This is a genomic window from Streptomyces sp. 2A115 (assembly GCF_052245575.1).
Lineage (GTDB): Bacteria > Actinomycetota > Actinomycetes > Streptomycetales > Streptomycetaceae > Streptomyces.
In genome coordinates this window covers 1-57,671 of the sequence record NZ_JBQQCG010000063.1, presented here as the reverse complement: position 1 = coordinate 57,671, position 57,671 = coordinate 1, and the positions used below count along the sequence as shown (strand labels likewise).

Genomic DNA, 57,671 nt, shown 5'->3' with positions numbered 1-57,671 from the left:
GACTTGAGAGGCGTGTTTGTCGCCGTTCCTTGAACCGTGACCCCGTTTCCCAGCTCAGACCTGGTTGAGGCCGCCGTCGATGGCGAGCTCGGCGCCGGTGACGAAGCTGCTCTGCGCTGAGGCGAGGAAGAGCACCGCGTCGGCGACCTCCTCCGGGCGGCCCAACCGGCCCAGCGGGACCGCGCCGGCGAGGTGAGCCGTGAAGTCGGCGGCTCCGATCTCCTCGGGGGCGAGGCCGGCGAGCCCGGGGGTGTCGATGGGGCTCGGGGTGACGGTGTTGACCCGGATGCCCCGGCCCTTGAGCTCGTTGGCCCAGGTCCGGGCGAAGGAGCGGATGGCCGCCTTGGACGCCGCGTAGACGCCGAACGCCTCCCCGCCACGGACGCCGTTGCTCGAGCCGGTCAGGACCACCGCGGCGCCGTCGTTGAGCAACGGCAGCGCCTTCTGGACTGTGAAGACCGTTCCCCGGACGTTGACGCCGAAGGTCTGGTCGAAGTGCTCCTCGGTGATCTGCTCCAGCGTCGCGAACGAGGCGATCGCGGCGTTCGCGAACAGCACGTCGAGCCCCTGCCCGCGGTCGCGGACCGCGGCGAACAGCCGGTCCAGGTCGGCGGGGTCGGAGATGTCGCCCGGAACGCCGGTTGCCGCCGAGCCGATGGTCTCGACGGCCGCGTCCAGCTCGGCCTTGCGCCGGCCGGTCACGAACACGTGCGCACCCTCACCCGCCAGCCGTATGGCCGTCGCCAGACCGATGCCGGTGCTTCCGCCGGTGACAACGGCGGTCTTTCCTTCGAGCTGTCCCATGACAACACCTCTCTGCTCATCCTCATCCATGCTGACTCCGCTTTCCGACCGTCGATGAAGAGACGGGTAGCGTCGGATGCGGCTCCGTCTGCCCATCGGGCGGCCTCAATCCGTCACGGTGTGTGGGACGGTCCTGCCCGAGTCGCCTTGTGACCTTCCTGCCGAGCAACGACGGTCCTACGGAACCAACGGTTCAATCGAAGGCCCGGTTCTTGCGGTCGGCCGCGGCATGCGCCGGGGACCGGACTTCGCCCCGACCGGCCTCATGGATGGCCCGGCATTCGAAATTGTTGGCACCCACACCACCCAAACCTGCCGACCGGTAACTGCCTCCCACCCTGAAGGACCTGCTGCCCACCGATTCCGCCGCCTGGGCCCAAACGTTCCGCCCCCTTTCAAGTCAGGCCTCGCCGCAGCACCCTCAGGCGTGGATCGACCGGAACATCGCCGCCGCACTCCGCGCCAACTCCCGTGGCCCACAACGCCCACTCGCCCTGCTCGGCCTCACACTCTCGCCGGACCAGTACACGCGCGGCGCGGACGCCGTGGCTGCCGACTTCGCTGGACTCAAGCGGTTGCTCGAGTGGCGTGAGGATTGCGCGAAGCCATCCCGGGCGGGCGCGGTCGAGGCCATGATGGGCGGCGGCATGTACCGCGAGCTGCTCGTCGACGGCTCATGCAGCCTGGAGGAAGTCGTCGCGAAGGTGGAGTACTCCTTCGCCGACATGCTTGCAGACGGCCCTTTGGCGACGACCCCGCGGGAACGCCGCCGACTGCTCCGTCACGCCAACCGCGCCCTGGTCGACCAGTACCGGACCTTCTTCCCCCGACCGTGGGCGCGGGCCCTCGGCGACATCGCGGACGTCGTACTGCCCTTCTCCTGTGAATGCGCTGAAGCCGCCTGCGAAGCGCAGGTCCCCCTCGCCGTGTCCGCCTTCCCTGCACCGCCCGACGACACGTCCCCTCCGGTCTTGACCCCGGGTCACCAGGGGCTCGGCCCTGGGGGCCACGCGCGCGACAGTTTGCGGAGCAGGGGCGCGTCCCGCGGCGTGGCACCCAAGGTGTCGAGGGGTGATAACGGCTGGTAGGTAGTGCCATACGACTTGGGCCTGTCGCTCGGTGGGCCCGTTTGGCGGGTGTTCAGCCCCGCAGCGTGACCCCGTACCGGGTCCGCAGTCGGTGGATCTCCCAGCACGCGATGGCTGTCACCGTGGCCGGGCCGCCGATGCGTATCGCGTACGCGATCGCCGGCGGTCCGGTGGGCAGTCCGCCGAGGGCCGCGGACTCCCAGACCAGGACGCTGGTCAGCAGGGCCGGGAGCTCGGGGTGCACGTCGGCCGCACCGTCATGGCGTTGGGGTCGCGTCCGTTGGCTTCCGCGCTCTGCCGGATTTGGGAGACGACGTAGGCCAGTTGCGGTACCGGCAGCCCGACTCCCGCCCGGCCGTCCGCGCGACGCCCAATGCGCGCCAGAGTGGCAGGTGTGAAACCGCCCAGAAGCACAGGCGGACGGGGACGCTGCACGGGGAGTGTGCCGATGTGCGCACTGCCGATCGTCCACAAGGCCCCCTGTACTCGGCCGACGAACCGGACCATACGTGCTCAAGAACGTCCAGGATCTCTTCCAGCCGTCCTCCGCGGTCCGGCCGGCACACCGATGGCTTCGTATTCGTCGGACGACCACCCGAGTCCGAATCCGACATCGAGTCGGCCCCCACTGAGGATGTCGATGGAGGTCAGAGCACGGGCCAGGAGGATCGGAGAGTAAAAGGCGCGTTCAGTGTGCTTTTTCCGAGGCGCACGCGTTGGGTGGCGTGAGCGAGAAAGGACAGGGTGGCGATGGGGTTCCTCCGGTACGGGACCACCGCCGGGACAGGGGTCACGGGGCTGCATGGGCACCAGAGCCCGGTCGCCCACCCACAGGATGTCGAATCCCATCGCCTCTATGTCAACGGCCAGTCCGGAGATCGTAGAAGGGGCGGTGAACAACCCATACTGGGGAGCGGCCAGGCCAATCTTGAGCATGTTCTGTCACCCGTTCTAGGAGAGTCGGCGCTTCGCTGCGGTGCCATCGATGTCCCCGTGGAAGGCAGTACGTCGACCAATTTCGTCTGTACGGCAGTCCTTTCCCAGCGAAATGCAGTGGACGCCACCACGGCTTCGACGACGGCGCACCCATTGATGAACCTGTAGTAGCCCATGGTGCTTCGAGCCACAGGGACTGCGCTGTCCGTGAACTGCTTTGTGAGCAACCGGCAGCAGGGATCTCCGGGCCCGACATGCGCCAGGGAATGCGGGTCGAGCCCGGAGCGGTCGGCAACGGGGGGTGTGTTCCCGACTATGCCGCTCTACGTGGGTGAGGGCTCAGCGGCTCACTGCCCATCGCCGTATCGATGAGGGGGAGTTGAAGCCGAAAGTGAACCACCCCAAGCCGCGACACGTAGCACGGGATGTCGATGAAGTGCAATCGCCGTGGCCGGTGCGGGGGTCGGTGACGATCCTGAGTGGCCTGACGAATGGACATGAGTGAACAAGAAGATCAAGCTTCCTTCCGGGAAGCACAGTGTGTTGCAGGGCGCCGTCGTGGCCTGTCCGCGCTGGCCCTTGCTGCGGTTGGTGCCGTGGGACCGGCGAACGCCGCGTCTTCAGCCAACCGAGTCGTGGACTACGTTGCGCTGGGCGACTCGTACGCGCCAGGCCCCGGCATTCCCACCAGGTCGACAGCTCCTGTGCCCGGTCGGATCAGAACTATCCTTCCGTTCTCGCCGCTTCCAAGAAGTGGCGGCTGACCGACGTGAGCTGTTCTCGTGCTAGGACAGCTGCGTTGACGGGATCACAGGGCTCGCTTACACCTCAGGTCGAAGCACTCACCCGTCGGACCGACGTGGTCACGGTGACTGTTGGCGGGAAGGACCTGGGCTTTTCCAACAATCTCGCCACCTGTGGCAAGCCGGCGGCCACGGACCCCACGGGCAACCCGTGTCAGGCCTTCTTCACCGGTGTTGGCACCGACCAGCCGGCCGAGCAGATCAACAACATCACTTCCAACATCTCCAGCTCCTTGCAGGAGATCCGTCGGCGGGCTCCCCGGGCCAAGGTTGTCGTGGTCGGCCATCCCGATCTGTTCCCGGACAACGGCGTCGGCTGTACGTCTGCCACGGTGCCGCTCGCCGCCGGCGACTTCGCTTACCTGCGGGACACCGAGAAGAAGCTGAACGCCATGCCGGCCAGTCAGGCGCACGCGGGCGGCGCTCGCTACATCGACACGTACACCCCGACGATCGGCCATGACATGTGCCAACCCGCCGGGTAGCGCTGGATCGGACCACTTGTTTCTGCGCAGTCGTTCGCGCGTGCCCACCCCAACACCCAGGGGCAGCAGGCCATGGCCGCCGCAGTCGAGCGTGCAGTCAGCTGTGGCGTGCACGGCGGCTGACGGATTCGGCCTCACCCGGCCATGACGGCCGGCGCATGTCCCTCCCCACTGGAAACCCTCCACAGCAAGGAAGCACCATGGCAACGGAGCAACTCATAACGACGCCGGTCGCAAGACCAAGCGACGGTGTCACTCCGCTGCGCCGGTTCGTGCCGGCGGTCATGCTGTCTCAGTTCGGCTTCCACGTCGCGCTCAGCACTCCGCTCCAACTGCTGCTCGCGTTGCACCTCAAGGGCATCGCGGGTGGCGAGGCGACCACCGCGTTCGGGATCGTCACGGGCTTTGGCGCGTTTGTCTCGCTCGTGTTCACCCCCATCGCCGGTCGGGTTTCGGACCGTACCCGTGTCCGGTTCGGCCGGCGCCGTCCCTGGATCGTCACCGGCTCCCTGCTGGCCGCGCTCGCTTTGATCGGCGTGACTCTCACGACTCAGGTTTGGCAGGTCGTGCTGCTGTGGTGCGGAGTGCAGGCGGTCGCGAGCTTCCAGGACGCCGCGAACAGTGCCCTCGTCGCGGACCAGGTCGCCGAGCGCCGCCGAGGAGGTGTATCCGGGTTGGTCGGCATGGCCGCGGCCACGGGGCCGCTTGTCGGCCTGTCACTTGCCAACGCGTTCCCGGGGGGAAGCGCCGCTCAGTGGTGGGCCATCGCGCTTTTCGCCATCGGGGCGAGCACCGTTGCCGCCCTCCTGCTGCGTGATCCGCGAAGCAGCATGCCGAAGCCGCCGCTGAATCTGCGGACCGTTGCTTCGACGTTCTGGTTCAGCCCTCGGACCCACCCGGCGTTCGGATGGGCATGGCTCGTCCGCTTCCTGATCATGTGCGCTTTTGCATCCAGCACTTACAGCACCTTCTTCCTCATGGATCGCTTCGACGTAAGCGAGCAGGAGATCGGAGGCACCGTGCTGAAGCTCGCCGTGCTCACCATCGGATGTGTTGCCGCCGCCAGTGTGGTCGCCGGCTATCTCTCCGACAGGCTTCGGCGGCAGAAGCCGTTCGTGGTCTTCGCCGGGGTGATGGCGGCCGCAGCGCTCGTCCTGTTTGCGGGGGCCCAGGACATGGCGCTCATCTACGTGGCGTCGGCTGCCATCGGAGTCGCCCTGGGAACCTTTGTCGCCGTCGATCTGGCGTTGTGCGTACGGCTGCTGCCCAGCAAGGACGACGCGGGCAAGGACCTTGCGATCATCAACATCGCCAGCACGCTGCCGGGGTCGTTCGTGCCGTTCGCCGCGCCCGCACTCCTGATGCTGGGTGGCTATGAGGTGCTTTTCGTCACCCTGGCCGCCCTGGGCGTGCTCGGCGTTGTGGCCACCTCCAAGCTTCCCGAGATCGGACGCGAGCACGAGCCGAGCCGCTGGATCGCGCCGATCACCCGCGGGTGATCGGCTCCCGGTGCGGAAATGCCACACACCCACCTGCGTCTTTTTCCCAACTCACCTGAAAAATAGTTAGGTTGCGCGCGTGATACCTCTCGAACCGGCGGTGGGCGAGACCGTCGACGCCTACCGGACCTGTGAGTTCGCCACTCTTGCCCGGGACGGCACACCGATCGTCTGGCCGACGGCGACCCTTCGCCGCGACGACGGCACGTTTCTCGTCACCACGTCGCTCGGCTTGGCCCAGAAGGCACTGAACGTTCGTCGTGACGGTCGGGTGGCCCTGCTCTTCTCCGATCCCACCGGCAGCGGGCTGGACGCCCCTCAAGAGGTGTTCGTGCCGGGTACGGCGGTGTGTCCGGAGCAGATCGTGACCTCACCCTCGGGCGACGAGGCGTACTGGTCGATGCTCTTCGATCGTCAGCCCGACAGCCGACGCTATGTGGACCGGCCCGCTCGCTGGCTCATGGACTGGTACTACCTGCGGCTGAAGATCACCATCAGCCCGACCGAGGTGCGCACCCGCGCTCCTCTGACCGCGCCGCCCGGTGACCGGGGCGACGTGGCAGGCCGGATGAGCTCCCTGCCCGGCGCCGGAATTCTCGCCGACTTCCCCACTGCCGTGCTCGGCGCCCGGGACGCCTACGGTGCCCCACTGCTCATGCGGACCCGGACGGTGGCGAGGCCCGACGGGTTCCTGGTCGAACCGGCCGCCGACTGCGACGTCGTACCCGGTCCGGCCACTCTCCTCGTGCACCGCCACGATGACCGCCTCGCCGACGTCTACAACGCACTGGTGCGGGGTGAGCTGCGGCAGACCGACGACGGCGACTGGCTGCTGGTGCCACACCGGGTGATCGAGCCGACGGGCGACGGCAGCCCACGCGGCCAGGTCCGCGCGCTGCGTACCGTTCGCCGGACGACGAAGGCCTATCTGCGCGGGCGTGGTCTGCCGCGGCCGCGTGTGGACTGGCAGGCCCTGAAGACTCTCGCCGCAGCGTCCGCGTCCCGGGCCGCCGCCGAAACCTGATCACCCGGGTCCTGGCCGCAACGAGGACACGTCAGAGGCCGGGCAGCGAGAACAGCGCGTCACCGAGGAGTCCGTGGAGGCGCCCCAGTGTCGGTTGCGGTGTCCACGAACCGCTGCATCCAGAGCACACCCTCGCGCTGTGCTCTCGGCGTCGCGAGTGGGGCAGAGCAGCGCGGCCCTTCCGCTGTGCGGTGGTCCGAGGAGGCCACCAGGCTGTGAACCGGCTTGGGATACGCCCCATAGCAGCATCCGACGGCACTTGGTCCTCGAAGCAGGAGTCGTTTCGGAGGCATACCTCCCCGCCGCGCAGCGGCGCCGTCTCCTCAGGAGAATCATGCATACCCGAGCCGTTCTGCTCGCTTCCCTCACCTCTCTCGGCCCTTTCACCCTCATCGCCTGTGCCGGCGGGGACGACGGTGAGAGGTCACCGGCCGACGCCCAGCGGGTGATGGTGCAGGTGGCCGATACCGAGCTCGGCGAGACCGACGCCTCCCTGATCAGCCAGGTCAAGCGCGCGGAAGGCGCCACGCAGGTGTCCTACAAGGACTGACTCTTGTACTACTACGCCGGCGACGAGGTCCCCGGCGGCATCAACGGCCAGGGCTGGACGAAGAGTGGTTTGCGGCCGTCCCCGACGGCTCCCTGGTCAAGTGACCGGCCATCGCCGCCACGAAGAACGGCTTCGGCAGCTTCCCGTTACGTCTGAACCCGCCCACGAGTATCCGGCACCCATGACCCAGGTGGCACAGATCCGCTGCCACCGGACCACATGCACAACGAAAGGAACTGCAAGATGACCGAGAACCAGGGGCGGACCGTCCCCGCAGAGGCTGATGTCACCGAGCTGGATCATCGGATCACCGGATCGGTGGTCACCCCGGATGACGCGGGCTACTCGGCAGCGGTGGCGGGGTTCAACCTGCTTTCGCAGCATCGACCGGGTCTGGTTGTCGCCGCTTCTACGACTGCCGATGTGCGGGCTGCGGTCGCTTTCGCCGCCGCGCATGATCTGCCCGTCGGGGTCATGGCCACCGGGCATCAGCCATTCCCGCTGGTGGACGGCTTCCTGCTCATCACCACCGGCGAAATGAACGCGGTCGAGATCGACGCCGACCGTTCCGTGGCCCGCGTGGGAGCCGGTGCGCGCGTATCGGACGTCGTGGAGCTCGCCCAGACGGCCGGACTGGCGCCCCTGCACGGGTCGTCCCCGACTGTGGGAGCTGTGGGCTTCACCCTCGGCGGCGGTCTGAGTCCGTTCCTGGGCCGGACCCACGGCTGGGCCGCCGATCACATCCTGTCCATTGAAGTGGTCACCCCGGACGGCGTGCTGCGTCGCGTCTCAGCGGAAACGGAACCGGAACTGTTCTGGGGCCTGCGCGGCGGACGCAGCAACTTCGGTGTCGTGACCGAGCTGGAGATCGAGCTCTTCCCGGTCACCTCCTTCTACGGCGGTGGAATGTATTACTCCGCCGAGAACGTAGAGGCCGTACTGCGGGCTTTCCCCGAAGTCGTCCGCAACGCACCCGACGGGTTCACCTGCTCGGTGGCGCTGCTGAACCTCCCGCCCACCCCGGAGGTCCCCGAGTTGCTGCGCGGTAGGCTGGTCGCGCACGTTCGGGTGGTCCACCTCGGCTCCGACGAGGAGGCCGAGAAGCTCATCGCGCCTTTCCGGGCCATAGGCCCCGCGGTTTCCGACACGGTGGGCCGCCACCCCTACAGCGAGTTCGACGCCGTGCATGCCGACCCGGCCGATCCGGTTCCGTACGACGAGCAGAGCACCGTCCTGACCGATCTGCCGGCCGAGGCCGTCGACCGGCTTGTGGAGAACGCCCGGCTGATCGTGGGCAGCCCGGTCACGGCCCTGGAGATCCGCCACCTGGGCGGCGCGCTGGCGAAGCGGCCGTCTGCGGCGAGCCCCATCGCCGCTCGGGACGCCGTGTTCAACGTGTGGGGATGCACCTTCGGACCGCCGGAGGTGGTCGACGCCGGGATCACCGTACTGCGCGAGATGGTCGAGCGCCTGGAGCCCTGGGCCACGGGACACATCTACACCAACTTCGCCGGCCGTGATGACAGGGCCGAGCAGGTGTTTACCGCCGCGGACCTCGACCGGCTGCGACGGCTGAAGCGGCAGTACGACCCTCGCAATCTTTTCCGGGTGAACAACCACAACATCACTCCGGAATAGGAACGCCACGAGCGGCGAGCTTGCCCGGCGAAGTGCCGCGGTACGAAGGGGTGGTACGCCAGTTGACTCCTCTACGCAGTGACCGTGACCAAAAGGAGGTCCGATGCCGGCGGAAGCCGGGGACGGTCCCGGACAGCCCTTTGTGGTCGAACAGATCGTCGACGCGCTGTGGGGCGACGCCCCGCCGGGCAGCGCGCTCACCTGGATCGTCACATCGGGCTGCTGCGCAGGCAGTTGCAGCCGGATCTCCCGCTGCAGGCGTCCGGGCAGTGGTTGCTGCGCGGCGCCGGTGGCTACCGCATGGAAGCCGATCCGGACTCCCTCCTGTGCTTCCGGCAGCTGGCGCAGATACCCGCCTGGCCACAGAAAGCGGCATGCCGGAGCTGGGCGTTCCGCTCTATATCGAGGCTCTGGCGCTGTGGCAGGGACACACCGCGGAGGGCATCCCACCCACGGTGCGAGCGCATCCGGCGTTCACAGAGCTGGATCGGGAACGGCACGCCGTAGTCAGGGGAATCCGGGTGATGTTGAACTGTTCGCCCGGTGACCCGTTGTGTCTGTAGGGCTCGAGCAGTATCGCTGCGGCGAGCGCGACCATGTGGGGTGACCGCGGTCATCGCCCAGCACACGTATGAGCTCCTGCCCGACTTCGACCGCGACTGGCACGCATTGCAGCTCAAGAAGTGTCGTCCCCGTACCCGCGGGGGTAGCTCCCTCACCGCCGACGTCGTCGTCTCCGCCACCGGGTCGTCCCCGCACTGCGGGGCAGCCTCGGAGCACCCCTTCCATGAGGCGGTAGTGGTCGCTGGGGCGTGGAGCCTTCTCCATGGCATGGGTATCTGTGCGGGAAGCGGACTGTCGTGTACGCCGTAGCAGACGCTCGGGTGGTACGCGGCGTTGGCGAAGAAGAAATCCCCGACGACCGGGCCGAAATTCTGTATCAGCTGCAAGAGGCGCGACGGTGGGGACGCGCAGATCGCGGAGTTGACGGCGCGGCTGGAGGTCGAGTGGGAGACGTGGTCGATCAACTCACCGCCTGACTCACGGGCTTCCCAGAGTCGGAGCTACACCTTTGAACCGTTCGCGGCGCGGGTCCGTTGCTGCCCGTGGGGGATCCGCACCATGCCTCCATCTGCCGGGATTGGTCGAAGTGGTAGTTGGATCGGGGTCTGGATACGGCACCCGCCGTATCGACGCCAACATGACAAGGAGTACAGCTTATGAAAATTGGTATCGGCATTCCCAATCAGATACGCAATGTGGGAGCGGAAGTCATCCCGGAGTGGGCGCGGCGTGCCGAAGACGCGGGGTTTGCCTCCCTGGGCAGTGTGGGCCGTGTCGCCTATCCGGGGGTGATGGACACGGTCGCGCTGGCAGCCGCGGCAGGTGCCACGAGCAGGATCGGGCTCATCAGCAACGTCCTGCTCGGCCCGGTCTGGCCTGCTCTACTGCTGGCCAAGGAGGCTCAGAGCATCGACGGTGTTTCGGGCGGCCGTCTCACCCTCGGTATCGGCCTCGGAGGGCGTCCCGACGACTTCGTGGTGGAGGGCCTGGGCCCGCGCGGCACCGGTAGGCGGCTCGATCGCGACATCGAGACGTACAAGAGCGTGTGGCGCGGCGAGACCCCCGCTGGCTGCGACAACCCGCTGGTCCCCGAGGGCAGCCGTGAGGTGCCTCTGCTCTTCGGCGGCATGGTCCAGGCGTCATACAACCGCGTGGCGCGCTCCGGCCGTGGCTATATCGGCGCGTCACTACCGGCACACATGGTCGCCGGCGCCTTCGACGGCGTACGCACGGCCTGGAAGGAAACCGGACGCGACGGCTCACCGTACCTGGTCGCCATCGCCTACTTCGCCGTCGCGGACATCGAGGGTGGCCGAGCGAACGTCTACGACTACTACTCCACCGCGGGAGCAGACACCGCTGGCTTCATTACATCTGGGGTGAGCGGAGGAGCGGATGTGATCAAGAAAACCGTCAGGGAATTCGAGGCGATCGGAGCACACGAGCTGATCCTCAACCCGACCAGCGACGACATCGACGAGATCCAGCGCGTCGCCGAGGTCGTCCTCTGACACGGTAGCTGTAGTTTCTGATCACGGCTGGTCGTGGAGCTGGTGTCGTTGCTGGTGACAGGCTCGGGCGATGGCTTGGTGACGGCGGCGCCATGCGATCCAGTGCAGGATGTGGTCGCGGTCGCGGTCGCGGTCTCGGGCAGGACGAGGGCGCGTAGCAGACGTACGAGCTCCGGGCAGGTCAGCGGGATGAGCCGGGGTGGTCCGGCCGGGCCGGGCTGTGCGGTGGTGGCCGCGAGGGTGAGCGCGAGGACCGCGGCGGCGATCAGGGAGAACAGCGACCAGCGCATCCAGGAGTTCCAGCAGGTCACCTGGCCCTGGTCGAGGCCGGTGAAGCCCTTGCCGAGCTGGAAGGTCGCCTCGATCCGCCAGCGGCGGCAGATCACTTCCACCAGCGTGCCCAGAGCGACGTCGCCGGGGGCGAAGCAGCAGAAGTAGGAGACTTCCCCGGTGTAGCGGTGCCGGCGTGCGACCAGCACGCTCGTCCCGTTGCTGTGCCCGTCGGGGGTGTCGTCGGGGCGGACGTCGAGCCATGCCCAGTCGTACTCGCGGGTGCCCTTGGTGCCGTGGCCGGTCGGCCGGCGCATCCACTGCTCCGCCCGCACCTTGTTGATCACCTTGCGGGCTTCCCGCCGGCGGCCGGTCCCGTCGGACACGTTCACGGAACTGCGGCCAGGCCCATTTTCGACGCCGGGCAACACGTCCGCCTGGTCATCGCGGATCACCACAGCGGGCTGGTCAAGGCCGTGCGTAAGGTGGTGATGGACCCCGCCTGCCAAAGGTGCCGCGTTCATTTCCTGCGAAACGTTGAACTGTTCGCCCCGGTGGCCCGTTGTGTCTGTGAGGCTCGGGCAGTGACGCCGTTGGTGAGCGAGACTTCAGGCTGAGTCGGCGCCATCTCCGCGTGACCGCGGTTCCCCGCTGTGCGGCAGATACCGGTCAGCGGGTCAGGACAGGCTGAGGGGTGTCAGATATGAACAAGGTGCGTCGATGGCCGATTCCACCGCCGGTGTGTGGAGCCCGTCCCAGCCCTCTGCAGCTCAAGAAGTGTCATCCCTGCACCCGCGTGGATAGCTCCAGCGGCACGTGACGTAATTGGGCAGGGACCGCGTCGTCCCCGCATCCGCGGCGCAGCGTCGGAGCACCCGTTTCCATGAGGCGGGTTGGGTGACACAAGGTCACTCTTCCGGTGACCAGGCGTAAGAAACTCAGGAAATTCAACACGAACCATGAAGGAGTGTCTTGTCCGATTCCATCTCCGGTGGCGCTGCGCTGATCCCGTTCACCGCAACCTCCGGCGACGAGCGACACGAGATATACGCAGAACTCGCCGCGAAAGGGCCCATCCATCCGATCACTATGCCGGACGGTCAATCGGCTTGGCTTGTGACCGGTTATGCCGAAGCGAAGGCGCTATTGTCCGATCCGCGCCTGGTCAAGTACGGCTGGCAAGCAATCTCCTATGTCACAGAACTGCCCGACGATGTGGCGCGGGGGATTTTTACGCACATGCTCAACAGCGACCCGCCGGATCACACTCGGCTGCGCAAGCTGGTGACGTCGGTATTCACCCGGCGCAGGGTTGAGAAGCTGGCCCCGAGGATCCAGCAGATGACCGACGAGCTGATCGCCGCGGTCGAAGGTCAGGAGACCGTCGACCTCGTTTCCACGCTGGCCTACCCATTGCCTCTCGGCGTCATCTGCGAACTGATCGGCATACCCGAGGAGGACAGGGGCGATTTCCGTGCATGGACGGTTCGAGCGATGTCGCCCGACATGTACAGCTTCGAAGAATTCCAGAAAGCCGCGACCTCTCTGCTCATCTACAGCCGCGACCTGATCGAGAGGAGGCGGCGCAACCCGCAGGACGACTTGCTCTCCGACCTGATCACGGCCCGTGACGACGGGGAGAAGCTCACCGAAGACGAGCTGACCTCGATGATCTACCTGCTGTTGATCGCCGGCCACGAGACAACGGTGGGTCTGATCGGTAACAGCGTGCGCGGCCTGCTCACTCACCCTGACCAGTTCACCCTGCTCCGCCAGCACCCCGAACTGCTCGAATCGGCGATCGAGGAATTCCTGCGCCATGACTCAGCAGTGCAGGCCACCCCACCGTATTGGACCACGGAACCCGTCGATGTCGGCGGAGTGAGGATCCCAGCGAACTCGATGCTGCTCATAGCTCTGATGGCGGCCAATCGAGACCTGGAGCGATTTCCTCGGGGCGCAACCCTGGACATCACCCGCGACACTCCCGCACACATCGCCTTCGGACACGGCATCCACCATTGCGTGGGAGCGCCGCTTGCCCGAACTGAGGCCCGCATCGTGCTCCGTACGCTGCTCGACCGCTTCCCCGATCTCCGCCTGGCGGAGCCTGCCGAAAACCTGACCAGGACGCCGTCGGTGATCGCAAATGGCCTGACCGCTCTCCGCGTCCATCTACGCTGACCGTTCTGTCGGCCCAGTTAAGTGGAACACCATCGCCCACCTCAACGACTACGAGGGCCGCCCCGAGGCGAGGCCGTTCACCCGCGAGGAGATCCAGCGCTTCCTCGACTACGCCGACGACCAGGGCGATCGGGCAGTGCGGGCCAAACGCAGTGGGGCCCTCGCCGCCTACCGCGACGCCACCCTCTTCAAGGTCATCTACGGGTGGGGCCTGCGCCGGACCGAGACGTCCAAGCTGGATGTGGTCGACTTCGGGCCGAACTCGAAGGCTCCGCAGTTCGGCCAGTACGGCACGCTCAACGTCCGCTACGGCAAGGCCAAGAAAGGGCAACGGCCCCGGCGCTGGGACGTGCTGTCGGTGATGGACTGGGCGGTGGAGGCGGTCGCCGACTACGTGGACAACATCCGGCCGCGGTTCGGCTGCGAGGACCACCCCGCGTTGTGGGTGACCGAGCGGGGCGGCCGGGTCATGCAGGTGCGGGTTTTGCGATTTCTCGCCCGCCGTCTCGGGTTGCGCTCGTACGCTCCGGCGCATGGTGGACCCCGAGGTGCATGAGCGGATCACCGCGCGCCGCGCGGAACGGGGGGCACCGAAGCTGCTGGGCTATTGCGGGAGCAGAAGCTCTTGGTCGGGCCGCTGCGGGAGCAGCGGCCGGCCCGGTTAATCGGTTGCGGACCTTCGGGATGGAATGTCTGATCCCGGCTATGACGATTGTGCTGGGTACGCCGACTGTCGAACCCGCGTGCGCGGGGAGCAGGGAGTAGGGACTTCCCCCGACCCCAGGCGGGTCGGGGCCATCCCCGCGTGCGCGGGGATGGCCCCGCCTTATGACGCTCTGGCGCCGTCATCCCACCCTGCTCCCCGCATAGCGTCTGGGCGCTCTGCAGTCGCCCACCTTTGATGGCCGACTCGGCGCCTGCCGCGCGGGTGAACTCGCCTTTGTCTTTGACAACCTGCGCTTCACCGGCCTGATCGGCTCCGTGCCCTCGGAGCACTCGCCGACACCATGCACATTGCCTGGACGACTTCGCCATCACCGGCGACCGCAGTTGGCCCGCCTACGACGCAGGGCTCCGTGCCACCAAGCGCTTCGGCGAAACCTTACAACTGGTCCACGACCCGCGACCTGCCCCCCGCCGCACGGGGCAACCGCCGCGCAGGTCGTCCACCGGTGTCAGCGCCAACACCACCAGGGCCGCTCGTGCCGGCATTGGGCCCAGTGCCGAGCGGGGTGGCGGGGCGTCGTCTCAGGTGGGGAGTGGGCGCGCCTCGACGATCTGTTTCATGACGATGGTGGAGGTCAGTTTCTGAACACCTGGCAGCCTGGTCAGTTGCCCTTCGTAGAGCTTCCGGTAGTCGGCGAGGTCGACGGCCACGACGTGCAGGAGGCAATCGGGATCGCCGAAAAGGCGTTGTGCCTGCAGAACGTTGGGAATTGCGGCGACGGCCTCGTCGAAGGCCACCAGCGTCGACTGATCCTCCCGCTGCAGCGTCACGAAGACCAGCGCTTCGAAGCCGAGTCCCATCGCCTCCGGATCCAGCACTGCCTTGTATCCGCGAATCACGCCTGCGCGCTCGAGCTCGCGCAGCCGCCGCTGGCAACGCGAGATGCTCAGCCGGACCTTCTCCGACAGTTCCGTGATCGTCTGGCGACCGTCCTTCTGTAGCTCCGCAAGAATTTCGCGATCCACCCGGTCAATGGGCAACTCTCTCCCCAATCCGTCTGGCTGCTAGCAAAGGTGGCAAAAATATAGCGGTCGATCCCGCCTAGCCTCGTCTTAGAGAGTTAGCGCGGTCGACTGCTTCTCCAGGGGCGAAGTGAGCGCCGCGCCGCGACACATTGCTCAGTCCTGAGGTGCGGTCCGATGGCCGCGGCCATCGCTCACCCCTGACCGCCCCACGCCAATCGGAGGAACCAGTACTGATGTCCGTAGTCAACGAGATCGACGTAAAGGCTCTGCAGGAGACCATCGACGCCGTTCGGGCCACTCCCAAGCTCGGCCAGGTCACCTTCGCTGTCGACGGTACGTGGCAGGGCGGTTTCCGGATCAAGGCGCAGACCGGCGCCCTGACGCAGGGCGGTGAGCGCGACGAGCAGCGTGTGGCGAAGTACACGATGACCAGCGACGAGCCGACCGCGCTGCTGGGCACCGACACCGCGGTCTCGCCCGCGGAGTACGTTCTGCAGGCGCTGGCAGGCTGCTACACCGTCACACTCACCGCCAACGCCGCCTCGCGCGGCATCGAGCTCAAGAGCTTCCGGCTGGAGCTCGAAGGCGACATCGACCTGCGCGGGTTCCTTGGGATCGACACCGCAATCCGTCCGGGCGTGCAGCAGCTGCGCGTTCGCGTCCACATCGAAGCCCCTGATGCCACCCGCGAGCAGCTCGAAGAGCTGATCTCCCTCGTCGAGAGCCGTTCGCCCATCCGCGACACCCTCGTTAACCCGGTCGACGTCGTCACCACGCTTGTCTGAGCACGCGACAGCCCGGACGCCCGAACTGTAAATGAGAGTCGGCGCACTACCCGCTGCCCGTATCCGCCCGAAAGCGGCATCGGACGGCGGGTCAGCCACGTGCGCCGGTGTCTTCCAGGGTGGGCATCCGCAGGAGGAGCCTGGAGACCCCGCACGGCGGTATCCGGGCTCAGGGGCGCCTGTTTCCCTCAATTGCGCATGGACTCATCGCTGAGATGCCAATGGGCTGAGAGACGCGCGGAACCGAATGCCCAGGCCCGCTTCTCGCCCCGCCTGGATGGGACCCCTCCTGGGGCGTCGGGTGCTCGTCAATGAGACCAAGAGTGGCCGAAGACGGATCGCATGGGCCGGCCTATGAGACGCGGCACGGCTCTGCGGCGGCGCACAGAACGGGCGGCTACCTACGCAGTCCTGCTGAGCCGACCGCAGAGGCTACCCATCACGTCCCTTTCGAGTCGACGAGCTCACAGTACGGAGGCCATCCTGCGGACCCCTTCGGCGAGGATTTCCGGAGAGGTGGCCAGGTTCATACGGACAAACCCCGCTCCGCCCGGCCCGAAGGCCATCCCGGAGTTGAGGGCGATCCGGCCTCGTTCCAGGAAGACGGCCGCCGGGTCGTTGCCAAGGGCCAGTTTCCGGCAGTCCAGCCAGGCCAGGTAGGTGGCCTGGCCTGGGCGGCAGCGCACGGCGGGCAGGTGGCTGGACAGTAGATCGCCGAGCAGATGACGGTTTTCGTCCAGTCCGGCCAGCAGGCTATCGAGCCAGGCACCGCCCTCCCGTAGGGCCGCGGTGTGGGCGATGACGCCGAGGTGGCTGGGGCCGTGACTGACTTCCTCGGGGAGGCGGGCCAGGTCGTCGGCGGCCTCGGGGCCAGCGATGGCGAGGGCGGCTTTGAGACCGGCCAGGTTCCATGCCTTGGAGGCGGACATCACCGACAGGCTGTTCTCCGCGCCCGGCACGCTCAGGTAAGGAACGAAGGAGGTTCCGGCAGCCACGATGGGAGCGTGGATCTCGTCCGCCACGACGCGCACGGCGTACCTGCGCGCAAGCTCGGCAACATCGGTCAGTTCAGTGGCGGTGTGTACGGTGCCGGTCGGATTGTGCGGACTGCACAGCAGATACACCGGCCGCCCGCCGCGACCGGTGGCTTTCTGGAATGCGACCTCCAGGGTGGTCAGGTCGATCCGCCCTTCCTCGGTCAGCGGCGCCTCGACAACCGGCCGGCCGTCGTTGCGGATGAACTGATAGAAGGGCGGATACACAGGGCAGTTGACCACGACGGGGTCCCCGTGACCGGAGACCAACTTGAGCATCTCGACGATGCCCAGCATCACGTCAGGGACGATCGTCGTCCGCTCAACAGCCAGGTCGTCCCAGTCCCAACGTCGCGCGGCGAAGTCCGCAAATGCCTCGGCATAGGCGGTTCCGGCCGGATACCCGGTATCTCCGCGCTCCACCGCACTGTGGATGGCTCGTGCTACGGGCTCGGCGAGCGGCACGTCCATCTCCGCCACCCACAGTGGCAATACGTCGTCCTGGTAGGTCGCCCACTTCATACTCGTGCGCTGCCGCAGCTGCTCCAGAGACAGCTGCCGCAGTGGGTTCACGCCGTGAGTTCCAGTGAGGTCCTTCAATGAGTCATCCATGAAGTGAAAATAGACCGCATGTAGCGCGCATTGTTTGCCTTTCTTGTGCTATCCGCCTTCGGAGCGGCAAAGAGTCACCCAGTGTGGATCGCGATTCAGCAAGGAAGTTGCGCCTGCCGGTTGCGACTCTTGCTCTGGGTCTCCCGCTCAACGCAGTGATCCTGCCGAGCATGGGCTGCCTCGATGCCGCCGTCCTCCAGTCGCAAGCCCAGGGTCACGTCACAAGGACGGCTCTGGTCTTGTGTCGCTGTGCGGTCGGCCCAGGGCGCGGTGACGGCGTCGCTGCCGTTCCGTTTCCCTGGACCGCCGACCCGAACCGGACACGACGCATCCGCCTCTCCACGTGTCTTGCCCGGTGGTCAGCCGTTGTCGGCTGCAGTTTCGATGGTCCACGGAGTTGGAATCTTGGCTCCGCGGTAGCGGTAGCGTTCGATCATGACGCTGGATGCGCCGAGGAACACGGTGCCGCTGTCGGCGAATCTCCATCCCTGGTCACAGAATCCCTTCAACTGGCTGCTGGGGATGGTGTGTTTGCGGCGGAGCCAGATCGCGACGCGGTGCCACGTGTGGTGGTCGACCGCGTTGAAGGTCCGCTTCGCCGCGCCGTGACGGAAGTACGTCGTCCAACCGGTCAGTGTCCGGTTCAGGCCCTCCAGGAGGGTGGCCAGACTCTGATTCTGGGTGTGTCTGTAGGTCCGTTCCGAGATCCGGCCCCTGTCCGCCGATCGTGCGGCACCCACGCTGACCGGTTCCCTCGGCACCGGTTCGATCGTCTTCATGGTGGTGGCCGCGGCCGCCCCACTCACCGTCGTCAGTGGGACGGTCCCGCTGGGCATCGCTCTGGGCGACCGGGCCGCCTTCCCCGCCACGTTCGTGATCTGCTGCGTGATCCTGCTGCTGTTCGCCGTCGGCTACGGCGCGATGACCCGCCACGTGCCGCAGGCCGGCGCTTTTTACACCTACGTGCAGCAAGGCCTGGGCCGGCCGACCGGTCAGGGCGCCGCCTACCTGGCCCTGGTCACCTACACCGCCGTACAACTGGCGGTGTACGGCTACCTGGGGGCGGTGGCCGCCGACCTGGTGCAGCACTATGGCGGACCGTCGCTTCCATGGTGGCTGTGGGCGGTGGTCGCCCTGGCGGGTGTCGGATTCCTCGGCCACCGGCACATCGACGTGAGCGGCAAGGTGCTTGGCGTCCTGCTGCTGGGCGAGGTGGGAGTCGTTCTCGCCCTGGACGCCGTGGTCGTCGTACGCGGGGGTGGCTCGTCGGGGCTTTCCACCGCGTTCCTGCAGCCCGAACAGGTCGGCTCCGGCTCGCTCGGCCTGGGCCTCGTCTTCGCCATCGCCAGCTACCTCGGATTCGAGGCCACCGCCGTCTTCCGCGACGAGGCCCGCGATCCGCACCGTACGATCCCGCGCGCCACGTACCTGTCCCTCCTGCTGATCGGTGGCTTCTACACACTGTCGAGCTGGGCGCTCGTGTCGGCCTGGGGCGACGACCAAGCCGTTCGGGCGGCAAGTACCGATCCGGGCGGCATGCTGCTGACCACGATGCAGCACCATCTCGGCTCCACGGTGGCGGACATCGCCCAAGTACTGCTGCTGACCAGCCTGTTCGCCGCTGCCCTGTCCTTCCACAACGTACTGGCCCGTTACGGCTACTCCCTGGGAACCTCGGGCCTGCTCCCTCGGCTGAGCGGCAGCCGCCATCCACGGCACGGCTCGCCACACGTGGCCTCGCTGCTGCAGTCGGCCTGCGCAGCGGTATTGGTGGCTGTCTGCGCGGTGACGGGGATGGACCCGGTCACCCAGGTCTTCGCCTGGCTCGCCGGCACCGCGACCCTGGGCATCCTGCTGCTCATGAGCCTGACCTGCCTGGCCGTCATCGTCTACTTCCGCCGCACCCGCCGGGACCCGCGCACCTGGCACACCGTGGTCGCCCCGGGCCTCGGTCTGCTGGGCCTGGCCGGCTGCCTGGTGCTCGCGGTCGCGAACTTCCCTCTGCTCATCGGTGGTTCGACCACGCTGGCGACTGCCCTGGGTGCCGTACCACTGGGGGCCTTCGCGATTGGCGTACTCCTGGCACTGTGGCGGCGGCCACGGAACCTGCAGACCGCCGTCGCACAGCCTGTCCCCGAAACCGCCTGATCGCCTTGCCCCGCGACCGATGCCGTCTACGGCGTGCACGGCGGCCCTCAGCCGTGAGAGCCCGGCGTATCACGCACTGCCGGACGCTCCAGAAGCCGGAGCGAGAATTCGAGCGCACGATCGACCCGCGGCCGGTCCCCGGACACGAGGAGGTCGAGCTGGAGGCCCCTGACCTGGGCGAGCAGGAGCGTGGCGAGTGCGGAAGCGTCCTTCGACGGCCAGCCGTCCTGCATGAGCCTTCCGACGAGAATGTCCAGCCAGTCGCCGACAAGCGACCGCGCCGAGCCACGGTCGCCTTCCGGCTTCCAGCCGTTGTACCCGACCATCTCGAACAGGAGCAGGAATTGACGCTGCTCCCGGGGCTCGCACAGCCGCGGCCACAGGGCCCTCACCAGTTCGGCTGCCGAATTGGCCGCGCGCAGCTCCTCGTCGCCGGTCAGCCGGCCGGCGAGGTCGGTGCGGATCTTGTCCACGACGCTCATGATCAGCTCCTCCTTCGAGGAGAAGTGCCGCAGCAGCGTCGCGTGGGTGACTCCGAGTGCCTGGGCCACCGGGCGCAGGGACAGGTCGCTGACGCCGTGGGCCAGGACGTACTCAGTCACCGCCGCCAGTAGCTCCGGTCTCCGGTGCTGGAAGCGGAGTGTTCTCCCGTCGACCCGTTCCGTACTCATCGCCATGACCGATCAGAAGCGCCAGACCCTGGCCGATCTCAACCTCTTCACCGGGGCGCCGCAGCACGAGAACTTCTCCCGGGTGAAGGACCTGCTCGACACCCGCGAGATGGCTTCTTCGTCCAAGCCGCACGCTTGGCCGCAGGGTGATCCGATCGGCCTGCCGGAGACCTACGAGTTCGACGGCACCGTGCGATCGGCCGAGGAGTTCATGGCCGACACCGACACGGCGGCATTGCTCGTCCTCATCGATGGCGTCACCCGGTACGAGCGCTACGCCCTGACCGGCGGACCGGACGTCCAGTGGCTGTCGATGTCGGTGGCCAAGAGCTTCCTCTCGGCGCTCGTCGGGATCGCGGTCGTTGAAAGACACATCGGGAGCATCGACGAGCCGATCAGCTCCTACGTGCCGGTGCAACCCGGTTCCGCGTACGACGGCGTATCCATCGAGAACGTGCTGCGGATGTCCTCGGGCGCCCGCTGGAACGAGGACTACAACGACCCGACCTCGGACGTCTTCATGCTGACCATGGCCGCGCTGGGCATCGGCGGAACGCTCGACGATTTTGTCGCCACCATGGTCCGCGAGAGCGAGCCAGGCACCATCTGTCGCTACAACTCGGGTGACACGCAGGTGCTGGGGGCTCTCGTGGCACGGGCCACCGGACGTTCGGTCGCGGACTACATGCGGGAGAAGCTGGGCGAGCCCCTCGGTATGGCCGAGCCCGGCTACTGGATCGTGGACCCCGCGGGCACGGAGCTGTCCTTCGCCGGCCTCAACCTGACCGCCCGCGACTTCGCGAGGCTCGGCGAGCTCTACCGCAACGGTGGCGTGTGGCAGGGCCGGCAGATCGTCCCGGCGGAGTGGGTGCGCGACTCCGTGACCGTCGCCGCCCCTCATCTGGAGCCCGGTCGGCCCCTGGTCGGCGGGCACCACTTCGGCCCGGGCTATGGCTACCAGTGGTGGATCCCGGCCGGGGACCGCGGCGAGTTCAGCGCGATCGGTGTCTACAACCAGTTTGTCTACGTCGACCTGGCCAGCAACACGACCATCGTGAAGCTGTCCGCCAACCGCAGATACGGGACGTCCAGCGAGGAGTCCACCAACCGCGAGATGGAAACCATCGCCTTCCTGCAGGCGATCGCCCAGCACGACCACTGAACCAGCGGCGACGCAGCCGCTCGGGCCGACGACAAACGACGGGTCCGTATCAACGAACTTTCACGAAGGAAGCGCCATGACCCACGCCACCGCCTCGAGTGAGCGGACGGGCACGTCCCCCTCGGCCACCCACCCCCTGTCACTCCTCGCAGCCGAGGAAATCGACGCCGCGCGGCTGGCCGCCCAGCAGGCCGGACTGACGACGGACACCACCCGGTTCGTGTACGTCGGGTTGGAGGAGGCGCCCAAGCACGAGGTCCTCGCCCACCGCGACGGCGACGCCGTACGACGCCGGGTGAACATGATCCTCATCGACCGCGAGACTTCGGTCGCCACCGTCGCCGTAGCCGACGTCACCAGCGGCGAGGGTGGCGAGATCGTCGAGTCGAGGACGGTGGACGCGGCGGGCGAGGGGCAAGCCCCCATCCTCGACGAGGAGTTCGACGACATTGAGGCCATCCTGCTACGCAGCGAGGAGTGGCTGAGCGCCCTTGGCAAGCGGGGCATAGACCCGGAGAAGGTGCGTGCCGTCCCGCTCTCGGCCGGGAACTTCGGCCACGGGGACGAGACGGGTCGACGGGTCTGCCGCGTGCTGGCGTTCCTCCAGCTCGACGAGGCCGACCTGCCGTGGGCCCACCCCATCGACGGCGTGTGCGCCTATGTGGACCTGACGGCCGGCGAGGTCTTCGAGGTGGTCGACAGCGCCGAACTGGCGGTGCCGATGGAGCGCGGCGAGTGGGACGCGAGGCCGCATGCGTCGCCGATGCGGACCGACCTCAAGGCCCTGGAGATCATCCAGCCCGACGGCCCGAGCTTCACCGTGGACGGCAACTTGATCAGCTGGGCGGACTGGTCGTTCCGCTTCACCTTCGATGTCCGTGAAGGACTCGTGCTGCACCAGCTCGGCTTCCGCGACGGCGGTGAGGTGCGACCCGTCGTCTATCGGGCGTCCATCCCCGAGATGGTCGTCCCGTACGGTGACCCTTCCCCCGCCCGCTACTGGATCAACTACTTCGACCAGGGCGAGTACATGTTCGGCCGCTACACCAACTCCCTGGTGCTGGGCTGCGACTGTCTCGGAGAGATCACGTACTTCGACGCCACGATCAGCGACGAGAAGGGCCGCCCCCGCCTCGTCAAGAACGCGATCTGTCTGCACGAGGAGGACTACGGCGTGCTGTGGAAGCACACCGACCTCTTCAACGGCATGACCGAGACCCGCCGTTCACGGCGCCTGGTCATCTCCTTCTTCCTCACCATCGGCAACTACGACTACGGCTTCTACTGGTACCTCTACCTCGACGGCACCATCGAACTGCAGGCCAAAGCGACCGGCATCGTCTTCACCTCCGCCTACACCGGCCCGGACGGCTTCGCCACCCAGATGGCTCCCGGTCTGGGCGCGCCCTTCCACCAGCACCTGTTCTGTGCCCGCCTCGACCTGGCGGTCGACGGCCACCGCAACGCCGTCGACGAACTCGACGCCGCGGCCGTCCCGGTCAGCGACACCAACCCCCACGGCAACGCCTTCCGGCAGGTCCGGACCCGGCTCACCTCGGAACTCGACGCCCGCCGCACGGCGGACAATCTTCGCTCGCGTACGTGGCTGGTCAGCAACCCCGACAAGCAGAACCGCCTCGGCGAGGACGTGGCCTACGCCCTCCACCCGGAGGGACAGCCGACACTGCTGGCCGACCCGTCCAGCGTGATCGCCAAGCGCGGCGCCTTCGCCACTCGTCACCTGTGGGCTACGCAGTACGACCCCGCTCAGAAGTGGCCCGCCGGCGAGATCGTCAACCAGAGCCCCGGCGGCGGGGGCCTGGAGGCGTTCGTCGCCGGCGACCGTCCGCTGGACGGCGAGGACGTGGTCCTGTGGCACACCTTCGGCCTCACCCACTTCCCACGCCCGGAAGACTGGCCGGTCATGCCCGTCGACTACACCGGATTCAAGCTCAAGCCCGTCGGCTTCTTCGACCGCAACCCCGCACTCGACGCACCGCGCGGCACGACGTCGCACTGCCACGGATCGTGACGCCATGACCGCATCCACAGGACACGGGACCCTCCGCCGGGTGGCCGCGAGCCTGGCCGTGATCTCCGCCGTTGCCCACGCGGCCATGCTGCACCAGCACGTCCACCGGTTCGCCGTCGTCCTGCTGGTGCTGTCACTGACCTGCCTCGGCTGCGCGGTCATGCTGTGGCGGTCGTCAGGACCAGGCGAATGGACGGCCATGGCGATGCTCAACGTCATGATGCTGGTGACCCATGTCTTGCGGCCGACTGTCCAGCCCGCGGTGGATCACACGAACCGTCTCCAGAACCACCACCAGAGCGGCAGCCTCACGCTGATGCACGCGGCTCTCGCCCTGGCCGTCGTGGAGACGCTCCTTGCCGTAGCCGGGCTCTTCGGTGCTCTCCTCGGGGAGCAGCGGGACATCACCGGGAAGAACGCGGCGTCCCCAGGAGCGAGTGGTAGCGCCCCGCTCCCTCGCGGCCGCAGGGTGGTGGCCGACGGCGGTACGCAGAGCGCGAAGTTTCGAGCTTGAGCTCAGCCGAGCTGTGCGGCGACGAGGGCGAGTGGTTCGCTGCTTCGTCGTGCGCGGGCCAGGATGACGGCTCCTTCAGCGGCGATCACCAGCAGGGTGGCGCGTTGCGCGGCCTCGGCGGGCGCTACTCCGACCTGTTCGAGCCGGGCGGCCAGCGCCTCGCCCGTGGCGTTGAAGGCGGCCTCGGCCCGGTCGAGGATCGCGGGGTCGTGTCCGCCGGTCGTGACCCCGGCCATCGTGCAGCCGGCGCGGAAGTCTGTGCCTTCGACCACTTGGCGCCAGATGTCGATGTAGCCGGAGACCACGTCCTGCGGGGTCCGCGCGTGGATCGCGTCGATCTGGTCCTGCATCCACTGCAGGGAGTGGTCGACGGCGAGTTCGATCAGCTCGGCGCGGCCGCGGGGGAAGTGATGGTAGACGGAGCCGCGCGGAGCCCCGGTACGTGCGAGCACCTCGCGGGTCGACATGCCCTCAAGTCCCCGCTCGGCGATCAGCACCCATGCCGCCTTGATCATTGCTTCACGCACGCCCTCTGACATGCAGGCCATTCTTTCTCATCGTGTACGGGCTCTGGACCGGCACCTGACTATGCTATGTTACATAGCATAGTCGGGATGGTCGAAACCTCCCCACACATCCGGAGGTATTCACCATGAGCTCAGACGCCCTCACCGTTGACGTGTACGTCGCGCCGATGCGTCCGTTCGCAGGTGCCCCCGCGCAGGGGCCGGGGGACGACCCGATGTGGTCGCCCATGAGCAGCACTCTGATCGCCGGCGCCGAGGAAGCCGTCCTCGTCGACACGCTCGTCACCCTCGACCAGGTCGACGCGCTCGCCGAGTGGGTGCGCGGCTTCAAAAAGCGCGTCACCGGCGTCTACATCACCCACGGCCACCAGGACCACTGGATCGGCCTTGCCCGCATCCAGGAGCACTTCCCCCAGGCCCGCGGCATCGCCACTCCCGAGGTGGTCGAACGCGCCCGGTTCGAGGCCACCAACCCGCAGCTGTCCGCCTACTGGAAGGCCATTTTCCCTGGCGAACTGCCGCAGACCGCGGTACTGCCACAGCCTCTGGACGGTGACCAGTTCGAGCTGGAAGGCCAGGTGCTGCGGGCGGTCTCCGTGGGCCAGGGCGACACCGAGTTCTCCACTGTCCTGCACGTGCCGTCCACCGCCGCGGTGGTCGGGGGCGACGTCGTCTACAACGGCGTGCACATGATGACCGGGGAGACCGACGAGAAGAGCCGCGAGGCGTGGATCGCCAGCCTGGATGCCGTCGCCGCCCTGAACCCGAAGATCGTGGTCGCGGGACACAAGAGCGTCGGTGCACCCGACCTGCCCGAGAGCATCGGCGCAAGCCAGCATTACCTGCGCGACTTCAGCCGCATCGTCAACGAGCAAGGCAGCGTCGAGGATGTCGTCAACGCCATGCTCAAGCTCCACGGCGACCGCGACAACCCCCGCGCCCTGTGGCACTCCGCCCGCACCGCCGTCGCCAAGCGAGGCTGAGCCGACTTCGCTGGCGGGGAACGGTCACGGGGGAACGCCAACTGCGCAGCCCGTGGCGACGGCCGCCAGCGTGACGCCTGGCGCCACGGCAGATTCAGCACGGTGGCATGGCAATCGCGTGTATCGCGAAGGACAGCCTGCGGCCAGCCACAGCAAAGCCATGTTTCAGGCTGTCTCACTCCACGATCGCTATCCAAGGAGCAGACCCTATGCCCATGGGAGGTGATGACCGGCCGGATCAGCGCCCAGGCTTCATCCGACAGGTCGCTCGGGTACGGCTCGCGTCCGTCCACGCCCATCAGGGCACCGCTCATCCGGCCTACCGTGAAGCCGTCGAACCGGACAGCCCGTCCTCAAGCCCTACGACTCCGCCGAGCACTCGCAGAACACCCCCTCAGAACACGCGAACAGAGCCACGACGTCTACAAGTCACCGACACCCCCGCCGCACTCGAGCGGCGGGGGTGTCGCATATTGGACTGACCTGGCCGTCACCCCGTACTTGTCACATGGCGCCGGGGTTCGCGCTGCGGCCGAAGACCCGTGCTTCACAGGTCTTGGAGCTTGTCGACGCGGACGGGACCGCCGGTGGTGACGGACTGGATGGTGGCGATCACAGCTGGCTCATGCCGCTCTTCCCCGGGCCGCATGAGCCAGCTGATGGCACCGAGAACGAGGCACGATTCCTGCACCGCTCGCGGACGCGGTCGTGGACGGTCGAAGTACGCGTCAGCTGACCCGAAGACCGACCGCCAGCGTCAGTTCAAGGACCCGGTGTGGCGATGCGAGATCCGGAAACAGCTCCCGCAGCTGCGACATCCGGTAGCGCACTGTCTGAGGATGGACGAACAGCGCCGCCGCCACCTCGTCCCGCCTGCCCTGGTGCAGCAGCCACGCCCGCAACGTCTCCTCCAGCCGCCGTGCGGTCGCGGCAGGCAAGGCCTGCAACGGTGCGAGGGCTCGGGCACGCAGGTCTGCGAACGCGTCCGCGTCGGCGCTCAGCACCAGCTCGGGCAGGTGGTCCTCGGTGTCGCGAATAGCAGAGGAGAGGGAGCGCGCGCGTACGGCTCGTGCGTACGAGGCGGACGCTCGGGTCCATGGCCGGGCCGGGCCGACCACGGCGGTGCGGTCGGTCAGCTGCCGCAAGAGATGTGATCGGTCGGCGTCGGGGACGAGCAGCACACCGGTGGCATCCGGCAGATCGTCGAGGACGAGGGTGCTCGGGTCGAGCGCGCGGTAGGCAGGCCGGGCCTGGGCGGCGGGTAGCAGGACCGCGGTCAGCGAAACCGGAGGCTGCCACCCGGCCCGTTGAACAGCGGCCAGCAGCACGTCCGGGCTCGCGCCGGCGAGGAGGTCGCGGGCCAGGTGTTCCAGGTGGCGCTCCTGGTCCCGGCCCCGGGCGGCCAGTTCGTCGGCGTGGCCCGCGGCGCTCGCGGCGGAGAGCTCGTCGATGTAGGCGAAGGTCAGCTCGGCGAACTTGGCGACCTCGGCGGCGGGCAGACCTGCGGGTACGGCACCCGCGGCCAGGCATCGCCAGGCCACGCGGGCGCCGACGCGGTAGGCGCTGAGCAGGGCGTCCATCGAACGGCCGTCGCGCACCTCGCCGCGGCCCAGCTCGTAGGCTGCGTCACCGGCGTCGCCGCCCGTGGCGTTCCCGCTCGCGAGGTCCAGGTAGTGCCCCAGGGCGGTGCGGACGGCTCGGCGGATGGTGCCGCCCATGCGGCCCGAAAGGGCGTTGGCGTAGGGAGGGACCTCGTCGATGATCGCCTGGACGACCTCGTCGGCGGTGCTCTTCAGCGCGGCCCGAAGTGCGGTGACCGTCGTCTCATCCAGGGCCAGCTCGCTGGCCCTCCGGATTGCATGGCTCACGTTTCTATTCCCTGCGAACAATTCAGCCAGCCAGATTTACGTCCTGCGGTCAGGACTTTACGCCTTGAGGCGCAGCAAGCTGGAGTCATGACGAGTACAGCCCTCCGCAGCAGGGCGTGGAAACTGCTGGAGATGGTCACGACGCCGCTCCTGCCGTCGGACTACCTCGACCTGGTCAGCCCGCTGCGTGCGGGCGCTGACCTGCGTGGGCGCATCGAGGCCGTGCACCCCGAGACGCCTGACGCCGCGACTGTCGTGATCAGGCCGGGACGGGGCTGGCGCGGCCACACAGCCGGTCAGTACGTGCGGATCGGGCTCGACGTCGACGGGGTGCGCCTGTGGCGTGCCTACTCCATCACCTCGCCGACACACCGCCAGGACGGCCGCGTCACGATCACCGTGAAGGCGATCCCGGACGGCAAGGTCAGCAACCACCTGGTCCGCAGGGCGAAACCGGGCACGCTGATCCAGCTCGACCAGGCGACCGGTGACTTCGTGCTGCCGCAGGCCAAGCCCGCCAAGGTGCTCTACCTGACGGCCGGCAGCGGCATCACGCCCGTGATGGGCATGCTGCGCGACACCGAGTTCGACGACGTCGTCATGGTCCACTGCGCGCCACGGCCGCAAGACGTGATCTTCCGCAACGAACTGCACGACCTGGCCGCGGACAAGAAGCTGCGGCTCACCGAGGTGCACACCGACACAGACGGCATGCTCGACATCGCCCGTCTCGACGAACTCGTGCCCGACTGGGCCGAGCGCGAGACCTGGGCCTGCGGGCCCGCGGGCCTGCTCGACGCCGCCGAGGAGCACTGGAGCGAGCACGGCGTCCAAGAGCGCCTGCACACCGAACGCTTCCGCCCCAGCATCGTCGTCGCCGGCGACGGCGGCGAGGTCACGTTCAGCACCACCGGCAAGACCGTCGGCGCGGACGGCGCCACGCCGTTGCTGGACATCGGCGAGGAGGCCGGCGTGCTCATGCCCTCCGGGTGCCGCATGGGCATCTGCTTCGGCTGCGTCACACCGCTCAAGGCGGGCGCCGTCCGCGACCTGCGCACCGGCGAGATCACCGAGGCCGAGCCGGGCGTCCTCATCCAGACCTGCGTGTCCGCCGCGGCGGGCCCCTGCGACATCGAACGGTAGGAGCACCTTGACCGCCATCGACCCCACCGCCCACCTGACCACGGAGCAGATCGAGGAGCTGGGCCGCGAGCTGGACGCGATCCGCGACGAGGTGATCGCCGCACGCGGCGAGAAGGACGCCGCCTACATCCGTAAGGTCATCTCGGCGCAGCGCAAGCTCGAGCTGGTCAGCAGGGGCGTGCTGCTGTTCTCGATCTTCCCGCCCGCGTGGCTGCTCGGCACCGCCGGGCTGTCCGTGGCAAAGATCATGGACAACATGGAGATCGGCCACAACATCCTGCACGGCCAGTGGGACTGGATGCGGGACCCGAAGATCCACTCCACCACCTGGGAGTGGGATCACGTCTCGCCGTCCGAGCAGTGGAAGCACTCGCACAACGAGCTGCACCACACGTACACCAACGTCATCGGCAAGGACAACGACCTCGGCTACGGCATCATGCGCGTCGACGAGGACCAGAGGTGGCACCCGTTCCACCTCGGCCAGCCGCTGTGGAACTTCATCAACGCCTGCTTCTTCGAGTACGGCATCGCAGCGTACGACCTGGAGCTCGGCAAGAACCTGCACAAGCGCCGCCGCAAGAACCCGGAGTTCCGCGCGCGGGCCAAAGCCGTCGGCCGCAAGATCCGCAAGCAGGTGCTCAAGGACTACGTGATCCACCCGCTGCTGTCGGGCCCGTCGTTCCTGCCCACGCTCGCCGCCACGTTCACCGCGAACCTGGTCCGCAACATCTGGACCCACTCGGTGATCATGTGCGGGCACTTCCCCGAGGGCGTACAGGTCTTCGAACGCCAGTCGATCAAGGGCGAGACGCGCGGCCAGTGGTACCTGCGCCAGATGCTGGGCTCGGCGAACATCAGCGGCAGCAAGGCCATGCACTTCATGAGCGGCAACCTGTCGCACCAGATCGAGCACCACCTGTTCCCGGACCTGCCGAGCAACCGGTACGCCGAGGTCGCGGTGAAGGTGCGCGCACTGTTCGAGAAGTACGAGCTGGAGTACGTCACCGGCCCGCTGCCCAAGCAGGTGTTCTCCGCGTGGCACAAGGTCTTCCGGCTCGCGCTGCCGAACAAGAAGCCCACGGTCAAAACGCCGGACCGCGAGCAGGAGCTCGTCGCCGCCTGATTCCCGGTATCGGTTCAGATCTTCGGCCGTACCGGCGGCACCGCCGGGTTCGGTGAGATCCGTTGCGGACGGTGGGCGACCGCGCCGTCAGACCGTACGACACGGGATCCGGGGCAGCCAGTGTCCGGCTGCACTGCTACCTGGACGTGCGCCAGGAGCCCAGCACGGCGGGGCAGGAGCCTGGCGGCTTCGTTCCCGGAGATCGAATCCGGGAGAAGCCAGCTGCCGGACGCGACGGCACTGAGGAACTGGTCGTGGGGGAGAACGACCGGCTCGCCTTCGAACGGCTGCAAGCAGCGCCAGCACCGCGGGCCCGCCGCCGCGGTCCAGGCGGCCGTGCAGTGGCCGGCCACTTCGTCTTCCCTGTCAAGTTCAGCGTGTCGAAGTCACAGGTGCTCCGGTCTCGTACTGGTGGGATCTCGTTCTTCAACTGTCGCTACAGGTAGTTCCCAGGGAACCCAGTCTGATGTGGCCGGGCTGGTGGAGCCGAGCGTGTCCTGCGCGAGGGGGGACCGATGGTGACGCCCGCGGCGAGACGCGCGCCGCTGAGGACCTGCGCATCTGCGTGTCGACGATCCTTTCTGCTCGCCGGTGGCAAGTCCCGGGTAGTGGACGCGGGCGACGCGCGGGTGCGTATGAAGGAAGGCGGCGACTGCCGCGGCCGTGTCGTTCTGCGCCCGGACGCGAACGGGAAGGCCGCGGAGGGAGCGGGCGAGGAGGAACGTCGTCTCAGGGGCGATGATCTCGCCGAGGTTCTTGCGCCACCCCGCTTCCGGGGCGAGGCGTTCGGCGGGCCCGATCAGGACGCCGGCGGTCAGGTCGGAGTGCCCGCCGAGGTACTTGGTCGCCGAGTGCACGACCAGGTCCGCGCCGTGCCTGAGCGGGTTCTGATTGACCGGGGTGGCAAAGGTGTTGTCCACCACCGTCTACGCCCCCACCGTGCGGGCCTGCTCGGCGCTGGCTGCGATGTCGAAGACCGTCACAGTGGGATTGGCCGGGGTCTCGAAGAACACGATCCGCGTACGGCTGGTCAGCACCTGGGGCAGCGTTGCCGACCGCCTGGGCGGCATCGCAGTGGAACACCGCATTGTGCTCGTGGGCGAGGATGGCGAGTTCGGTCGGCGACCGGCTGGAGGGCGCCGGTCTCGTTGTTCGCCGCCATCACCTCCCACCACGGCACCCCGGGGCTTGTCGCTGACGTCCTCGTCGGGTCCCGTTAACGTCGCGGCTCCCGAAGCGGGGTGTTGGGTGACTGGACGAAGGTGCGGTACTGGCTGGGCGGCATCCCCACCGCTATGCGGAAGGCGCGGCTGAAATCGGGGAGGCGGGGGAAGCCCCGTCGGGCGGCAATGGCCTGGATGGTCAGGTGATGCAGTTGGGGCCCGTCAGATCGCGGCTGCATCTGTCAATGCGTCGGCGTCTGATGTAGGTGCTCGCTGAGGTGTCGTGCTGCTGGAAGATCCGGTGCAGCTAGCGCAGGGAGATCTGGTGGGCTGCGGCGATCGTGGTGACCGGCAAGGTCTGCTCGTCGTCGAGATGGTGCGCCAGCACGGCCGTGGCCAGATCGACTGCGGGGGCCGGCATATATGGCCGTAGAGCGCAGGGCAAAAGCCGTTCAGGCCGTACCGTTCCAGGGTGCCCTTGTCCGGCCCTTCCCGTGCCGAGCCTTGCCCGGTCCCCGGTCCCCGGTCCCCGGTCCCCTCCCGGTCCCCGGTCCCCTCCCGGTCCCCGGTCCCTGGTCCCCGGTCCAGGACGTCAGGGGGTGAGCTGTTGGTGTCCGATGACGGAGAGCAGTTCGAGTTTGCTGTGGCTCTCTGTTCCGGGGCGGGTGGTCAGCACCACGAGGGTCTGGGCGCGGTTCTCGGTGTACAGGAGCTGGGCGTCGAGGTCGATGCGGCCGAGTTCGGGATGGAGGATGGTCTTGCAGTTGCCGTAGCGGGCGACCTCCTGAAGTTCCCACATGCGGACGAACTCGGGGCTGTGTTCCTGGAGTTCGGCGAGAATCCGGGCGGCTCGGGGGGTGTCGCTGCCGGCTGTCAGCGCGGCCCGCAGGCGCGCTGCCTGGGCGCGACCGTGGCTTTCATGGACCTCCTCGGGATACACCAGACGTTCGGCCGGGTCCATGAACCAGCGGTAGTAGCCGCTGCGGGCCAGACCGGTGTGGCAGGTCTGGTCGCCGAGCAGCGCGATGGCCAAGGGGTTCATCGCGAGGGTGTCGAGCAGGTCGGTCGTTACCAGGGCCGGGGAGTCGTTCAGGCGGTCCAGGACCCGCAGCAGCGTCGGGCTGACATGTTCGGAGCGCTGGAAGCGGGCCGGGGCGTTGTGGCCGATGAGGACGAAGAGATGGTCTCGTTCGTCCAGGGTCAGCCGCAGCGCCCGGGCGAGAGATGTGGTGATCTGGACGGAGGGCTGCGGAGCACGCTGCTGTTCCAGCCGGGCGTAGTAGTCGGTCGACATGCCGGCGAGTTGCGCGACCTCCTCGCGGCGCAGCCCCTGCGTACGCCTGCGCGGCCCCTCGGCCAGCCCGACGTCGCGGGGGCGCAGCATTTCACGCTGGTGGCGCAGGAATTCCGCGAGTTCCTTCTTGTCCATGCCCTCATCCTCGCCGCATTCCGCCCTACTATCCAGAGACCGCCGATCCATGGCTGAGCCCTCCTCTCCCACCCCCGCGAAGCCGCTCGTACGGCCGACGCCGAGGGCGCGCGCAGCGAGACGACCCGAGGGTCACCCGACCTGCATGACCCGCTGGGGAATGCGCCGGCTGTCCGCGGTGCGCCGCAGGCTGCCGGTATGGAAGACGGCCTGCGGCGATGGTCCCACGTCGAGGACGCCCTCGACGTGGGAGGCGCGCCTGCGCGATGTGGCGGATTCGTGCCCCACAAGCCCAAGCGCGGCGACCTCGACGCCTACCCGTGGCAGGCCGCGATCGACGCCCTCGCTACTGCGCGAGACCTCCCGATCGGGTTCCAGTGCGGGAAGCGCGAGGTCGTCTGCGCCGTCCAGCAGATCCTCTGCGACGGAGCTACTGGCCTGCAGGGCCTGCCACCAGTCGCCGGCGGTGTGGGCCAGCAGCAGCTTGAACGGGCTGGTCCCGTTGTGCCGGGCAGCAGCATCCAGCAGCGCGGCCACCTGCCCGGGGCAGGTCTCCGCGTAGTCGACCACCACCAGTACCGGCACCGCGGCGCCCGCCAGGACTCGACTGGTGCAGCAGCGCCGGCGGCCTACACGGCTGTGGCCGGCCTTTCGTTGTCTGCTCGCAATCTGCGTCGCAGGATTTTGCCGGAGGCTGACTTCGGGATGGCGTCGAGGAAGGTGACCGCCCGAATCTTCTTGTATGGCGCCACACGTTCGTTCACCAGGCTGACGACGTCGTCGGCCGTGAGGTCCGACTCAGGCGCGCGGACTATGTACGCGTGCGGAGCCTCGTCGCCGTCCCCGAGAGGATCGCCCACCACTGCCGCGTCGGCAATGTCCGGGTGCTCCAGCAACAAGCCCTCGAGCTCGGCGGGGGCGACTTGATAGCCTTTGTACTTGATGAGTTCCTTGAGGCGGTCGACGATCGTGACTGCGCCGGCGGCGTCCACCACAGCCATGTCGCCCGTGTGGAGATAACCGTCGCCGTCTACGGTGCCGGCCGTGGCGTGAGGGTTGTCGAGGTAGCCGACCATGATGTTCGGCCCCTGGCACCAGAGCTCGCCAGGCTCGCTGGTACCGTCCTCCGGCTGCGGGATCTCGTTACCGGTGGAAGGGTCGATGAGCTTGCACATCATGCCCGGCACGGTGAGCCCTACCGACTGGGCCGGGAGCGAGGCGTCGTGCAGGGGTGCGGCGTGGCTGACGGGACTCATCTCGGTCATGCCGTACGCCTGTCGGACTGCGCAGCCCAGTCGATCCTGCACTGTGCGAGCCAACGACGCGTCGAGCGGTGCGGCTCCCGAGAGAACGAGCTGCACGGACCCTGTGTCGTGGTCTCCCACGAGCGGCGACTTGCCCAGGGCCACCATGACGGGCGGAGCGACGGGAAGGTGCGTGACCGCGTGGACCTCGATGGCCCTCAGAAACTCGGTCAGGTCGAACGAGCGCATCGTGACAATCGTCGCCCGGCGTCGTAGCGACAGATTGACGACCACGGTCATCCCGTAGATGTGCGCGAACGGCAGGACGCCGACGACCACCGAGTCGCGACCGATTCCGAGGAGCGCGTCGAGCTGGCAGACGTTGGCCACCATGTTCCGGAGCACGAGAGCGCCTACTACGCCCTGCGTCACACCATCCTGAACGGGCGAGTCCTGCGCTCCCGCGATCCGGTCGGCGTCGAGCCGTAGGCGACCGCCCTTCACGACCACACTCTTTGTTGCAGCCGTCGCCCGGGATCAGTCCCGTGCGGCGGCTGTTTCGCGTGGAGCTGCGAAGCGCGCCCCGGACACGGCGCCCTGTACCGCGACCTTGGGCCCGTCAATGGCAGGTCAGTGTGGTGATGTCAGTTGGGGGAGTGGTCAGGGCCGGTGGTCGATCCGGTTGCAACCGGATGCTGCCAGACCGGCATGTACGGGGCATGAGAACACTGCACTCCATGCGCGCCCTCCGAGAGCAGCGAGAGCGTCGCACGCAGCGTCGGGTCGACCCGGAGGGCCTGACCGAGCTGGATCAGCGTCGGGCGCGCGCTCGACGGAAGGAACGCGCTCGGCTACGGACCGTGACTGTGCTGATGGTGGCAGGAGCAGTCGTCCGGTGCCATCTCATTCGGCCTGGTCACGTCTCTGAACTGGTGCCGAGGATCCAGCCCTTGGCACAGTTGACCAGGCGTGCAGCGTTGTCTTCGCTGCGCTGCATCCCTCTTGAAGGCCGTCGGTGTCAGGTTCCGCCGCCGGGTTCCGGCACTGGCTTGCCCGGTGGTGTGAAGGCGGCGAGCACCGTGGCGGTGATGTGGTGGGCGGCGCGGTCGGAGGTGAGGCGGCCGGCGCGGATCTCCTCTGCGGCGCTGTGCATGATCGTGTGCAGGGTATTGACCAGCCACGCGATCGGCAGGTCTGTGCGGAAAGCGCCCTCGGCGCGGCCTCGGGCGACCAGTGTCTCGACCCGGGCGGCGGGTCCGCTGTGCAGTTCGCGGATGCGTCCCGCGGAGAGTTCCTTCTGGGCTGCGACGAGCAGCGACCGCGCCTGATCCACCAGATGCCAGCCGGCCTCGATGTACCACGCGAGGGCGAGCAGCGGATCGCCGGTCAGGTCGACCGCGTCCAGTGCCTCGTTGCCCCGGTCGATGACGCGGCTCATCGCCGCGTCGACGACCTCCGCCCGGGAGGTGAAGTGCGCATACAGCGTCACCCGGCCCACACCCGCGGCGCGCGCGATCTCGCTCATGCTCGCCTCCGGGTTGCGTCCGAGACATTCGGCCGCTGCCTGCTCGATCGCCTCGATGCTCCGCAGGGCGTCGGCGCGCTTGGTGGTGTTCTTACTGCCCATGCGCACACAGTACCCCGATAAGGCGAACAACTCTGTTCGCTTTATACCCCCAGGGCGTATAACGTGAACACGCCTGTACGACTTCGCGATGAGGGGTGAGCGTCATGAGCGACACGGAAACCACCACCACACACGCACCGGATGCGCCGCATCCGCTGCGCTGGCCGGTCCTGGGCCTGCTGGGGCTGGCGCAGTTGATGCTGATCCTCGACATCACCGTGGTCGCGATCGCACTGCCCCACATGGGTGCCGAACTGGACCTGAGCCGCGCCGCTTTGACCTGGGTGGTCAGCGGCTACGCCCTCACCTTCGGCAGTCTGATGCTGCTCGGCGGCCGGGCGGCGGACCTGTTCGGCGCCAAGCGAGTCGTCCTGGCCGGGCTCGCCGTGTTCACCGCGGCGTCGCTGGCCGCCGGATTCGCCACCGGTGCCCCGCTGCTGCTCGGGGCCCGGATTGCCCAGGGAGCGGGCGCCGCGATGCTCTCTCCCGCCGCTCTGTCCGTGGTGGTGCGGCTGTTCGACGGCGACGAGCGCAACCGCGCGCTGGGCATCTGGTCGGCGCTCGGCGGCGGGGGCGCCGCCCTCGGTGTACTGATGGGCGGGCTGATCACGGCAGGTCCGGGCTGGGCCTGGGTCTTCTTCGTCAACGTCCCCGTCGGCCTGGTTGTTCTCGTCTTGCTGGCCCGGATACTGCCGCGCCTGCCCCGTGTGGCGACCGGCTCCCTCGACGTGCCCGGCGCCGTCCTGGTCGCCGTGGCGACCGGCGCTCTCATCTACGCCCTGATCCGGGCCGGCGACCACGGCTGGCTCGACGCCGTCACCGTCGTCCTGGTCGCCGCCTCGGCAGTCGCTTACGCCGCCTTCGCCGCGTGGCAGCGCCGGGCGACGGCACCGCTGGTGGACCTGCGTCTGCTCGGCCGACGCCCGGTGGTGGCGGGCACCTTTGTGATCGCCGTCACCACGGCGCTGATGGTGGGGGCCTTCTTCCTTGGTTCCTTCTACCTCCAGAACCATCAGGGCCACGGTGCCCTGATGACCGGCGTCCTGTTCCTGCCGGTGGCGCTGCTGACGATGGCCGCCGCGACCGCCGCCGGACGGGTGATCGGCACTTTGGGAGCACGGTTGCTGGCTGCGGTCGCCCTGGCCGTCGCGGCTGCCGGATTCCTCGTGCCGGTGCTCTGGTCCGGAACCGCCGCCATGGTCACCGGCGTGAGCATCGCCGCGGCGGGACTCGGTGCCCTGTTCGTTGTCGCCTCGGCCACCGCGCTCAGCAGTGTCGCCCCCCACGAGGCCGGTGTGGCCTCCGGAATCGTCAGCACCTTCCACGAGTTCGGCGCCTCGGTCGGCGCCGCGGCCGTCTCCAGCGCCGCAGCCGCGAGCATCGCTACCCACACCGGCGACCAGGCCGCCTCCGGCTTCGACGACGCGTTCCTCGTAGCCACGGGCGTGGCCGCGCTCTCCGCCGTCATCACCCTGTGGCTGATCCCCTCCAAGAGCGAGTAGAGCCCAAGGCCGCGGGCGTCCAGGCGACAGGTGCGGGCGGTGCCGGCACGCCCACAGCCGCCGTGCACCGCCTTGAGCCGCGGCGCCGCCCACCAGGCACCGGCCACTCCGGTTGAAGTGATCCCACCCAAGAACGGGCGGGCGTACCGCGAGCCCTCGACGTGTACGGAGGCAGTGGATGAACAACCGCAAGCGCCGTCTGCTGATGACCGGCATCGCCGTAGGGGGTGTCGGCGCGGCCCCGGCCGCAGTCCTGCTGACCGGGAGCCCACAGCACGATGGTGACGACCTGCAAGGCGACCGGCAGGAGGCGGTCGCCGAACGCGGTCAGACGGTGATGCCCTTCGACCTTGAGCAGACCACCCACCACTCTTGAGCAGACCACCCACCACTTCAACCCCACTGAGATCGGCGGAGCCCAGGACGTCGTCGCCGACCAGTCCGACAACACCAAACAGATCGGCCTCATACGCTCCCACCTCCAGCAGGAGGCCAAGGCGTTCAGCCAGGGAGACTTCGGCGACCCCGCCCAGATCCACGGCGACAGCATGCCGGGCCTGAAGGGACTACAAGAGGGCTACGAACGCGTCGAGGTGTGCCACCGGGAACGACCCGACGGCGCCACCCCCACCTACGCCACTGACGAGCCGGCGCTGGTCGACGCCCTGCACGACTGGTTCGAAGCACAGCTCAGCGACCACGGTGACCACGCCGAATCCGGCTACTGACCATCGAGCCGAGCACCGGAGCACGCCCATCACCGCGCACATCACACGATCGGAAGTGGAAAACTTGAGTGATCCTTACGAGTTGAGCGTGGGCGTGCCCTCCGTCGAGGTCTTCCGCCGCTTGCGCACCGACGCCGGCCTCTCGGACAAGGCCCCCGAGGCGGTTGCGCTCGCCCTACCCAACACCTGGCACGGGGTTCTCCTCCAGTACGAGGGGGAGCCCATCGGCATGGGGCGCGTCATCGGGGACGGCGGTACCGCGTTCCAGATCGTCGACATGTGCGTACACCCCGCACACCAGGGGCGCGGCCTCGGCAGGCGCATCATGGCCGCGCTCACCGGGGAACTGGAGCGCCGGGCGCCCGCCACCGCCTACGTCTCGCTGATCGCGGACGGCCCCGCCCGCTTCCTCTACGAGAAGTTCGGCTTCGCCGACACCGTCGCGCACGCATCGATCGGCATGTACCGCGTGATGGGCGGGGGGCCTGGGGCCGGCGGACCGCGGGCTGAACCGTAGCCGGCTGCCGCGGCCGCCTAGTCGAACGACGACGCGGACGCGTGCGGCTGCGGGCGGGCGCGGCTGCGCCTGCTGTTCATGAACATCTCGTTGCAGACCGCCTTCAGCACCGTCCGGGGCACTGATACTGGCCAGGCAATCGATCAGCAGGGGCAACGGTGGACTGGACATGGGTGGGTGGGCTGGCCGCCGGCCTGCTGATCGCAACCGTGACCGCCCCGGTCGGTGTGTCCGGAGCAGTGTTCCTCCTCCCCATCCAGCTGAGCGTCTTCGGCGTGCCCAATCCCGCGGTCACCCCGACCAACCTGCTGTACAACGTCGTCGCCGGACCAGGAGCCCTGTGGCGCTACCGCCGCGACGGGGCCCTGCGCGGCGACCTCGCCCGGCGCCTGGTTCTGGGCACCCTGCCCGGCGTCGTCCTCGGCGCCGCCATCCGCGTCTTCGCCCTCCCCGGCCCGAGCGTCTTCCGGCTCCTGATCGCCGCCCTGCTGCTGCCGCTCGGCCTGTGGCTGTGCCTGCGCGCCCTCACCCCGGCTCGTCACCGGCCGCCGTCCGCAGGCGAGTTGAGCCCACGCACACTCACCGGCCTCGCCCTGGCGGTCGGAGTGGTCGGCGGCATCTACGGCATCGGCGGCGGCTCCCTCCTCGGACCGATCCTCGCCGGACGCGGCCTGCCTCTCGCACGCGTCGCCCCGGCGGCACTCGCCGTCACCTTCGCCACCTCCCTCGTCGGCGCTGTCGCCTACGCGCTGCTCTCCCTCGTCAGCTCCGGAGACGTCGCCCCCAACTGGTGGCTCGGACTCGCCTGCGGCACCGGCGGACTGATCGGGGGCTACCTCGGCGCCCGCCTCCAACCCCGTCTACCCGAACAAGCCCTACGGCTCCTGCTCGGCGCACTCGCCGCAGCCCTCGGCACCCTGTACACCGCCCAGACCCTGAACTGATTCCGGTCCAGGGGTCGGCCCACCCGCCATCTCCGAACTTGCGCCGCAAGCGGGGCTCTTCCTCGCGGGGCCCGGCTTCTTCCGCCGAGTAGGCGGGCCGAGGTTCACCGGTCCGCCGAGGGCTGCGGCGTCGATCTGGCTGATCTTGGACTGAGCGCCGGGGCCAGGCTGACGCGGAGCCCTTCGATCTCGCCGAGCCAGCCCTCCCTTTCAGCTTCGGCGATGTGGTCAACGAGGTTGTCCCGGATCTCCACCAGCTGAGTGCGCTGGGCGGGATCGGGTCGCAGGAGCGAGGAGCAGTGGACGCCCCGTTGACTGAACGAACAGTGAGGATTGGGCAGTTCAGGGGGCAGATGCTGCCTGCGGTCGCTACGGTCACCGGTCGTGATGGACGATGTCCCCGAGCGGGATCCGGCAACGTTGGTGGTTCCTCGGTGGGGCCGCCTGGTGGAGACCGGCGATCGGTACGAGCCGTATCGGCTCGTCGATCCAAACGGTGTGAATGTGGAAGCGGCCGCCGTCTACTTCCAGGAGTTGTTGGCGGCCGGGAAAGCCCCGTCGACGGTCCGCTCTTACGGAATGGACCTACTTCGGTGGTGGAGGTTCCTGCAGGCAGTGGGCATTTCTTGGGACCGAGCGACCCGGGCAGAGGCCAGGGACTTCAGTCGCTGGATCCAGTTAACGGTCAAACCGAGGCGAGCGAAGACCTCGGCTCGGCGGGCGGTACAGGCGTCCAACGCTCCTAACCCGTGACGGGGAAGCCGACAGCCGGCACCGGCTACGCGCCGACCACCGTCGTACACAGCGAGACGGTGTTGCGACGCTTCTACGACGTCCATCGCGACGCGGGCTCCGGCCCGCTGCTCAACCCGTTCCCGTTGGATCTGTCGCGGCGCTCCGGCCGACCGCACGCGCACCACAATCCAATGGACGGCTGGAAGCCGGAGCGGGTAGGTCGCTACCGGCCCAGCATCCCGCGCTCGATCCCCGACGAATGGTTCAACACGCTGTTCGCTGCGCTGCCCTCCCACCGCGACCGGGCGCTGGTCGCCTTCTGGATCTCCACCGGAGTCCGTGCCTCGGAGCTGATCGGCGTCCACCAGCACGACATCGATCCTGGCCAGCAGTTGATCAGCGTGGTGCGCAAGGGCACGCGGGCCGTGCAACAAGTGCCAGCGTCGGCAGACGCGTTCGTGTGGTTGCGCCTCTATCAGCAGGAGCTACAAGGTCACGTGCCACGCGGTCGTACCCAGCCGGTGTGGTGGACACGACGACGCCCGATACGCCCGCTGACCTATCACGGCGCCCACCGGATGTTCGAGCGGGTCAACGCCTCGCTCGGCGCCGACTGGACCCTTCACGATCTGCGGCACAGTGCGGCCGCCCGCATGGTGCGCGACCCGAAGCTGACGTTGGCCGACGTGCAATGGGTGCTCGGACATGCGCATTTGTCCTCCACGGAGCTATATCTGACGCCGCACAAGGACGAGGTCGTGGCCGAGGTACTGGCCCATCACGCGCGTCAGGCCCGTGAGCGCAGCCAGCCGGTGCCGCCGCCTCCGGCGCCTGGCTACGACCCGGCGTCGCTGGACGTCTTGTTTGGGCGGTCCTTGTGAGTGCCGTCGCCAAGCACGTCACCCGCAAGTCGTTGGAGGTCTCGAACGCGACGGCAGAGCAGGCCCAGGCGAGGAACAGCCAGTTGCGGACCCGTTTTCCGGCTCGGCTGGCTGAACCCTGGTGGTCGCACACGGCGCGGCCGCTGGAGGAGACGCTGCGGTGGCTGACGGCCCCACCGTTTCTCCCGGCGGTCAATGGCACCCGAGCCGGTCGTCGACGTGGGGTGATCAAACTGCTGCGCTGGCTATCGAGTCTGCCCGGAGAGACTTGGCAGCAGCGGTGGGCAGCCAGCGGCGCGGAGGATCTCCCTGGAGCCGCCTGGGTGGATCTTCCGTTGCGGTGGCTACACGAGTCCGGGACCTCGCCGTCCTATGACCGCGACGACTTGTCGTCGGGGTTGCTCATGCTGATCTGCGGAGACGTGATCCGTCCCGGTCTGCGGTGGATGCTCACCCGCACGCATCGATATCTCGCCTCTGTCATGGCCGAGGTCCGCGACCCCGACGGGTTCGGGCGCCTGCGCAAGTTGGCTGCGACCGGGCCGGCGAGCTCGCGCAAGGACGCTCAGATCGCTGCGACACGCATCGCGACCCTGCTGGCCTGCAAGGGAGGACAGGTCCGAGACATCACGGTCGGCGATTGCGCGGAACTCGTCGATGCCCAGCGCCGGGTGCATGCCCGCGGCGGGCAGAAGAAGGTCGACTTCTACCTGCGGTTGAAGGCTCTGGGGATCTTCCCCGAGGATGCCCCCGCCACGATCCGGGCATTCGGGCTTGCCCTTGGGCAGTTGAGCATTGAGGAGCTGGTGGACCGCTACCGGATCCAGTGCCGGCCGGTCCGCGATCTGATCGTCGAATACCTGCGGGAGCGGCAGCCTTCGCTGGACTTTGCCAGCCTGGACGCGATCTCTCGAACTCTCGCGGGCCTGTTCTGGGCCCGGATCGAAGCCCTGGCGCCGGGGACCGACTCGCTGCGGCTGCCGCTGGCGGTGGCCCGTGCCTGGAAGGAGGACTTGAAGGTCAAGAAGCGCACGGTCACCGGTCCCGACGGGAAGAGTGTCGAGATCTCCAGCCCGCGGCTCAATGCCAAGGACGAGCTCATGCGAGTCCGGGCGTTCTACCTGGACATCGCACAGTGGGCAGCCGAGGAACCGGCCCGCTGGGGACCATGGGCCGTGCCCTGTCCAATCCGCGATGACGAGATCCACAAGGCGAAGGAACGCAAGCGACGTAAGGCCCGGATGGACCAGCGCACACGAGAGCGATTGCCCGTCCTGCCCGTGCTCGTTAGCACCACCGATCGTCGACGACGCGCGGCCGGCTGCTTGCTCCAGACGGCGAAGAACACTGAGCCTGGGGCCTTGATCCCCGGCACTGACGGGGCACTGCGGAGGGCCATCGCCCCCAAGGCTGCGGGGCACCTCACCTGGGCGGAAGCGACGTCCTGCGGGCAGCGGCGGAACCTGTCCTATGACGAAGAGGAGGCGTTTTGGGCATTCGCCGCGATCGAGGTCCTACGCCTGACCGGCATCCGCAACGAGGAACTCCTGGAGCTGACGCACCAGAGCGTCACCCAGTACCGGCTCCCGTCCACTGGCGAAGTCGTACCGCTGCTGCAGATCGCCCCGTCCAAGACCGACACCGAACGACTCCTGCTGGTCAGCCCGGAGCTCGCCGACGTCCTCAGCGCCATCATCAGCCGCCTGCGCGGCCCCAACGGGGCGATACCACTGGTGGCCTCCTACGACGTCCGCGAGAAAGTCTGGAACCCGCCGATGCCGCTCCTGTTCCAGCGCGACATCGGCTCGGAGCACCGCGCATTCACGCCGACCGCGATCCGAAAACTGCTCATCAATGCCCTGACCGCCACCGGCCTCACCAACGCCGACGGCGAGGCCCTCACCTTCTCGCCCCATGATTTCCGCAGAATCTTCGTCACCGACGCAATAATGAACGGCCTGCCGCCGCATATCGCCCAAGTGATCTGTGGGCATAAGAACATTGACACGACGATGGGATACAAAGCGGTCTACCCCGCCGAGACAATAGAGGCCCACCGTGCGTTCATCACCCGCCGTCGGGCCTCTCGCCCCAGCGAAGAGTATCGAACCCCGACAGAAGAGGAGTGGGGCACTTTCCTCGCCCACTTCGAGAAACGAAAGGTCTCCATCGGCACCTGCGCACGCGCCTTCGCAACCCCGTGCGCCCATGAGCACGCTTGTGTCAGATGCTCACTCCTGAGACCAGACCCAGACCAGCGAGCACGGCTCGTTGACATCCGCAACAACCTGCGCGACCGAATCGCCGAAGCCGAACGAGAAGGCTGGCTCGGCGAGATCGAAGGCCTCAAAGTCAGCCTCGCGGGAGCCGAAACAAAACTCGCCCAACTCGACGCACAAACTACACAAGGCCAGCAGACAGTCGATCTAGGAATGCCCTCATTCGACGAGATCGCTATACGAACCATCTGATTACTCCGTCAGAGCATCAACGAGAGCTGGCATCACAAGGCGCTCTGCGCCGCGGCCGACAGAGATCAAAACGAGGGAGCAGGTCCATAAGAAATGCCACGGGCGGTCAGTCGATCGATAATTTCGATCCACTTAGTGCTGATTGCCAGGAGATCTCGCATCTCGTATTCAGAATGAATGCTGCGCTCTCTCAAAGCTCCATAGGAATCCGGAAGGAGCCGTATATCGTTTCGCCTGAATGCCTTTACGGTCAACTTGCATTCCAGCACAGAATTCCCGTAGTCGTCAATAATTAAAGGAGGAGATCCTAATCCGAGTACCCAGGAAACATCTCCCGTGAAGTGCAGCATCAGGTTATTATCCGAGAGGCGGGGAGATAGTGAATCGCGAATCACATTCCACTGAGCCTCCATGGCATCAACTTGGAGTTCTTGTCCAAGCACTAGCCTCCTGGAGGATTGACAGAACTCTTCCCATATCCCTAATTCTATTCGCCTTCTTTCCGTTTCCCTGATTTGCCCTGCGGATCTGCGGGCCAGCGCTGTCTCGCTTTGGGCTCGATAGGAGGCAATCATTGCAGTCAAACTATCGCGAGCGGGACGCAACCCGGACACTGCCTCATTGAATCGTCGGAGATCTCGTTCCGCTTGCCTTGCAGCCGCACGTCTATCCGCTAGCTCCGCGTGGGATTCGCTGATCCGACTGAGCACGACTAAAGCGAAGGGCACAGCGAACATCAATCCCGTGAAACTGCTCGCCAGGTTCGTCAAAAAGCTCCGACTTTCCCACCAGCCACGACTGTCACCCGCGACACCTAAGCCGACTAGTGCACAGCCGAGCGCAGGCATGATCTTACAGAGAGACCTCGTTAGTGGTGGTATCTCACGCCACGCGTTGCGCACTCGCCGCAATATGATCCCCCCGAATCGTCAATGAATTAGGTAATAATAGCGTTTTTACGGAGATAAAGCCTCCTCCAGGGAGGGTATTTTTCAGCAACCTTCGTTTAGGGCGCAACCTTCTTACCGGTAGTTCAGAGAAGCCTGCATCCGCTGCCCGATGCTCCGCCCGGACCCGCGCGAGCGGCGGCGTCTCGTCGAGATCAAGGACAACCTCGTCGACCGCATCGCCGAGGCCGAACGAGAAGGCTGGCTCGGCGACGTCAAGGGCCATGGGACCACCCTTGAGGGGGCCAAGGACAAGCTCGCTCAGATGGACGCGCAAACAGCAAGATCAAAACAGTCGATCTACCTAGGAATGCCGTCGTTCGGGGACATCGCCGCTCGAAGTACGGCCGCGGACACCGAAACGGGGTCCTGATCAGCTTGTCAGGACCCCGCACGGCATTGGCCGCAGGCCTCGTCAGTCTTCGATAGCGGCGCCATCTCGCTGCTGATCAGGAATAACAGTCCTGACCAAAGCAGTGCAGGAAGCTGTGATCACACCAACCGCTGATGCTTGCTCCGGCGATACTGCGTTCAGCAACACCAGGGCACACAGCACCCCTGAAACCATCGCGATGCCGCCAACAAGCAGCAACCGACGACGGCGAAAGGCGTGGGCTAGACCGGGACGGAGTGGGCGTCGTTCGCTGTCCGCCCTAGCATGGTCCATGAAGACGGCTCCCTTCGCGGAGATCGGATTCACCACCACCGGCGGCCTCCTGTGACAGCAGGAGGCCGCCGCCTTGTCAGGCGGCGGCCCGCGGTCGCCGGTTGAACCATGCTGGACCCGAGGGCTCTGACCAGGCAACTCTCAGGATTTTCGCGCGCCTCACCTTACGTCAAATGGGCGGGCGCCATGCTCGGACTCGTGGAAAAACCACATCCTGCCTGGAAGCGGCCATCAGCCCGCTCTCCTTCAGTAAGTCGTTCTACTCGGGCGGATGACCGGAAGAAACAGCACATTAATTACATTCGCGGCGCCGTGCGCGACATGAGAGCTACTAAAACCCGCAAGGCCTGATCGATGCGGAGTAGATCGAATTCTTCCGCTTGTGACGCTGTGACCTGGTACTTCGGCGCCGCTCGGCTCGCCAGCAGTGGGGTGTGACATGTCTCACGTTTGAACTGGAGGGGCTATTGGGCCTTGCCTCTTAGTTCAGAGAAGCAGGCGTGCTCGTGGATGCAGGCGGTGCCGTAGGCATGGGCACAGGTACCGACGGAGAGCTTGCGGCGTTCGAAGTGCCCGAGGAAGTCCTTCCACTCAGCGTCGGTGGGGGTGCGGTACTCCTCGGCCGGGCGCAGGGTGCGGCGGCGGGTGATGAAGGCGCGGTGGGCTTCGATGGTCTCGGTGGGGTAGATGGCGTTGTAGCCCATGGTGGTGTTGATGTTGGCGTGACCGGCGATGGCCTGGGATATGTGAGGCGGCAGGCCGGATCGGATGGCGTCGGTGATGAACATGCGGCGGAAGTCGTGCGGGGTGAAAGCCAGCGGTTGGCCGACAGAGTCGGTGAGACCGATGAAGGCCAGGACCTCGCTCAGCGTTCGGCGGATGAGTTCGCCGCTCATGCGCGATTTCTCACCGCCGCGGTGGTACTGGAACAGCAGCCGTGCCGGCGGGTTCCAGGTGCGTTCCGCGTAGTCGTAGGCGGCGAGGAGCGGAATCGGCCGTCGTGGGGGTCGCGGACGCGACGGATGATCGTGGACAGGACGTCGGCCAGTTCGGGGCTGGCGAGCAGGACTCGTTCCTGGTCCGTCTTGGACGGAGCGATCTGCAGCAGGGGGACGATCTCGCCGGTGGTGGGCAGCCGGTCTGGATCATCGCGTGATGGCTGACCTCCAGCATCTCCTCGATGCGGGCACCGGTGTGGCGCAGGAACTCGACCGCGGCCCAGGCCCAGAACGTCCGTGGCTCAGTCAGGTTGAAGTGGAGAAGGTTGGGTGTAGATCTTCTGAGGGTGCCTCGTTGGGGTGATTAGCAGGGGTTCGGGGTGTGGCTGGTTGTGCTGGCTTTTACCGTCGCTGGGGTCGAGCGCGCCGTGAGGCGTGCGGGTGCTGAGCGAGGGTGGGTGTGGTGTGCCGTCGTTGATGGAAGCGTTGGAGGCCAGGCGGGCTGAGGTGCTGGGCCAGGCCGAGCGGCTTCGTGAGCAGATCGCTGGTCTGTCCGAGGAGTTGTCGCGGGCAGAGGAACGGCTGGCGCGGTTGCAGATCGCGCGCGAGACGGTGGAGGAGGTGCTGGCCGCGCCGTCTTCGCCGGTGCCGGACACGGACGCCGCGGGTGGGGGTGCCGGCGAAGTTGCTGTGGCGCTGGTGAAGGCCGAGGCGGAGCTGGACGTGACGGTGATGTCGCAGGAGTACCGGGAGATCATCGCCTTGTTCGCGACCTCGGGGGCGGCGATGCGCTGCAAAGAGGTCTGCCGGCACCTGGGTCTGGGGATTGAGCCGCGCCATGTCGAGGGGATGCGTTCGAAGCTGAAGAGGCTGGTGGAGCGCGGGATCCTGGCCGAACCTTCGTCCGGGCTGTTCAAGGTCGACGGCAGGAAGCAGGGGTGGTGAGCGGGGTGGGGCCGGCCCGGGATGCGCTCGCGGAGTGTGAGGACGCCTTCGCTGCCTCGGCGGGTCTGTTCGCCGCGGCGTGTGCGGAGCTGACGGCTCCTCAGGCGGCGGTGATGACGCATGCGCAGTTGGAGGATCTGCTGGGGGCGCGGATGCGCGAGGTCACCCGGCAGTTGTTCCAGGACCATCTGACCCTGCGGGCCAGGGAGGAGGTGCGTCGGCAGGAGGTCGTGGACGCCACCGGTGTCGAGCGCTCGAGGATCGAGCGGGGCCGGCGCCGGAGGCTGGCCACGGTGTTCGGCAAGGTCACCGTGGTCCGGATCGCCTACCGCGGCACCAGGGTGGCGGACCTGCACCCGGCCGACGCGGTGCTGAACCTTCCGGACGGAATGCACTCGCACGGGCTGGCCAGGCTCGCCGCGATCGAGTCCGCCCGCGGCAGCTTCGCCGACGCCTGCGAGCGGATCAACGCCCACACCGGCTCCGGCATCGGGCACCGGCAGGTCCAGGAACTCGCTGTCGGCGCCGCGGCGGACATCGACGCGTTCTACGACGCCCTGGTACCCGCCCCCTGCACCGACACCACGCCACTGATCTTGTCGGTGGACGGCAAGGGCGTGGTGATAAGGCCCGAAGCCCTGTGCGAGGACACCGCGAAGGCCGCGGCCGCCAAGGGCGGCAACGCGATGAAGACCCGGCTGGCGTCCGGGGAGAAACACGGCAGGAAACGGATGGCCACCCTGGGAGCCGTCTACGATGCCGAACCCGCGCCGCGCACAGCCGACGACATCATCGCCGACCCCGACCGGCAAGACGCCGACCACGGCGCGGCGCCCGAGCGCCGCCAGGGGCCGAAGGCCCGGTCGAAGTGGTTGTGCGGCTCGGTGAACGACACCGCCGCGCAGGTGGTGGCCGCCGTGTTCGATCAGGCGGAGCACCGCGACCCCGGCCACCGCCGTTGCTGGGTCGTCCTGGTCGACGGGGCCCGCCATCAGATCGACCTCATCAAGGCCGAAGCACTACAGCGCGGCGTGGACATCCACATCATCGTCGACCTCATCCACGTGCTCGAATATCTGTGGCGAGCAGCATGGTGCCTGCACGACAGCGGCGATGCCTCCGCCGAGACCTGGGTCGCCCGTCACGCCCGCGTCCTGCTGGGCGGCGGCGTGCAGCAGACCGCCGCCGCACTCGAGGCAGCCGCCCGCACCGCCGGACTGCGCGACGCCCAGCGCAAGGGCATCGACGAGGCCGTGAACTACCTGACCGGCAAGGCCGAGCATCTGCGTTACGACACCGCTCTGGAACGCGGCTGGCCGATCGCCACCGGGATCATCGAGGGAGCATGCCGACACCTGGTCAAAGACCGCCTGGACATCACCGGCGCCCGCTGGGGCCTGTCCGGAGCCGAAGCCGTACTCAAGCTGCGTGCCGTCCGCGCCAACGGCGACTTCGACGCCTACTGGACCTGGCACCAGCAGCAGGAATTCATCCGCAACCACCAGACGCGCTACCGCGACCAGGTCATACCCACCGCCTGATCAACAGCACCCTCATTGGATCTACACCCGAGAAGGTTCCCGCCGGAGTCCCGGGCGGCCACGCGGTGACCGTTCACGGTGCGGACGAGTTGGCTCGCTCAACCTGCAAGCGCCATGCCAGTCTCCGGGGCTTCGGCCTCGCGGCGTACCGCTAACTTTTCAGGGTGCACCGAAGATCAACCGCGGCGTAACGGTCACCCAACCCATCCGATCTCACGTACCTCGATGGCTCTCGCATGCGGCATGTGCTGGATTCAGCTTCTCTGTGCCAAGTCAAGTCAGGCGAATCCTGAAGGCGGAGGCCGAGCAGACGTGGGGAGCGTGATGCTGCCGTAGACCCGCGGCACCATCCATCAGGCGTACCGGGACGGCATGGAGGACCAGCTCGGCTCGCTCGGCCTGGTCCTCAACGCCATGGTGTCCTGGACGACCCGATACATCGACGTCGCCGTCGCTCAGCTCCAGGCCGAGGGCCACGAGATCCGCGAGGAGGACATCACTCGGCTCTCCCCGCTCAAGCACCGCAACCTGAACCTGCTTGGCCGCTGCAGCTTCACCGCCTCGACCCCGGCCGCCGGTGCCCTGCGCCCGCTGAACGACGCGGACGCGCTCGAGCTGGACGAGGACGACGAAGGGGTGGACTGAACGCCCACATCGCGTGACGCGGGCATATCGGGTGGCCGGGTGCTCGGAAATCGCAAGTGCCGGTGGGGGAGCTGATGTCAGGCTGCCCGGTATGTCCGACTAAGCCTTGATTGATGCGGCCGACCTGGCGGCCTGCTCGATCTTCGCGCGGTAGGCGGCACGGGCTTCCTCGTCGATCTGCTTCTCGTTTTCGGCGCGCACCCCGGTCCGGCCGTCGAGGCCCTCGCGCAGGATATCGGCGTGCCCGGCATGCCGGATGGACTCGCCGAGGACATGGACCATGATGGCGAACAGGTTCGTGTTGGGATGAGGCTCCGGCCACCACGGCACGTGGCCGGGGGCGTCGAGGGGAAGCTCGTTGATCGTCGCGTCCGAGTGTTCCCACGTGCGCCGGTAGAACCCGATGATCTGATCGCGGGTCTCGTCCTCGGTCGCCCACAGATCGCTGCCGTTGGAGTGGTCCTGCCACCGGGGCAGCGGTTCCGGGGAAGGGCGGTCGAAGACCTCGCCGAAGTACCTGGCCTCGACGTTGGCCACGTGTTTGACCAGGCCGAGGAGGTTGGTCCCGGTCGCTGTCAAAGGTCGGCGGGCGTCGTATTCGGACAAGCCGTCGAGTTTCCAGAGCAGCGCCTCGCGGTCCCGCCGCAGTCTCCCGTGCAGGTTGTCCTTCGCGAATTTATCGATCATGCGGCATTAGCCTTCCATGGGCTGTTCGTGGTCTCAAGATCCCGTACGTGGTCCGCAACGGCTGGCAGAGCCGAGGCTCAGGACTCCTTACACAATGAGCTACCGGGAATGACTGTCTGTCAGAGAGGCGTGGGGGTGGGGGTGGGGTGCGTGACGGCTCGCGGCCGACCCGACCTGCGACGGTTACTGCGCAGGAGAGCTACACGCATGCTGTTCGGTGCCGTTCTCTGATCCCGTTGAGTAGTTCGGGACGGGGACCGGGGAGGTGGGCGGGTGCCAGGTGAGAATCCAGACGGCGGTAAGCGCCGCCGCGCCGCCTGCCAGGGCGATGGCGCCGCCTGTTCCGATGCCTGCGGCCACCGAGCCGAAGCAGACCGGCCCGACGCCCTGCAGAGTCATGCTGCCGGAGCCGAGCAGACCGAAGGCCTGGCCCTGGCCATTCTGTGGCAGGGCGTCCAGGAACGGCCGTTGCAGGCCGAGACCGTAGGCGAATCCGAAGCCGCAGAGCAGCAGCAGACAGGACGAGACGCCCACTCCGGGCTCGGCAGCGAAGCCGACCAGCGGCAGTCCCATCAGCGCAATCAACGGGACTACCAGTCGCTCCCGGGTGGGTGGCCGTAGGAGTCGACCCACCAGCAGGTCACCGACAAGCATGCCGACCGGCAGACAGCCCATCAGCACCGCGTACCAGCCGGGCGCGAAGTGGCGTCCTCCCGCGTAGGCGACGATCAGGCCTTCCGCGCCCGCTACGAACGCGGGCGGTAGCCACTGGGCCAGCATCAGTCGTCGCACCGTGTGTCCGCGCAGCAGCAGGCCGGCACCGTGCAGGCTTGCCCGGACGGCCCCGCCATCGCCCCGAGCGCTGCCGGGTGTGCCGCCGAACTCTCCCGGCTCCAGCCGGGGTAGCCGCATGCGGATAGCGAGCGCGCAGCCGAGGTAGAGCGCGGCGCTTACCGCGAGCGCCCGGTGCGGGCCGAGTAACGCGACGACCGCACCTCCCAGCGCCAGACCGAATAATTGCGCGCCAGAGGCAGCGATGTTGTTCAGTGAACGGCCCAGCACATAGGCGTCGCCCTCCAGCCACTGCGCGACCAGCCGACTCGACGCGCCGCCGAACACCGGTGTGGCGAGGGCGACCAGCGCCACGACACCGAGGCTTGCCGCGATCGGCATCCGCACCAGGGCGAGCAGCAGGGCGGCGGCGCACTCCAAGGCGTAGCCGCCGACGATGAGCGCGCGGGGCGGCAGTTGGTCGGCCAGTGAGCCCAGCAGCAGCGAGCCGAACAACTGCGGGAGAAAGCCGATGCCGAAGGCCAGTGCGCTCAACAGCGCGGAACCGGTGGCCGCGAAGACCAGAACCGAGAACGTGGTGATCCGCAGCGAGCCCGCAGTGATCGCGACGGTGCGGGTCGAGAAGAGCAGCCGGAATCGCGGCTCGGCCAGCACCTCCCGGTAGGTGGCACGGTGGTTGCCCTGCGCGGGTTCGGCGGTTGGGGTCATGACGCCCAGCCTCGCCGTGCGCCCACGCCACTCACCAATGATTCGTCGCTGGACGAATCGGAAGAGAGGTCCCGCGGTAGCCTGGCCGGGTGCTGCGCTTCGAAGTCTCCGTCGAGGACCTGCTGCGCAGCCGCTTCGCACTGTCGCCCTCGCTGGACCTCTGCTTGCTGCTGCGCTCGCTCGCCGGCCAGGACCGGCCGCTGCCGCGAGCCTGGGCCACCCGGCTCCTGCCGGCCTTTGAACGGCTTCGCCGCGAGACCGAACTGAACGCCGTCCTCGCCCTGCACGCCCCGCAAGGTGGACCGAACTTCGTCGCCCCACCCCCGCGCGGCCTCAACCAGACCTGGGCAGACGACCTGGCCATGATCCGGGCCACCCCGCTGGAAGAGGCCCGCCACGAATTCGCCACCACCGCGACCGGCCCGTCCGCCCGTGATCCCCGCGTACGCGCAGTGCTGGACTCGACGGACGCCGTCCCCAGGATCGCCGAGGCGATGGACCAGGCGTGGCACGAGCTGCTCGCCACGGACTGGCCGCAACTGCGCGCGATCTGTGAGCGCGATGTCGTGCACCGGGTGGGTGTGATCGGCGAACACGGATGGGCCACGGCCATCGAGAGCCTGCACCCGAGCATCGCCTGGCAAGCCGGCGGCATCGAGATCGGCCACTTCCCCCAAGTCGGAACAGTCCGCCTCGCCGGCGACGGCCTCCTGCTGATCCCTTCGGTCTTCGTCGGGAATATCGCCGCCCACCTGGAAGACCCCTGGCCCAGGACCTTGATCTATCGTGTCCGCGGCACCGCCGCCCTGTGGGGCGAACAGGAGACCGTCCCCCAACCGGACGCGCTGACCGCTCTGGTCGGCCGGGCCCGAGCCCGGCTGCTGTTGGCGCTGGACGCCCCGGCCAGTACCAGCCACCTCGCCCGAAGTCTCGCCATGGCACCCGGCGCGGTAGGAGACCACCTCGCCATCCTGCGAGGCGCGGGGCTGCTCGTCCGCGCCCGGTCCGGACGGTCGGTGCTCTACCGGCGCACCCCGCTCGGTGAGGCACTGGTCGCCGGTTCGGGCTGAGGGCTCAGGTCCGCACTGGTTTTTTGAGGCGCCGTCAGCAGATGATTGGGCAGCCGAGGGTGAGGAAGGCCTGGTGGATGTCGGCGCGGATTTCCCGGCGGATACGCAGTGGGCGGAACCAGCGCAGAAGTGCGAAGGCCGCTTCGACGACCCAGCGGTTCTTGCCCAGGCCGCTTCCGTGCTCGGTGCCGCGCTGGGCGATGAGCGGGCGGATGCCCAGCTCACGGACCTGGCGGCGGTAGACGTTGTGGTCGTAACCGCGGTCGGCGTAGCGGACGTCGGGGCGCTGACGGGGTCGTCCGCGCTTGCCGCGGATGGGCGGTACGGCGTGGATCAGGGGCAGGCGCTGTCCCACTGAGTCTGACACTTGGGTGTCTGTTGTGGCGTGCACCGTCGTCGACGGACGGCCCGTTGCTGTGATCGGCACCAACTGCAGGGTGTACATGAGGGATTGGTCACCGGCCGTCAGAGCCTGTGGGGGAGTAGGCCGACCGAGTCACAGCGTCGCATGCGCAGTCGTTGACGACCGGCCCATTGCCGTCACCGCCGACGGTTGTACGACCACGGCTTGTACTTCTCGCGGTCGGCCTTGGGCAGGCCCTCGTCCTGTTTGTAGTCCGCGGCCGACATCGCATCCAGGCGCGGTCGTCCTTCTCCGGCACGATGTGCAGCCGGAGTGGGCAACCGGCGTCGCGCTGGGTGTGCGTGTGCGCGAAGACCACGAGCGCGTCGCCGTCGGTGGTCTTGAGTGCGTAGCTGTTCGGGAACTCGGTATGGGCGGAGGAGAATTCGGTGGTGCCGCCGCTGCCGAACCTGTGGATCTTGTCGTCGTGGACCTTGATCTGCCGCGTGGACGTCTTCGATGTGGCGTAGACCTTCTTGCCGCTCATGGTGCCGCCGGTGGCGAAGTTGCCCGGTACCCACATCGTCTGGGACTGGAACGGCACCCTTAAGGACGATCTCGACCGCGCCGTCGTCAGAGGTCTTTGCTTCCACGGGGTCGGGTCACGCCAGGTTGGGGTGGCTTCGTCGGTGAGCGGCTGGGCAGGACGACGAACTCCGTGGCGTCATCGATGCGTTTGCGAGCCCGGTTGACGAGGTGGCCGGCGTATCCGCCGTCGTCCCACACCATGGTGATCCTGCGATGGGGTGAGCGGAGCCGGGTAAGCAGCAGTATCCCGGCGTCGCGGTCCCACACTCTCGCGGCGGTGACCAGCGCCCCAGCAGCAAGCCCAGCCAGTCCACGGCCACGTGTCCTTTGCGGCCCGCCTTCTTCGCGCGGTCCCGGCTTTGTCCGTCGGCGTCGACGGTGTGGGTCGCCCGCAGGGACTGTGAGTCGACGATCATCGCCGTCGACGTGTGGCTGCAGGCGTACACTGCTGGGCAAATAGCCTTTTAATTGTCTTAAAGTTGCAATTCGGGCAGAAGAGCGGTCGGAACCGTTGGATCCGGCGTTCGATCTGTCCGGGAGGTCCGCAGCGAGTGGCCGTCGGCAGTCTTGTGAGGGCGCCGGCGGATCACACAGGCGCCAGGAGGAAGATTTTTTGATGACCCGGCCCGATGACCCGCGCACCGCGGCGGCCCGGGTGTTCGCCGAGGGCGGCGCGTTCGGCGAGCTTCTGGCAGGGATCGACTGGGCGGGGACGCCGCTCGGGCCCCCCGTCTCCTGGCCGGGGCCCCTGGTGGACACCCTGCGCCTCATGCTCACCTCTGAGCATGCGATGGCTCTGTACTGGGGGGCTGAATTCACCACGCTGTACAACCTGGGCTCCACACCCATTGTCGGCGCCAAACACCCCTGGGCGCTCGGCAGGCCCTATAAGGAAGTGTTCCCCGAAGTCTGGGTCCACCCCGTGAGCTCCCACTTCCACTATGTGACCGGCACCCGCAAGCCCCTGCTGGTCCCGAATGAGCTGCTCATCATGGAGCGCCACGGCTTTTTGGAGCAGTGCTACTTCGACTCCGCCTTCCAGCCCGTGCTGCTGGACGACGGCACCGTCGGCGGCGTGCTGCAGATCCTCACCGAGACCACCGGCCGGGTACTGGGCGAGCGCCGACTGCGCCTGCTGAGCGAGACCGGCACGCGCACGGCCGGGCTGCCCACCCCGGGCGACGTCGCCCGCGTGGTCGCCGAGGTGGCGGGCTCCTACCCCGAGGAGATCCCGTTTCTGGGCCTGTACCTGGCCTCCGAGCACGGGATGCAGCGGCCGGCGGCCTCCGCCGGGCTCCCGTCGGGGCCCGAGACCGTCTCGCTGAGTGCGGCCGACGGGTCGGAAGTGGCGGCCCTGCTGGCTCAGGTGGTCGCCGACGGTGCCTCGGCCACGCTGTCGGCCGCCGCGTTCACCGGCGGCAGCACGGCCGGGCAGCACGCCGCGGCCACCCAAATCCCGGTCGAGCAGGCGCTGGCCCTTCCGCTGCACTGCGCGGGCCAGGTGGAGGGCGTCCTGGTAGTGGGCGTCAACCCCTGCTTCCCCCCGGCTGGGACCTACCACGACTTCCTTGAGGTGCTCGCCTCCGCCGTCGCCGGGGCACTGTCGGCCGCGCTCGCGCACGAGTCGGCCGCGCTCGCGCACGAAGAGCAGCGCCGGCGGGCGGAGGCGCTGGCCGAGCTGGACCGGGCCAAGACCACCTTCTTCGCCAACGTCAGCCACGAGTTCCGCACCCCGCTCACCCTGCTCCTGGGCCCGCTCCAGCAGGCTCTGGCCGACGAGGACCGCCCCGAACGGCGCGAGCAGCTGGAGCTTGCCGAGCGCGGCGCCCTGCGCCTGCTGAAGCAGGTCAACACCCTCCTGGACGTCGCCAGGGCCGAGGCAGGGAAGATGCGCCCGGCGCTCGAGCCGGTCGACCTCGCCAGTGCCACGGCCGAGCTGGCCGGGGTGTTCCGCTCCGCCTTCGAGGCGGCTGACCTGACGCTGGAGGTGGACTGCCCGCCGCTGCCCAGGCCGGTGCCCCTGGACCGGGAGATGTGGGAGAAGATCATCCTCAACCTGCTCAGCAACGCCCTGAAGTTCACCTTCACCGGCGGCGCCCGGGTGCGGGTGCAGGTGGCCGCGGCAGGCGACCGGGCCCGGCTGACCGTGACCGACACCGGTACCGGCATCCCCGCGGACGAGCTGCCGCGCCTGTTCGAGCGCTTCCACCGGGTCCGCGGCGCCCACTCCCGCTCCCACGAGGGCAGCGGCCTCGGCCTGGTGCTGGTAAGGGACCTGGTGGAAGCACACGGCGGCACCGTCGGCGTGGACAGCCGGCTCGGCCAGGGCACCACCGTCACCGTGGACCTCCCCTTCGCCGCCGCCCACCGGCCCCGCTTGGCCCCGCCCGCCGTCGGCGCCGGGGAAACCCCCAGGGAAAGCGGGCTCGGCCCACCCGGCCGCGCCGCAGCCTATGTGGACGAGGCGCTGGGCTGGCTGGCAGCCGACCCCGTCCCCGCCGCGGCCACCTCCGCGGTGCGCACCCCGCACGCCCCCGCGACCCACGATGCCCCCCACGGCCCTGGCCCGCACGAAGCCGACCGCCCCCACCGGGCCCGCCTGCTGGTCGTCGACGACAACGCTGACATGCGCGCCTACCTCACCCAGCTCCTGCAGCCCGACTACGACGTGTTGCTCGCCGCCGACGGCCGGGCCGCCGTGGAGACGGCCCTGGCGCAGCCGGTGGAGCTGGTGCTCAGCGACGTGATGATGCCCCGCATGGACGGCTTCGAGCTGGTCCGGGCGCTGCGCGCCGACCCCCGCACCGCCCGCCTGCCCATCGTCTTGCTCACCGCCCGCGCCGGCGAGGAGGAATCCGTGCAGGGCCGGCACGCCGGCGCCGACGACTACCTGGCCAAACCCTTCTCCGCGCGCCAGCTGCTGGCGCGCGTCCGCACCGGGTTGGAACTGTCCCGGGCGCGCGAACAGGTCCTGACCGATGCCCGCAACCAGCTGGCCGTACTGGCCTCCCTGGCCGACGCGGGCCTGCGGTTGTCGGCCACCCTCGACCCGGACCAGATCCTGCAGACTGCCGGTCAGCTACTGCTGCCCGACTTCGCCGACCAGATCAGCATCCACCTCACCGCCGCGACACCCGCCCCGGCCCAGTCGCCCCCCGCATACATCGTCGGCGCCCCCCTTCTTGCCCGCGACGCCCTGGCCGCCGCCGCCACCCACGCGATCAACGGCACCGCCCCAGCCCCAGCCGGCCCGCACCCGGCGCCCGCCGCCGTGCTGGCCCTGCCGCTGCACGCCCACGACCGGACGCTGGGGGCCCTGGTGCTGGCCCGGCACACCGGCGGCTACTCCGCGGTCGAACACAAGTATCTGGAGAACGTCGCCCACCGCCTGGCCCTGGCCTACGACAACGCCACCCGGTACCACAACGAGCGCCGCCTCGCCCTGACCCTGCAGCGCGCCCTGCTGCCCCACTGCCTCCCCCAGGTACCCGGCGTGCGCCTGGCCACCCACTACCGGGCCAGCAACCGCGGCGCCGAGGTCGGTGGCGACTGGTACGACGTGCTCGCCCTGCCCGACGGCGCCGTGGGACTGGCCATCGGCGACGTCATGGGCCACGACGTGGAAGCCGCCACCCTGATGGGCCAACTCCGCTCCGGCCTGCACAGCCTCGCACTGGAGGGCGCCGGCCCGGCCCAAGTGCTGACAAGGCTGGACGCCTACCTGCAGTCGCTCTCCACCGACCGCTTCGCCACCTGCCTCTACGCGGTCTACGACCCCCACCATCACCACCTGCGCTACGCCGCCAGCGGGCACCTGCCGCCCCTGCTGATAGCCGCCGACACCGCCTACCTGGAGCTGCCCCCGGCGCTGCCGCTGGGACTGGGCAGCACCCCAGTCGACCGCAAGGTGGCGTTCCCGCCCGGCACCAGCCTGCTGCTATACACCGACGGTTTGGTGGAGAACCGGGCGCTGTCCCTGGACGACGGCCTGGCGGCCCTTCGCCAGACCTGCGGCGCGCTGCCCGCCGCCGCCCGCCCCGACCCCCAGCAGATCACCCAACGGGCCCTGGAACTGCTGAACACCCCCGACCGGGTCGACGACGACGCCGCCCTGCTCGCCGCGACCGCCGAACCATCATGTTGAACCGGCGAGCCGCAGGCTGACGGAAGTGCCATACAACCGAGCGCTATTGCTCAATAGTCATTGCTGAGGAAGCTGCGGATTTGCTAATTCACTGTGACCGAACTGCCTTCATCGCTAACGGAGTCGCGGATCCCAGTCGCGTGTGGCAGTCCTCGATCACGCCGTGAGCACGGGCGGCGGTCAGGTCGTGAGTGCGTCGGGCAGGGCCCGCGAAAACCCCAGGGGTGTGCCGTCGGGTGCGGCGACGACCTGCACGTTCCTGCCGTGCTTCTTGTGCTTCGGGGAGTAGTACGGCTCGTCCGCCGCGATCCGGCCGGTGGGGATCAGAGTGCCGTCCAGGATCACGAAGTCGTCCTCGCCGCGGCCGGTCAGGGCCTCGCGCAGTGCGGGTGCCCAGCCAGCGAGGCCGTCGACCGTCTCGTCCACGTACCGCCAGGCCGTCGCTCCTGAAACGCCGAACCCTGCGTTGAGCTGAGCGAGCGTCTCGTTCTTGCGCAGGTAGGCAAGGGCGAGCTGGGCCTGACGGAAGCAGCTCAACTTGAGGCAGCGAGTGCGGCGTTCACACCTTCGGGGTTAGCTTCGGGCTTTCACGGGGTGGATTGTCCGAGGCTTGGCCATAAACGCGAGAAGTGCTTCTGACCTGACCCTATGAGGGCCGGGGCCCCATTCGGGCGGGCCCGGAGGACCATCGGTTGCGGATGGTTCGGACTCGAGGAGGAGGCCCGGGATGCAGGCTTGTGTCGGGATTGATGTGCACCGCCG

The 57,671-nt window shown here is 67.9% G+C and carries 47 protein-coding genes and 7 pseudogenes; 33 read left to right on the top strand and 21 right to left on the bottom strand.

Going from position 1 to position 57,671, the window contains the following annotated elements; genetic code table 11:
- Nucleotides 1-54: 54 nt before the first annotated feature.
- The gene (locus ACTWQR_RS39055; RefSeq protein ID WP_443231993.1) at nt 55-804 is read right to left on the bottom strand and encodes an SDR family NAD(P)-dependent oxidoreductase; all 750 of its coding nucleotides are present in this window, start codon (nt 802-804) and stop codon (nt 55-57) included.
- 545 nt (nt 805-1,349) lie between these two features.
- Between ACTWQR_RS39055 and ACTWQR_RS39050 the strand changes: the two genes are divergently transcribed.
- Nucleotides 1,350-1,892: a hypothetical protein gene (locus ACTWQR_RS39050; protein ID WP_443231992.1), complete on the top strand. Its 543-nt coding sequence runs from the start codon at nt 1,350-1,352 to the stop codon at nt 1,890-1,892.
- A gap of 52 nt (nt 1,893-1,944) precedes the next feature.
- Here the strand turns inward: ACTWQR_RS39050 and ACTWQR_RS39045 are convergent, their stop codons facing one another.
- Together ACTWQR_RS39045 and ACTWQR_RS39040 are read right to left on the bottom strand one after the other, a co-directional pair.
- Nucleotides 1,945-2,136, bottom strand: coding sequence for a hypothetical protein (locus tag ACTWQR_RS39045; protein WP_443231991.1), 192 nt, complete (start codon nt 2,134-2,136; stop codon nt 1,945-1,947).
- Nucleotides 2,109-2,696: pseudogene (locus tag ACTWQR_RS39040) on the bottom strand (LLM class flavin-dependent oxidoreductase). Before ACTWQR_RS39040 ends, ACTWQR_RS39045 begins: the two are co-directional and overlap by 28 nt.
- Before the next feature lie 670 nt (nt 2,697-3,366).
- On the opposite strand from ACTWQR_RS39040, the gene ACTWQR_RS39035 reads away from it, so the two are divergent.
- The 6 genes from ACTWQR_RS39035 (at nt 3,367) to ACTWQR_RS39010 (ending at nt 10,902) form a co-directional block, all read left to right on the top strand.
- Entirely contained in the window at nt 3,367-4,116 is a 750-nt protein-coding gene (locus ACTWQR_RS39035; protein ID WP_443231990.1) for an SGNH/GDSL hydrolase family protein, read from the top strand.
- 200 nt (nt 4,117-4,316) lie between these two features.
- Entirely contained in the window at nt 4,317-5,615 is a 1,299-nt protein-coding gene (locus ACTWQR_RS39030) for an MFS transporter (protein WP_443231989.1), read from the top strand.
- A gap of 79 nt (nt 5,616-5,694) precedes the next feature.
- Nucleotides 5,695-6,639: a pyridoxamine 5'-phosphate oxidase family protein gene (locus tag ACTWQR_RS39025; RefSeq protein ID WP_443231988.1), complete on the top strand. Its 945-nt coding sequence runs from the start codon at nt 5,695-5,697 to the stop codon at nt 6,637-6,639.
- A gap of 334 nt (nt 6,640-6,973) precedes the next feature.
- Nucleotides 6,974-7,189 (top strand): hypothetical protein, encoded by a 216-nt coding sequence (locus tag ACTWQR_RS39020; protein ID WP_443231987.1) that lies wholly within the window; start codon nt 6,974-6,976, stop codon nt 7,187-7,189.
- 243 nt (nt 7,190-7,432) lie between these two features.
- Complete coding sequence (locus ACTWQR_RS39015; RefSeq protein ID WP_443231986.1) at nt 7,433-8,827, top strand: FAD-binding oxidoreductase; 1,395 nt, start codon at nt 7,433-7,435, stop codon at nt 8,825-8,827.
- 1,220 nt (nt 8,828-10,047) lie between these two features.
- A complete protein-coding gene (locus ACTWQR_RS39010) occupies nt 10,048-10,902 on the top strand; it encodes an LLM class flavin-dependent oxidoreductase (protein ID WP_443231985.1) in 855 nt (284 codons plus the stop codon).
- A 21-nt stretch (nt 10,903-10,923) separates the two neighbouring features.
- Here ACTWQR_RS39010 and ACTWQR_RS39005 read toward each other — a convergent pair.
- Nucleotides 10,924-11,558, bottom strand: a pseudogene (locus tag ACTWQR_RS39005) (IS701 family transposase); the annotation flags it as partial.
- 45 nt (nt 11,559-11,603) lie between these two features.
- On the opposite strand from ACTWQR_RS39005, the pseudogene ACTWQR_RS39000 reads away from it, so the two are divergent.
- The 3 genes and pseudogenes from ACTWQR_RS39000 to ACTWQR_RS38990 form a co-directional block, all read left to right on the top strand.
- A pseudogene (locus tag ACTWQR_RS39000) lies at nt 11,604-11,711 on the top strand (transposase); the annotation flags it as partial.
- A 433-nt stretch (nt 11,712-12,144) separates the two neighbouring features.
- Nucleotides 12,145-13,356, top strand: a complete 1,212-nt coding sequence (locus ACTWQR_RS38995; protein ID WP_443231984.1) for a cytochrome P450 family protein — start codon at nt 12,145-12,147, stop codon at nt 13,354-13,356.
- Between the two features lie 136 nt (nt 13,357-13,492).
- A complete protein-coding gene (locus ACTWQR_RS38990) occupies nt 13,493-13,912 on the top strand; it encodes a hypothetical protein (RefSeq protein WP_443231983.1) in 420 nt (139 codons plus the stop codon).
- 692 nt (nt 13,913-14,604) lie between these two features.
- Here ACTWQR_RS38990 and ACTWQR_RS38985 read toward each other — a convergent pair.
- The gene (locus ACTWQR_RS38985; RefSeq protein ID WP_443232007.1) at nt 14,605-15,057 is read right to left on the bottom strand and encodes an Lrp/AsnC family transcriptional regulator; all 453 of its coding nucleotides are present in this window, start codon (nt 15,055-15,057) and stop codon (nt 14,605-14,607) included.
- A 224-nt stretch (nt 15,058-15,281) separates the two neighbouring features.
- On the opposite strand from ACTWQR_RS38985, the gene ACTWQR_RS38980 reads away from it, so the two are divergent.
- Nucleotides 15,282-15,833, top strand: a complete 552-nt coding sequence (locus tag ACTWQR_RS38980) for an OsmC family protein (protein ID WP_319263106.1) — start codon at nt 15,282-15,284, stop codon at nt 15,831-15,833.
- 464 nt (nt 15,834-16,297) lie between these two features.
- On the opposite strand, the gene ACTWQR_RS38975 is transcribed toward ACTWQR_RS38980, so the two are convergent.
- Both ACTWQR_RS38975 and ACTWQR_RS38970 read right to left on the bottom strand, forming a co-directional pair.
- Entirely contained in the window at nt 16,298-17,479 is a 1,182-nt protein-coding gene (locus ACTWQR_RS38975; protein WP_443231982.1) for a MalY/PatB family protein, read from the bottom strand.
- 359 nt (nt 17,480-17,838) lie between these two features.
- Nucleotides 17,839-18,219: a group II intron maturase-specific domain-containing protein gene (locus tag ACTWQR_RS38970; protein ID WP_443231981.1), complete on the bottom strand. Its 381-nt coding sequence runs from the start codon at nt 18,217-18,219 to the stop codon at nt 17,839-17,841.
- On the opposite strand from ACTWQR_RS38970, the gene ACTWQR_RS38965 reads away from it, so the two are divergent.
- Nucleotides 18,185-19,627: an APC family permease gene (locus ACTWQR_RS38965; RefSeq protein WP_443232006.1), complete on the top strand. Its 1,443-nt coding sequence runs from the start codon at nt 18,185-18,187 to the stop codon at nt 19,625-19,627. The two genes, ACTWQR_RS38970 and ACTWQR_RS38965, sit on opposite strands and share 35 nt — an antisense overlap.
- 47 nt (nt 19,628-19,674) lie before the next feature.
- Here the strand turns inward: ACTWQR_RS38965 and ACTWQR_RS38960 are convergent, their stop codons facing one another.
- On the bottom strand, nt 19,675-20,229 hold the full coding sequence (locus ACTWQR_RS38960) for a TetR/AcrR family transcriptional regulator (RefSeq protein ID WP_443231980.1): 555 nt from the start codon (nt 20,227-20,229) through the stop codon (nt 19,675-19,677).
- Between the two features lie 73 nt (nt 20,230-20,302).
- On the opposite strand from ACTWQR_RS38960, the gene ACTWQR_RS38955 reads away from it, so the two are divergent.
- The 3 genes from ACTWQR_RS38955 to ACTWQR_RS38945 all read left to right on the top strand — a co-directional run bounded on the left by ACTWQR_RS38955 (nt 20,303) and on the right by ACTWQR_RS38945 (nt 24,006).
- Nucleotides 20,303-21,460 (top strand): serine hydrolase domain-containing protein, encoded by a 1,158-nt coding sequence (locus tag ACTWQR_RS38955; RefSeq protein WP_443231979.1) that lies wholly within the window; start codon nt 20,303-20,305, stop codon nt 21,458-21,460.
- 76 nt (nt 21,461-21,536) lie between these two features.
- Entirely contained in the window at nt 21,537-23,492 is a 1,956-nt protein-coding gene (locus tag ACTWQR_RS38950; protein ID WP_443231978.1) for a primary-amine oxidase, read from the top strand.
- A 4-nt stretch (nt 23,493-23,496) separates the two neighbouring features.
- A complete protein-coding gene (locus ACTWQR_RS38945; RefSeq protein ID WP_443231977.1) occupies nt 23,497-24,006 on the top strand; it encodes a hypothetical protein in 510 nt (169 codons plus the stop codon).
- Between the two features lie 2 nt (nt 24,007-24,008).
- On the opposite strand, the gene ACTWQR_RS38940 is transcribed toward ACTWQR_RS38945, so the two are convergent.
- Nucleotides 24,009-24,545: a TetR/AcrR family transcriptional regulator gene (locus ACTWQR_RS38940; protein WP_443231976.1), complete on the bottom strand. Its 537-nt coding sequence runs from the start codon at nt 24,543-24,545 to the stop codon at nt 24,009-24,011.
- A 113-nt stretch (nt 24,546-24,658) separates the two neighbouring features.
- On the opposite strand from ACTWQR_RS38940, the gene ACTWQR_RS38935 reads away from it, so the two are divergent.
- On the top strand, nt 24,659-25,516 hold the full coding sequence (locus ACTWQR_RS38935; RefSeq protein ID WP_443231975.1) for an MBL fold metallo-hydrolase: 858 nt from the start codon (nt 24,659-24,661) through the stop codon (nt 25,514-25,516).
- A 728-nt stretch (nt 25,517-26,244) separates the two neighbouring features.
- Here the strand turns inward: ACTWQR_RS38935 and ACTWQR_RS38930 are convergent.
- Nucleotides 26,245-27,384: a PucR family transcriptional regulator gene (locus tag ACTWQR_RS38930; protein WP_443231974.1), complete on the bottom strand. Its 1,140-nt coding sequence runs from the start codon at nt 27,382-27,384 to the stop codon at nt 26,245-26,247.
- Between the two features lie 87 nt (nt 27,385-27,471).
- Between ACTWQR_RS38930 and ACTWQR_RS38925 the strand changes: the two genes are divergently transcribed.
- Nucleotides 27,472-28,527 (top strand): ferredoxin reductase, encoded by a 1,056-nt coding sequence (locus ACTWQR_RS38925; protein WP_443231973.1) that lies wholly within the window; start codon nt 27,472-27,474, stop codon nt 28,525-28,527.
- 7 nt (nt 28,528-28,534) lie between these two features.
- The gene (locus ACTWQR_RS38920; protein WP_443231972.1) at nt 28,535-29,653 is read left to right on the top strand and encodes a fatty acid desaturase family protein; all 1,119 of its coding nucleotides are present in this window, start codon (nt 28,535-28,537) and stop codon (nt 29,651-29,653) included.
- Between the two features lie 386 nt (nt 29,654-30,039).
- On the opposite strand, the pseudogene ACTWQR_RS38915 reads toward ACTWQR_RS38920, so the two are convergent.
- From ACTWQR_RS38915 to ACTWQR_RS38895, 5 genes and pseudogenes are all read right to left on the bottom strand, one after another.
- Nucleotides 30,040-30,723: pseudogene (locus ACTWQR_RS38915) on the bottom strand (PLP-dependent transferase).
- Between the two features lie 685 nt (nt 30,724-31,408).
- Nucleotides 31,409-32,245 (bottom strand): helix-turn-helix transcriptional regulator, encoded by an 837-nt coding sequence (locus ACTWQR_RS38910; RefSeq protein WP_443231971.1) that lies wholly within the window; start codon nt 32,243-32,245, stop codon nt 31,409-31,411.
- A 132-nt stretch (nt 32,246-32,377) separates the two neighbouring features.
- Nucleotides 32,378-32,830, bottom strand: a complete 453-nt coding sequence (locus ACTWQR_RS38905; protein WP_443231970.1) for a hypothetical protein — start codon at nt 32,828-32,830, stop codon at nt 32,378-32,380.
- Between the two features lie 44 nt (nt 32,831-32,874).
- Nucleotides 32,875-33,999, bottom strand: coding sequence for an AMP-binding protein (locus ACTWQR_RS38900; RefSeq protein ID WP_443231969.1), 1,125 nt, complete (start codon nt 33,997-33,999; stop codon nt 32,875-32,877).
- Nucleotides 34,000-34,507: 508 nt separating this feature from the next.
- Nucleotides 34,508-35,116 (bottom strand): TetR/AcrR family transcriptional regulator, encoded by a 609-nt coding sequence (locus ACTWQR_RS38895; RefSeq protein WP_443231968.1) that lies wholly within the window; start codon nt 35,114-35,116, stop codon nt 34,508-34,510.
- Between the two features lie 104 nt (nt 35,117-35,220).
- Between ACTWQR_RS38895 and ACTWQR_RS38890 the strand changes: the two genes are divergently transcribed.
- The 9 genes from ACTWQR_RS38890 to ACTWQR_RS38850 all read left to right on the top strand — a co-directional run bounded on the left by ACTWQR_RS38890 (nt 35,221) and on the right by ACTWQR_RS38850 (nt 44,214).
- Nucleotides 35,221-36,618 carry an MFS transporter gene (locus ACTWQR_RS38890; protein ID WP_443231967.1) on the top strand — a complete coding sequence of 466 codons (1,398 nt, stop codon included), beginning with the start codon at nt 35,221-35,223 and terminating at the stop codon, nt 36,616-36,618.
- Between the two features lie 178 nt (nt 36,619-36,796).
- Nucleotides 36,797-36,994 carry a hypothetical protein gene (locus ACTWQR_RS38885; protein WP_443231966.1) on the top strand — a complete coding sequence of 66 codons (198 nt, stop codon included), beginning with the start codon at nt 36,797-36,799 and terminating at the stop codon, nt 36,992-36,994.
- Nucleotides 36,969-37,346: an aspartate carbamoyltransferase gene (locus ACTWQR_RS38880; RefSeq protein ID WP_443231965.1), complete on the top strand. Its 378-nt coding sequence runs from the start codon at nt 36,969-36,971 to the stop codon at nt 37,344-37,346. Before ACTWQR_RS38885 ends, ACTWQR_RS38880 begins: the two co-directional genes overlap by 26 nt.
- A gap of 55 nt (nt 37,347-37,401) precedes the next feature.
- Entirely contained in the window at nt 37,402-37,863 is a 462-nt protein-coding gene (locus ACTWQR_RS38875; protein ID WP_443231964.1) for a GNAT family N-acetyltransferase, read from the top strand.
- A gap of 158 nt (nt 37,864-38,021) precedes the next feature.
- Complete coding sequence (locus ACTWQR_RS38870; protein WP_443231963.1) at nt 38,022-38,807, top strand: sulfite exporter TauE/SafE family protein; 786 nt, start codon at nt 38,022-38,024, stop codon at nt 38,805-38,807.
- 387 nt (nt 38,808-39,194) lie between these two features.
- Complete coding sequence (locus tag ACTWQR_RS38865; RefSeq protein ID WP_443232005.1) at nt 39,195-39,560, top strand: site-specific integrase; 366 nt, start codon at nt 39,195-39,197, stop codon at nt 39,558-39,560.
- Entirely contained in the window at nt 39,557-40,423 is an 867-nt protein-coding gene (locus ACTWQR_RS38860) for a tyrosine-type recombinase/integrase (protein WP_443231962.1), read from the top strand. Before ACTWQR_RS38865 ends, ACTWQR_RS38860 begins: the two co-directional genes overlap by 4 nt.
- A complete protein-coding gene (locus ACTWQR_RS38855) occupies nt 40,420-42,894 on the top strand; it encodes a tyrosine-type recombinase/integrase (RefSeq protein ID WP_443231961.1) in 2,475 nt (824 codons plus the stop codon). The genes ACTWQR_RS38860 and ACTWQR_RS38855 overlap by 4 nt, the downstream gene beginning before the upstream one ends.
- A gap of 1,059 nt (nt 42,895-43,953) precedes the next feature.
- The gene (locus tag ACTWQR_RS38850; protein ID WP_443231960.1) at nt 43,954-44,214 is read left to right on the top strand and encodes a hypothetical protein; all 261 of its coding nucleotides are present in this window, start codon (nt 43,954-43,956) and stop codon (nt 44,212-44,214) included.
- 758 nt (nt 44,215-44,972) lie between these two features.
- On the opposite strand, the gene ACTWQR_RS38845 is transcribed toward ACTWQR_RS38850, so the two are convergent.
- Complete coding sequence (locus ACTWQR_RS38845; protein WP_443231959.1) at nt 44,973-45,404, bottom strand: tyrosine-type recombinase/integrase; 432 nt, start codon at nt 45,402-45,404, stop codon at nt 44,973-44,975.
- Between the two features lie 104 nt (nt 45,405-45,508).
- Between ACTWQR_RS38845 and ACTWQR_RS38840 the strand changes: the two genes are divergently transcribed.
- The 4 genes and pseudogenes from ACTWQR_RS38840 to ACTWQR_RS38825 form a co-directional block, all read left to right on the top strand.
- On the top strand, nt 45,509-45,664 hold the full coding sequence (locus tag ACTWQR_RS38840) for a hypothetical protein (protein WP_443231958.1): 156 nt from the start codon (nt 45,509-45,511) through the stop codon (nt 45,662-45,664).
- A gap of 223 nt (nt 45,665-45,887) precedes the next feature.
- Nucleotides 45,888-46,391 carry a hypothetical protein gene (locus ACTWQR_RS38835; protein ID WP_443231957.1) on the top strand — a complete coding sequence of 168 codons (504 nt, stop codon included), beginning with the start codon at nt 45,888-45,890 and terminating at the stop codon, nt 46,389-46,391.
- Nucleotides 46,392-46,396: 5 nt separating this feature from the next.
- Nucleotides 46,397-47,932 (top strand): ISKra4 family transposase, encoded by a 1,536-nt coding sequence (locus ACTWQR_RS38830; protein WP_443232004.1) that lies wholly within the window; start codon nt 46,397-46,399, stop codon nt 47,930-47,932.
- 339 nt (nt 47,933-48,271) lie between these two features.
- A pseudogene (locus ACTWQR_RS38825) lies at nt 48,272-48,577 on the top strand (Tn3 family transposase); the annotation flags it as partial.
- Nucleotides 48,578-48,676: 99 nt separating this feature from the next.
- Here ACTWQR_RS38825 and ACTWQR_RS38820 read toward each other — a convergent pair.
- Together ACTWQR_RS38820 and ACTWQR_RS38815 are read right to left on the bottom strand one after the other, a co-directional pair.
- Nucleotides 48,677-49,264 carry a DinB family protein gene (locus ACTWQR_RS38820; protein WP_443231956.1) on the bottom strand — a complete coding sequence of 196 codons (588 nt, stop codon included), beginning with the start codon at nt 49,262-49,264 and terminating at the stop codon, nt 48,677-48,679.
- Nucleotides 49,265-49,447: 183 nt separating this feature from the next.
- Nucleotides 49,448-50,764, bottom strand: a complete 1,317-nt coding sequence (locus ACTWQR_RS38815) for an MFS transporter (protein WP_443231955.1) — start codon at nt 50,762-50,764, stop codon at nt 49,448-49,450.
- Nucleotides 50,765-50,853: 89 nt separating this feature from the next.
- On the opposite strand from ACTWQR_RS38815, the gene ACTWQR_RS38810 reads away from it, so the two are divergent.
- Nucleotides 50,854-51,834 carry a winged helix-turn-helix domain-containing protein gene (locus ACTWQR_RS38810; RefSeq protein WP_443231954.1) on the top strand — a complete coding sequence of 327 codons (981 nt, stop codon included), beginning with the start codon at nt 50,854-50,856 and terminating at the stop codon, nt 51,832-51,834.
- Between the two features lie 34 nt (nt 51,835-51,868).
- Here ACTWQR_RS38810 and ACTWQR_RS38805 read toward each other — a convergent pair.
- Nucleotides 51,869-52,195: pseudogene (locus ACTWQR_RS38805) on the bottom strand (IS5/IS1182 family transposase); the annotation flags it as partial.
- A 94-nt stretch (nt 52,196-52,289) separates the two neighbouring features.
- A complete protein-coding gene (locus tag ACTWQR_RS38800; protein WP_443231953.1) occupies nt 52,290-52,781 on the bottom strand; it encodes a hypothetical protein in 492 nt (163 codons plus the stop codon).
- A gap of 600 nt (nt 52,782-53,381) precedes the next feature.
- Between ACTWQR_RS38800 and ACTWQR_RS38795 the strand changes: the two genes are divergently transcribed.
- Nucleotides 53,382-56,909 (top strand): SpoIIE family protein phosphatase, encoded by a 3,528-nt coding sequence (locus tag ACTWQR_RS38795; protein WP_443231952.1) that lies wholly within the window; start codon nt 53,382-53,384, stop codon nt 56,907-56,909.
- A 136-nt stretch (nt 56,910-57,045) separates the two neighbouring features.
- Here the strand turns inward: ACTWQR_RS38795 and ACTWQR_RS38790 are convergent.
- Nucleotides 57,046-57,476 (bottom strand): annotated as a pseudogene (locus ACTWQR_RS38790) (transposase family protein); the annotation flags it as partial.
- Between the last annotated feature and the right edge of the window lie 195 nt (nt 57,477-57,671).

Excerpts from the sequence above, each read along its gene's own strand:
- ACTWQR_RS39055 (WP_443231993.1), bottom strand. The coding sequence starts at position 804 with ATGGGACAGCTCGAAGGAAAGACCGCCGTTGTCACCGGCGGAAGCACC.
- ACTWQR_RS39030 (WP_443231989.1), top strand. The coding sequence starts at position 4,317 with ATGGCAACGGAGCAACTCATAACGACGCCGGTCGCAAGACCAAGCGAC.
- ACTWQR_RS39020 (WP_443231987.1), top strand. The coding sequence starts at position 6,974 with ATGCATACCCGAGCCGTTCTGCTCGCTTCCCTCACCTCTCTCGGCCCT.
- ACTWQR_RS39015 (WP_443231986.1), top strand. The coding sequence starts at position 7,433 with ATGACCGAGAACCAGGGGCGGACCGTCCCCGCAGAGGCTGATGTCACC.
- ACTWQR_RS39010 (WP_443231985.1), top strand. The coding sequence starts at position 10,048 with ATGAAAATTGGTATCGGCATTCCCAATCAGATACGCAATGTGGGAGCG.
- ACTWQR_RS38980 (WP_319263106.1), top strand. The coding sequence starts at position 15,282 with ATGTCCGTAGTCAACGAGATCGACGTAAAGGCTCTGCAGGAGACCATC.
- ACTWQR_RS38975 (WP_443231982.1), bottom strand. The coding sequence starts at position 17,479 with ATGGATGACTCATTGAAGGACCTCACTGGAACTCACGGCGTGAACCCA.
- ACTWQR_RS38955 (WP_443231979.1), top strand. The coding sequence starts at position 20,303 with ATGACCGATCAGAAGCGCCAGACCCTGGCCGATCTCAACCTCTTCACC.
- ACTWQR_RS38950 (WP_443231978.1), top strand. The coding sequence starts at position 21,537 with ATGACCCACGCCACCGCCTCGAGTGAGCGGACGGGCACGTCCCCCTCG.
- ACTWQR_RS38945 (WP_443231977.1), top strand. The coding sequence starts at position 23,497 with ATGACCGCATCCACAGGACACGGGACCCTCCGCCGGGTGGCCGCGAGC.
- ACTWQR_RS38940 (WP_443231976.1), bottom strand. The coding sequence starts at position 24,545 with ATGTCAGAGGGCGTGCGTGAAGCAATGATCAAGGCGGCATGGGTGCTG.
- ACTWQR_RS38935 (WP_443231975.1), top strand. The coding sequence starts at position 24,659 with ATGAGCTCAGACGCCCTCACCGTTGACGTGTACGTCGCGCCGATGCGT.
- ACTWQR_RS38925 (WP_443231973.1), top strand. The coding sequence starts at position 27,472 with ATGACGAGTACAGCCCTCCGCAGCAGGGCGTGGAAACTGCTGGAGATG.
- ACTWQR_RS38910 (WP_443231971.1), bottom strand. The coding sequence starts at position 32,245 with ATGGACAAGAAGGAACTCGCGGAATTCCTGCGCCACCAGCGTGAAATG.
- ACTWQR_RS38895 (WP_443231968.1), bottom strand. The coding sequence starts at position 35,116 with ATGGGCAGTAAGAACACCACCAAGCGCGCCGACGCCCTGCGGAGCATC.
- ACTWQR_RS38890 (WP_443231967.1), top strand. The coding sequence starts at position 35,221 with ATGAGCGACACGGAAACCACCACCACACACGCACCGGATGCGCCGCAT.
- ACTWQR_RS38885 (WP_443231966.1), top strand. The coding sequence starts at position 36,797 with ATGAACAACCGCAAGCGCCGTCTGCTGATGACCGGCATCGCCGTAGGG.
- ACTWQR_RS38865 (WP_443232005.1), top strand. The coding sequence starts at position 39,195 with ATGGACGATGTCCCCGAGCGGGATCCGGCAACGTTGGTGGTTCCTCGG.
- ACTWQR_RS38850 (WP_443231960.1), top strand. The coding sequence starts at position 43,954 with ATGCTCCGCCCGGACCCGCGCGAGCGGCGGCGTCTCGTCGAGATCAAG.
- ACTWQR_RS38845 (WP_443231959.1), bottom strand. The coding sequence starts at position 45,404 with ATGAGCGGCGAACTCATCCGCCGAACGCTGAGCGAGGTCCTGGCCTTC.
- ACTWQR_RS38820 (WP_443231956.1), bottom strand. The coding sequence starts at position 49,264 with ATGATCGATAAATTCGCGAAGGACAACCTGCACGGGAGACTGCGGCGG.
- ACTWQR_RS38815 (WP_443231955.1), bottom strand. The coding sequence starts at position 50,764 with ATGACCCCAACCGCCGAACCCGCGCAGGGCAACCACCGTGCCACCTAC.
- ACTWQR_RS38795 (WP_443231952.1), top strand. The coding sequence starts at position 53,382 with ATGACCCGGCCCGATGACCCGCGCACCGCGGCGGCCCGGGTGTTCGCC.